Below are 57,671 nucleotides of genomic sequence, written 5' to 3'. Positions count from 1 at the left end.
CGTCGGCGACGACGTCGAGGCGGCTGCGCGCGCGGTGGCGGAATTGCTTGTCCGGGGCGCGAATCCCTAGCCGGCCGTCCGTTCCGGGAGGAGTCGCTCGACGGTGCGGCGGGCGGTGTCCGCGGCTGCGTGGTCGCCGAGCCGCAGTGCGATATTCGCGGCGGTGAGCACCGCGTCGATCTGGAAAGCGGTGCTCTCGGCGTCGATTTCCGCGATGTGCCGCAGTTCCCCGGCGAGCAGGTCGCGCCAGGCTTGCTGCTGGCGCGCGAGAAGATCCCGCACCGGGCCCGGTTTGCTGTCGAAGACCGGGAGATTCGCCGCCCAGAAACAACCGCCCGGGAAAAGCGGTTTCCTGGCGTAATCAAGCCACCGCTCGATCAACGCGGTCAGTCGCGCGATGCCCGGCGGCTGGTCCGCGGCGGGGCGGAGCACGGCCTCGGCGAAGAGTTCGCGCGCGCCCTCGATGACTGCGAGCTGAAGGTTTTCCTTCGTGCCGAACAGGGTTTGGATGCCCGCCTTGCTGATCCCGAGGTCGGTGGCGAGCCTGCCGAAACTCAGGCCGTCGAGCCCGTCCGCCGACGCGACGTCGACCGCGTGCCGGACGACCGTCTGCCGGGATCGTGCCCCGCGCAGCAACCGCCCGTCCTGTTCGCCTTCGCTCACCGGAAGCATCCTGCCACAGGCTCTTGTCAATAAATACGTACGACCGTATGTTTGGTTCATGGCCGACTCATGGATGGTTGAACTGGCCCGCGGGCTGGCCGTGGCGAAGAGCCGCCGGGACGTGCCCGCCGCGCTTCGGCTGATGCACCCCGGGATGCTGCTGGAGACGCCGGCCTTCGGCACGAAAGCGCGCGGGCTCGCGGAGAACGAGCGGGCGCTGACCCGGTTCTTCGCGTCGTTCCCGGACTACGAGGTCGCGCTGCACGGCCACGCGGAGAACGACGAGACCCTGGTCTGCTGGGGAACGGCGCGGATGACGATGACCGGGGAGCGGTTCGGGGTCCGTCCCGGCGGCATCAGGGCCGAGCTGCCGGTGGTCATCCAGTTCTCGTTCCAGGACCGGCTCATCGCGGGCGAACGGTTCTTCTTCGACCTGGCGGAGTTGTGCGCGCAGTCGGGCGTCTCGACGGACGCGGTCCGGCGCACCCTGTTCGGAGTCGCGGCATGAACCTCGACGCGCGGGTGCGGGACGTCGGCGAGGTCGCCACCCGGTACTTGTTCGACGTGGTCGTGGACCTGAGCCCGCGGGTGGAATTCGGGGACGGGCGGGTGTTTTTCGCTTCCGCCGGCGGAACCTTCCACGGGCCGCGGCTGCACGGCGAAGTGCTTCCGGGCGGCGGCGACTGGGCGGTGTTCCGGCCGGACGGGACGATGACGCTGGACGTCCGGCTCGCGCTGCGCACCCACGACGGCGCGTTGCTGCACCTGACCTACCGCGGCCGCCGTACCGCCTCGGGCGCGTACTTCCGGACGAATCCGCTGTTCGAAACCGGGGCGGAGCAGTACGCGTGGCTCAACGACGTCGTCGGCGTGGGGTCGGGCTATCTGGTGGACGGCGGGGTCGCTTACCGGATCGCCGAGGTCTTGTAGCGGCGCGGGCCGGTGAGCTTCGTCAACGCCGTGCTCCCGCGCGTCGTCTCGGCGGCGCGCGCGGCCCGGTGCCATCCTGGGAGGCATGACCCACTACGCACTCACCCAGTCCGTGGCGATCGCGACCGATCTCGAGGCCAAGGGATTCCTCGGCACGGTCGGCAAGATCGCGGCCGCCACGATCATTTTCTTCGTCGCGATCGGCCTGATCGTCGGGCTGATCCTCGGGTACTTCATCGGCCGTTCGGTCGGACGGCGCCAGGGCAGCGGCGGCTGATCGGGTTAACCCGGCTGTCCGGAACGGGACAGAACCGCGCGCGGGCCTTCACCGGCGCCCGCGCGAGTTCTTATCCTGGGCGGAAATTCACCCAGGCGAGGGGACGAGTCCATGCGGACCGTGCTCGTAGTGCTGCTCGTGTTCGCCTCGTTGACCGTCCCGCGCGCGGCCGCTGCCGTGTGCGCGCTTTCCTGTGACACGCTCGATCCGTCGCGGGCCGCGCAAGAGACGTTTCCCTTGCCGGACAAGGACATCAACGGCCGGGTGCTGCGACTGCACGTCTCCGATTCCGACGGGATGGCCTGGGCCAGCATCGACAACGGCCGCACCGGCGACGCGGTCTGGCTCGACCGGTCCTGGGACGGCGGCGCCACCTGGGACGGCCTGCTGGGCAAAGCGAGCATTCCGGACACCTGGACCGGCACCCGCACGCTCATGTACAACCTCGCCGATCCCGTCGGCCACCGCCGCGGCCTGCTCCGTGCCTGCGGCGACGCGCAAGCGGTCGCGTGCACAGCCTGGATCTACCCGACCGTCTGCGACACCGCCTGCGACGGTTCGGCGCCTGGTGCCGGCGACAACCAGCCGGTGGCACCCGCGACAATCTTCGGCCGCTCCGTCCGGCTGCACTTCGACGACCGCGGCATGGCCTGGGCCGGCCTCGATTCCGGCGGCCCCGGCGACGAGATCTGGCTGGACCGTTCTTGGGACGCGGGCGCGACCTGGCCAGACGGCTCGTCGCTCGGCCGCACGAGCGTCCCCTCCGGTGCGACCGCGACACAGACCGCGACCTTCGCCGCTCGAGATCCACGCGGACGGATGAACGGCGGCGCCGTTCGGGCGTGCGGCCGGGAATCCGCGCACCAGGAGGGCGCCTGCACCGCGTGGGCACGTCCAGCTCAGTCTCGGGTCGCCGCTGGTGCCGACGCTTTGCTGTGGTCCCAAGACGTTTACCGCGCCTGGTGGCCGTCGAGCTGGTGGAACTCGGCGGTCGCGGTGACCGCACTGGCGGATTCCGGGGTCTCCGGCCTGGATCCGGTCCTGGCGCGGGTCTTCGACGTGAACCGCTCCGCCTTCCCCGCCGGAGCACGCAGTTCCGACCCGATCGACGGCGACTTCATCAGCCGGGCCGTCGACGACACCGCGTGGTGGGGCCTGGCGTGGCTCGCGGCGTACGACCGTACGCACGATGCGCGCTATCTCGCCGAAGCCACGAAAATCGCCGACTATGTACACGGTTTCTGGGATCCCGGCACCTGTGGCGGGGGAGTGTGGTGGGATCGGGAACGGACGTACAAGAACGCCGTCACCAGCGGTCTCTATCTCCGCCTCGCCGCTGCCCTGCACCGCCGCCTGGACGGTGACACCGAATGGCTGGCCCGTGCTCGTGAAGCTGGGGATTGGTACCTGCGGAGCGGTCTGATCAACTCGGCTGGCCTGGTCAACGACGGTCTCACCTCGGGGTGCGCGAACAACGGACAGACCGTCTGGACCTACAACCAGGGCCTGGCCATCGGCGGCTTCACCGAGCTCTGGCGGGCGACCGGTGATCAGTCCTATATGGACGCCGCCCGTCGGCTGGCGGACGCGGCGATGACTGGCCTCACCTCGGGTGGAGTGCTGGTGGAATCGTGTGACACCGGTTCGTGTGATGACAATCAGAAGCAGTTCAAGGGCGTTTTCATGCGGTACTTCGGTGATCTCGCCTCGGCTGCCGGATCCTCGGTGTATCAGGATTTCGTGCGACAGCAAGCGGATTCGGTGTGGTCGCGGGATCGGGACTCGCTGAACCGGATCGGTGAGCGGTGGGCCGGCGGTGCGTCGAACGCGGTGGATTGGCGGACTCAGGCTTCGGGGCTGGAGGCGTTGATCGCTGCCGCTGCGCGGTAGGTTCCGTTGCGCCACACGCGCTGGATGTCGAGGGTGTCGTCGATGGTGACCGTCGGGTCGCCGGTGACCATCGTGAGGTCCGCGCGGAGACCGGGTTTGATCCGGCCGCGGTCGGTCAGTCCGAAGCGCTTCGCCGGGATGGATGTCGCTGCTCGCAGAGCTTCCGTCGGGGTGAATCCCGCCTTGGTGAGGAGCTGCAACTCGCCGTGCAGGCTGGCGCCGTGCGCCATTCCCGGCGCACCGAGATGCGCCGCGTCCGTGCCCACGAGGAGGTCGACCCCGGCTTCCCTCAGCGCGGCTAGTGTTTCCAGCGCATAGTCGAAGTGCTTGCGGGGACTGGTGCTCATCGTGCCGGAAAGATTCTCTCGCCACTCCGGCGTCAGCTTGGGGTAAACCCGCTGATCCTCGGCGAGTCGGCGACCGACCGGCTCACCGGTGATCGACGCGAGCACTGTCAAGGTGGGAATCACGAAGATGTTGCTGGCAGCGATCTTCTCGACCAATCGTGCAGTGTGCGGCCTGTCGGCGAAGAGATGAGTGAGCCCGTCGACTCCCGCGTCGACAACCTGTTCCACCGTCTCGACGGTCATCGCGTGCGCCAACACCATTTTCCCGCGCCGGTGGCTTTCGCGGACCGTCGCCTCGACCAGTTCGGGAGCGAGGCGGGGCAGGGTTTCGCTCCCGAACAGCCGGCCGTCCTCGACCAGGACTTTGAGATAGTCGGCCCCCTCGGCGATCCTGGCCTCGACAAACGCCGCCACCTCATCCGCCCGGGCCGCCGTCGGCCACGGCGGGTCGCCTTCGCCTTTCCGCAGCTGATGCGGATGCCCGCCTTCGGGAGTGAGCCCGATGGAGGGAGAACGCACGTCGGCGAGATTATTCGAGGCTGCGGTGCGGCGGCGCAACGGAATCATCTGCTCCGGCATGGAGAGCATGTCGAGTTCGGTGGTGACGCCGAACGTCAGCGCCTGCCGGAGCGACTGCGCGTCGGTGTGCGTGTGCGCGTCGATAAGGCCGGGGAGGAGGGTGGCCCCGGTGCCGTCGATGAGCTCGACCCCGTCGGGACGGTTGCCTCCGATGCTGGCGATCCTTCCGTCGGCGACCTCGACGTCCACGATCCCGAGCGAGTTCTCGCCGTCGAAGACGCGTGCGCCAGTGATGACGAAGTGATCCACGGAGACTCCCGGCAGGTCGTGCGGCGGTGACTCCGGAACCGTAAGCGGCGGTGGTTTTGGTGCCAAGGAGGCACTTTTCGGGTAGCTGGTGAGATCGAGGTAACCGGGTGTGCGAAGGTCCGGGGGCGGCTGGAAGCGAGCTGCCTCTGCTCGGCGGTGCCCGCGCAGGGTGACGCGAGCGCCTGCTGCGGTCGCGTCACCCTTGGTGCCGAGAGGCGATGCCGAAGCTGCCGGGGGCATGGAAGACCCGGACGTCCCGCCGGAACGCCCGGGCCGGTCAAGGGCCAGTCAGCGGCCGGTCAGGAAGGCGTGTTCCACTTCTGGTCAGCGGATCCCGTGCAGTCGCGCAGCGCGAGGCGAGTGCCTTCGGCTGTCGCGCCGTCCTTGGTGCCCAGGCAGCGGCCCGAAGCGGGGTTCAGGATGGTGCCGTCGCCGCGGATTTGCCAGTTCTGCGCGGCGGAACCGTCGCAATCCCACAGTTCGGCGAGGTCGCCGGAGGTGCGCAGGCACTTGTCCAGCGAACGGAGCGTTCCGTCGCGGATCGTCCATTGCTGGGCGCTCGTGTAGTCGCATCCCCACAATTGCACTGCGGTTCCGTTGTCCCGCCCGGAAAACGCGACGTCCACGCAACGGTTTTCCGCGCCGGTGATGGTGCCGACGGCATAGGGGCGGTCGCCGCGGATGAGGAAATCGTTGTTGGCTACATTCCAATGCGTGGCGAGGTAGGTGCCGCCCGGCGGACGGGTGTTGAAGTAGTCGTCGCCGTTGCAGTCTATTTGGTTTTCCGGCGCGCCGGGGCACGATTTCACGAGATGTCCCGGCGGATTCGGCAATCCGCCGTCGTCGTAGCACATGATGTCTTCGTCGTCCCAGCAATGACCGTTCCGCGACGCGTGCGGGGCGCTCGAGTTCACCGCGCCGAGGGTGTGCAGCAGTTCGTGCCCGCTCGCCTGCCAGGACCAGCATCCGGTGCCGACTGTCGCGTAATGCGGGCCGTTGTTGTACTGGTTGTCCGCGCCGGGACGGTCGTCTCCGCCGCTGCCGAAAGCCAGTCCGCAGCCGTCTTTATCGTACCAGACCAGGTACTTCCGGTCGGTGCGGCGGTAGCCTTGCTCCCCGATGGCCCCCGCGATCGCCTGCGGGTCGGTCATCCTCGCCGGGTCGATCGCGACGTCGTCGATCGTGGCGCGGCAGTTCGCGTCGGTCGCGAACCGCACGTGGCGGATTTCGCCGCCCAGCCGCAGTCCCGCCTCGACGAAATCGTCGTCGATCCGGTCGGCGAAAGTGCGGAACTGCTCGGCCAATTGGTCGTGCCGGTCCGGCTGGTCGGTCGCGTGCACGTAGACTGCCTGGACGCGTTTTCCGCTCTGGCCGTCCCCGTCGCACGGGGTGGAATGGGGGACCGTCTGGGAAGCGGTGGCCGGCGCGGAAATAGCCAAGGATCCGGCCAGCACTGCGGCCGCGATCGCCGCGGCGCGAGTTCTTTTTCTCACGGGATTCCGCCCTTCCTCGGAAAATCCACTGTGGAATGCCGGATGATCGCGGAGGAAGTGAGCTTCGAAGACGATTCCGCTGCCCGGCGTGATTGCCAGCGTAAAGACGGTCGGTGATTCGTCAACCGGGCCGAGGCCGCTTGACCGGTTTTCTGTCTCGCCGGGGCGCCGGACGCGGTGCACGCGGGCATTCCCGGGGTCCGCGCGGGCATTTCCGGAGTGCGGTATGCGGGAATCGACGGCACGGAGGGTTCAGTGCTCTCCCACCGCGGCGGTGACCCGGTGCCCCGCGCGATCCACGGCGGCCCGGTGCGCGGCGGCGTTGCCGTGCGCTGAGGTCACGCGTCCGTGAGGGGAACCCTGAGGGAATCAGAGTCCCTCAGGGTTCCCCTCACGGACCTCAAGACCCGGCCACATGGTGATAAAGCGGGCATCTCGGCACCGTTGGTGTCCTTTGTGGACGGTCGCGGATGCGGGCTGCGCGGCTCAAGTCCCGGGCATTGCGCTCGCTCAACCCCGAGAAGCCCCGCTGACCAGTCGCCCGTCCAGCCGCCCTCGTCACCCGTCACAACCGCTCAACCTCGGCAAACACCTCTTGCCCGCCTGCCATGCGTGATGTATACATCTTGTCCATGAGCAGTGTACGACAGGCTGGGCGGGCCGGGTCCGCGCAGGACGTCACCTACCGGTTCCTCAAGCAGCGCATCGCCGAGCTTCCGCGCGACGGCGGGACTTTCCTCACCGAATCGGAGGTCGCCGAGGCGGCCGGGACGTCCCGTACTCCGGTGCGGGAGGCTCTGCTGCGGCTCGAGGCCGAGGGGTTCCTCGAGATCGTGCCGAAGAAGGGCGCGTTCGTGCCGCCGATCTCCGACGCGGAGGTGCGGGCGGTGATGGAGGCGCGCGAGCTCGTCGAGGACTCGTGCGTCCGCAAGCTCGCCGAGCGCGTCGACGGGGCCTTCCTCGCCGAGCTGGACGACATTCTCGCGAAGCAGCGCGAAGTGGTCGACGAGCCGGTGCGGTTCATCGAGTTCGACCGCGCGTTCCACCGGGCGATCGTGCGGCGGGCGGGGAATCCGGTGCTGGCCGAGTTCTACGAATCGTTGCGGGACCGGCAGGTCCGGATGGGGTTGCGCGCGGTCGCGGGCAGTGAGACCCGCGCCGAAACAGTGCTGGCTGAGCACGCGGCGATCGTCGAAGCATTGCGTGGCGGCGAGCCGTCGGCGGCGGGAGAAGCGCTGGCGAAGCATTTGTCCAGCACGATGACGGCGTTGCGGGTCGAGGAGCGGCTGTGAAGGTCGCGCTGGTGCAGCTGGCCAGCCCGCCGGACGAAACAGCCGCGGACCGCCGGGTGCGGGCCGGGCAGCTGGTGGAGTCGGCGCGCGGGGCCGAGCTGGTCGTGCTGCCGGAGTTGTGGGCTGCCGGGTATTTCTCGTTCGACGCGTATCCGGACGAGGCGGAAACCCTCGACGGGCCGACGGTGGCGGCGGGGCGCGAGTGGGCGCGCGGCCTGGGTGCGTACGTGCATCTCGGCAGTCTGGTGGAGCGGGACGCGGCGGGACGGCTGTTCAATACCGCGGTGTTGCTCGCGCCGGACGGCACGATCGCGCATACCTATCGCAAGGTGCACGTCTTCGGGTATGCCTCGCGCGAGGCGGAATTGCTCACTCCGGGGGACAGCCTCAGCGTCGCGGAAACGGAACTCGGGCCGATCGGCGCGACGACCTGTTACGACCTGCGGTTTCCCGAGTTGTGGCGCGGCCTCGTGGACCGCGGCGCGAAGACGGTCGTGGTTCCGGCCGCGTGGCCGGCGGCGCGGCGCGAGCACTGGCGGATGTTCACCTCGTGCCGTGCGGTGGAAGAGCAGGTCGTGGTGATCGCGGTGAACGCGGCCGGCACGCAGCGCGGCGGCGTCGAACTGGCCGGTACCAGCCGGATCGTCGATCCGTGGGGCACGGTACTGGCGGAGGCGGGCGGCGGAGAGGAAGTGCTGCGCTGCGAAATCGATCAATCCATTGTGGACACGGTGCGGGCGGAGTTCCCGGTGCTGGCCGATCGGCGGTGGCCGGTGTCCACAGCAGACTTCACGGGAGCGGGAGTATGACCACGATTGTGCTGCACGTCGCGGGAACCGGGGAGGAACTGGCGTTCGCTCCGGCGCGGCTGGTGGTGGCCGGGTACACCGGGAGCGACGAGGCCGCGGTCGAGGAGCACATCGCCGAACTGGCGGCGATCGGCGTGCCGCGGCCGGAATCGGTGCCCGCGTTCTATCACCTGGACCCGGAATTGCTGACGACCGAGCCGGTGGTCGGCGTGCGCGCGCCGGGGACGTCCGGCGAGGTCGAGCCGGTGCTGATCCGGCATCAGGGGAGGTACTTCCTCGGGGTCGGGTCCGATCACACCGACCGCGACCTGGAGCGGGACGGGGTCGCACTGTCCAAGGCGGCCTGTCCGAAACCGCTCGGGGAAGTGGTCGCCGAACTCGGTTCCGAAGTGTCCGTTCCGGACTGGGACCACGTGGTCGCGGACTCCAGTGTGGACGGTTGCCCGTATCAGAAGGGGGAACTGGCCGCGCTGCGGCACCCGGCGGATCTGCTCGACCGGCTCGGTCCGGTCGACGGCGATTTCGCGCTGTACTGCGGCACGTTGCCGCTGCTCGGCGGCGAGTTCGCCTATGGCGCGTACTGGCGCGTCCACCTGGAACTGCCCGGCGGTCCGACCCTGACCCACGCGTACGAAACGAAACAGAGGAGCGAGTGATGCGCAGCGGAGCCGACTATCTGGCCGCACTGAAAGGCCCCCGGCGGATCTACCTCGACGGCGCGCCGGTCGAGGACGTGGCCCACCACCCGGCGTTCGCGCCGATCGCGAAGACCATCGCGGAACTGTTCGACCTCGCGGCCGACCCGGAGTCCGGCATCTCGGTCACCGACGAGACGACCGGGGCAGGCGTGAACCGGCTCTTCACGCCGCCGCGCAGCCGCGAAGACCTGAAGGCGTACCGCGAAGCGGCGACCACCTGGGCGCGGCACACCCACGGCTGGGTCGGCCGCAGCCCGGACCACGTCGGCGCGTTCGTCGCGGCGTTTTCCGCGCACCCGGAGGCGTTTTCGCAAGGCGAGCGGGACTTTTCCGCCAACATCGCCGCGTACCACAAGCGGGTGCTGGAGGAGAATCTGTACGTCTCCTACGCGATCATTCCGCCGCAGGTTTCGCGAGCGACCACCGCGCACGCCTGGGAAGGCGACCTGATCCAGGCAGGCGTCGCGGAAGAGCGCGAGGACGGCATCGTGATCCGTGGCGCGCAGATGCTCGCGACCGGCGGTGCGGTGGCCGACGAGATCTTCGTGTCCTGCATCAAGCCACTCGGCCCGGAGGACGCTGACTTCGCGCTCGGCTTCGCGGTTCCCGTTGACGCAGAAGGGCTTAAGCTCTACTGCCGTCGTCCGTATGCGCCGGCGGCCACGAGTGAATACGACTACCCGCTCACCTCGCGCTATGACGAAACCGATGCGCTGGTGGTTTTCGACGACGTCTTCATTCCGTGGGACCGGGTGTTCGTCTACCGCGATGTCGCCGGATTGCGCCGGCAGTTCTTCGACACCGGTGCGCACGTGTTCGGCAACTGGCAGGCGCAGATCCGGTTCATGGTGAAGACGCAGTTCATCGCCGGGCTGGCGCGCAAGGTCGCGGCGGTCAACGGAGTCGACAAGTTCCCCGGTGTGGTCGAAAAACTCGGCGAGCTGGCGAGCCTCGCGTCCATTGTGGAGTCGGCGGTCCTGGCCGCGGAATACACCGCGGAACCGGACGGCAACGGCATGTGGCGGCCCGGCTCCCGTGCGGTGTACGGCGCGATGGGGCTGCAGGCCGAGCTGTACCCGCGGCTGCTGGCGATCCTGCGCGACCTGGTCGGCGGCGGGGTGCTGCAGGTGCCCTCCAGCGTCGCGGACCTGACGAACCCGGAGACCCGCGCCGATATCGACAAATACATTCACAGCCCGTCCGCGCCCGCGGAGGAGCGGGTGAAGCTGTTCAAGCTCGCCTGGGACGTCGTCGGCAGCGAATTCGCCGGACGCCACCACCAGTACGAGATGTTCTACGCCGGCGCGCCGTTCGTGGTGAAGGGTTACGCCTACCGCAACTACGGTTTCGACGGCGCGCTCAGCGACATCGACGCCTTCCTCTCCAGCTACGACCTCGACGGAGCGATCACCCGATGAAAAAACCGGAACACGAATTCTTCTCGGTGACAGACGTCGCTTTCACGGTGTGCCCCGGCGACGACCCGAAGATCACCGAGCGGATCCTCGCCAAGGACCCGGAAACCGGCGTCGCCACGCGGATCCTGCGCTACGAACCGGGTGCCGATTCGACGCCGATGGGTGTGCAGAAACACGATTTCTGGGAGGAGGTCTACATTCTCGAGGGCTCGTTCACCGACCTCACGCTCGGCCGGACGTTCACCGCGGGGATGTACGCCTGCCGTCCGCCGGGCATGCCGCACGGCCCGTGGCGGACCGACGAGGGGGTCGTCACGTTCGAGGTCCGCTACCCCGCCTGAACCCGCTCGTGCGTGGCTGTGCCGGCGCTGACCGGCACAGCCGCTCACGAGCCCCCTGCGCAAGGAGAACGCCCATGCTCACCACTTCGTCGACTTCCTCGGCCGAGGTCGACCCGATGACGATGCGCCGCACGATGGGGCGTTTCGCCACCGGCGTCGCGGTGGTCACCACCCGGGCGGCGGGGGTGCCGCACGGGATGACCGTCAACTCGCTGACGTCGGTTTCGCTCGACCCGCCGCTGCTGCTGGTGTGCCTGACGACCGGCGCGCGCAGCACCGACGCGGTCGTCGAGGCGGGCCGGTTCGCGGTCAACATCCTGTCCGCGCGGCAGGAACAGCTCGCGCTCCGCTTCGCCCGCCGCGGCGAGGACCACTTCGCCGGGCTGGAGGTGACTGAGGGCCGCCACCGCGTGCCGGTGATCCCGGACGCCTTCGCGCACCTCGAATGCGACGTCGAACGGCATCTGATCGCCGGCGACCACGTGGTCGTGTTCGGGCACGTGCGCAGCGTGTGCGAGCGCGACGGCGAACCGCTGGCGTTCCACGGCGGACGGTTCGCGGATCTCGCCGACCGGGCCAACGAGCCCGTGCACTGGTTCTTCTGAGGCAGTTCCCAGGGGGAACACGCCTCGGTGGCTGCGCCAACAGCCACCGAGGCTTCCGGCATCAGCACTTCATCCGCGTCACGGACCCTCCGACCACAGGAGCCGAAATGGCCGATACCTCTCGCGAACGTAACAGAAAACGCCCGCACACGCGGCTGGGGGTGGTGGCGGCGTCGAGTCTCGCCGGCACCGCCGTCGAATGGTACGACTTCTTTCTGTACGGCACCGCGTCCACTTTGGTCTTCAATAAACTGTATTTCCCTTCGCACGACCCCTTGGTCGGCACGGTTCTCGCTTTCGCCACTTATGCGGTCGGCTTCCTCGCCCGGCCGCTGGGCGCGGTGGTGCTCGGCCACCTCGGCGACCGAAAGGGACGGCGATCGACGCTCATCGCCAGTCTGCTGCTGATGGGTGCTTCGACGTTTTTGATCGCTCTGTTGCCCACTTACGAGGCGGTCGGTGTGCTTGCGCCGCTGCTGCTCGTCGTTTGCCGCCTGGTGCAAGGGTTTGCGCTCGGCGGCGAATGGGGCGGAGCGGTGCTGCTGGTGTCCGAGCATGGCGACAGCGCGCGTCGGGCTTTCTGGTCTTCTTGGCCGAATGTCGGGCCGCCGCTGGGAAATCTGCTCGCTGCCGGTGTGCTGGCGGTGCTCGGCGGGGTGATGCCATCGGCTGAGTTCCTGTCGTGGGGCTGGCGGATCGCGTTCGGGTTGTCCGCGGTGCTGGTCTTGATCGGGTTGTGGCTGCGGCTTTATGTCGCGGAGACGCCGTTGTTCAAGGACGCTCCGAAGCCCAAGGGGCTGCCTGCCGGTGTCGTGATCCGCAAGCATTGGCGCAGTGTGCTTCTCGCTGCGGCGACGCGTTTCGGGGAGAATGCCGGGTTCTATCTGTTCTCGTTGTTCGTCATCACTTACGTCACGACTGTGCTCAAAATGGACAGTTCGGTCGGGTTGACGGCGGTGCTGGTCGGACAGGCGTGCGCGGTGGTGACGATCCCGCTGTTCGCCCTGCTGGCCGACCGGATCGGGCGGCGGCCGATCTACGTGGTGGCTTCGGTGGCGACGATCGTCTGGGCGTTCGTGTTCTTCGCGCTGGTCGACACACGGAGTCCTGGGCTGATCACAGTCGCGGTGGCTGGCGGGTTGCTGATCTTCGCCGCGTACAGCTCCGTGATCGGGGCGTTCTTCGCGGAGTTGTTCCCGACTGAGGTGCGGTACTCCGGGGTTTCGCTGGCCTACAACCTGGCGTCGGTGCTGGCGGGCTCGCTCGCGCCGATCATCGCGATCGGGTTGTACGCCAAGTTCGGTACCGGCTATGCGATCGGGGTCTATTTGGCGGTGATGGGCTTGATCTCGCTCGTGGCTTCGTTGCTGGCCAAGGAGACGAAGTCGGTGGATCTCGGTTCGGTGGCAGAGAAGGAGCAAGTCCGTGCACCCGTTGAATGAGTACTTGGACGCTTACGCTCGTGGCGAAGGGGACCTTCTCCACGGCGAGGCCGTCGCAGACCTGCCCGCCCACCTGTCCTGAAGTTCGTGAGGGGAACCCTGAGGGAATCAGATTCCCTCAGGGTTCCCCTCACGGACGTTCCGCGAGCCGGTAGCCGGAGCCGTGGGGGACCAGGCGGCCGCCGGTGGGCGGGGCGAAATGCGTGCCCAGCACGAGAGCGCCCGAATCGGCTAGCTCGGCCAAGAGGCGACGGCGGGTCTTCTCGGATTCCGCCGGGTCGATGTCCACCGAAGCACCGATCTCCGGATGCGCGAACTGCACCGGATGGTGCACCGCGTCCCCAGTGATCAGCGCGGTTTCGCCGGAGCTGGTCAGCTCGATCGAGACGTGCCCGGGGGTGTGGCCGGGCGTCGGCAGCAACCGCACGCCGGACACGATTTCCATCCCGTCGGCGGGGACGTCGACCAGGTCCAGCAGCCCCGCACGCTGTACCGGCAGCACGGAATCCTCGAACATCTGCCGCCGCGGCCCGTCCATCTCGTAGGCCGCCCAGAACTCCCGTTCGGCGCGGGAGGTGACGTGCCGGGCGGAGGCGAACGTCGGCACCCACTCGCCGTCCTCCTCTCGGGTGTTCCAGCCGACGTGGTCGGTGTGCAGGTGGGTGAGCAGCACCAGATCGACCTCGTCCGGCGCGAACCCGGCGGCGGTCAGCGCGTCCAGGTACCCGGTGTCGAGGTCGTTCCACGCCGGGTTGGCGCGGGTTTTCCCGTTGCCGACGCCGGTGTCCACGAGGATCTTCATCCCGTCCTTCTCGAACGCGAAACTGTGGCTGTGCAAGCGAATCGCGCCGCCGTCGGCGAAATCCGGATGCAACCAGTCTTCGCCGGAGACGACCTCGGCCGTCGCGCCGGGAAGCAGCCACGGCCCGGTCGCGGCGGGGAATTCGATCTCGTCGACCCGATGGACCGTGACCTCGCCGATGGTCCAAGACATGAGCCCTCCTTAACGCAACAGGTTTGCTTTAAGCGACGGTAGCCGCTACCGTCGCTTAAAGCAAACACTTAGCTTTTAGGAGTCCTCGTGCCCGACCTGACCCCCGCCGAGGCCGCGCATCTCGCTGCCCGGGCCGGATTGCCGCTGAAGGCAGCCAGACATGCCACCGTGGCCGCCGTCGCCAACCACATCCACTCCGTGGTGTCCGTCCTGCGCGACCTGGATTTCGGCGACACCGCACCGGCTTCCACCTATCGCGCGGAGGAGGACGTCCGTGTCGCTGGCTGACCTCACCCTCGCCGAAGCCTCCGCCGCGATCCGTGACCGGCGGGTGTCGCCAACAGAGCTGGTCGAGGACGTACTGACCCGCATCGACGAGGTAGAACCCAGGCTGCACGCGTATGTCTCAGTGGACGCAGAGCGGGCCCGTGCCGAAGCCGCGGCACTCGGCCAGATCCGCAGCCCGCTGCACGGCATCCCCATGGGCCTGAAGGACCTGATCGACGTCGCCGGAACCGCGACCACCGCCAGTTCCCAGGTCCGCGCCGGACACCGCGCCGAGAAAGACAGCACCGTCGCCGCCCGGCTCAAGGCCGCCGGAGCGGTCCTCCTCGGCAAAACCCACACGCACGAATTCGCTTACGGCCTCACGACTCCGCAGACGCACAACGCCCGCAACCCGTCCCGCGTGGCCGGGGGATCCAGCGGCGGCTCAGCAGTAGCCGTCGCCGCCGGTGCCGCGATGTTCGCGCTGGGCACCGACACCGGCGGCTCGATCCGTGTCCCCGCCGCGCTGAACGGAGTCGTGGGCCTCAAACCGACGTACGGCCTCATCCCGCGAAACGGCGTGACGTCGCTGTCCTGGTCGCTGGACCACGTCGGCCCGATCACCCGCACCGTCGAGGACGCCGCGCTCGTGCTGTCCGTCCTCATCGGACAGTCATTCCCGACCGGCGAGGACCTGACCGGACTACGCGTCGGAATCCCCGGCAACTACTACTTCGACCGCATCGACCCGGTGGTGGAAGCCGCGGTCCGCGAGGCCATCGACCACCTTTCCGAACTCGGGGCCGAACTGGTCGACGTCGAAATCCCGATGACCCGCTACCTCCAGGCAACGCACTGGGGCTTGATGGTCCCCGAAGCCACGGCGTATCACGAACGAAGCCTGCGAGCCGTGCCCGACCAGTACGCCGCTGACGTCCGTGTCCTGCTCGAAGCCGGCGAGCTGATGAGCGCGGGGGACTACCTGCGCGCCCAACGCGCCCGCACCCTCATGCGCGAAGAATGGACGCAGCTGTTCGAAAAGATCGACGTCCTCGCCGCACCGACCGTCCCGATGACCGCCGTCCCAGCCGGACAGGAGACGATCAACTGGTCCGACGGCACCGTCGAAGCGGTCTCGGACGCGTATGTACGGCTGTCGGCCCCCGCGAACATCACCGGCGCGCCAGCGTTGACCCTCCCGATCGGCGACGACCCGGACGGGATGCCAATCGGCCTGCAACTGCTCGCCCGACCGCACGGCGAACCGGTGCTGCTGCGGACCGGCCACGCCCTGGAACGGACGCGGCTTAAAGTGGCAAGGTGAGCCAGAAGCGGATGGTGCGTCCGGGCGGGCGCAGTGCGCGAGTCCAGGAATCGGTGCACGCCGCCGTCCGCGACCTGATCGCCGAAGCTGGCCGGGACGCGCTGACCGTGCCCCAGGTCGCCGCGCGCGCGGGCGTCACGCCGTCGACGGTCTACCGACGGTGGGGAGACCTGCAGGAACTCCTGTCGGACGTCGCGGTCGAGCGGCTGCGCCCGGAAGCGCCGCCCGAGGACCACGGTTCGCTGGCGGAGGACTTGGCGGCGTGGACCGAACTGTTCCTGGACGAGATGTCGTCGCCCGCCGGCCGGGCCTACATCCGCGACGCGCTGCTCGGCGACCCGGACGGGAGCAACGCCGGACAGTGCTCGGCTTACGCCGCTGACCAGGTCGAAGTAGTCCTGGCGAGGGCGGTGGCCCGCGGCGAGGCGGCTCCTTCGGCGGAAGCGGTGATGGACCGGGTGGTGGCGCCGATCATGTACCGGATCCTGTTCCGTCCGGACGGTCTCGACGCCGCCTACGCCCGCCGGTTGGCCGCTGAGGTGCTGGCTTAGAACCAGTGCACGCAGTGCGGCGCACGATCGGACCGGAACAGCAGATCCGCCCGTCCGGCCGCCTCTCCGTGGTGCGCCCGGACATGCCCGGCCCGGACCAGCACGCTCGGCAGGGTCCCGCCGAGGTAGACCGACCCCAGATCGCTCACATCCAGGGACAGGTCAGGCGCGAGATCCGTCCGCGTGCACTCGGCCTTCCCGTCCCGCACCGTCAGCAGATACCGGCCGTCCTGGTCGAGGAACGGGTCGGTCACGTCGAGGACCAGCGAACCGTCCGTGAACCAGCCACGCGCGGTCAGCGCGCGCGGGACGTCCAGGATCCGCACCCACAGCCAGTCCGTCCCCCTCGGCTCGGCCGCGCGCAGGTCCGCCAGCTGCCAGCGCAGCGGGTTCCCCGGCGGGAGGTGCTTGAACTCGATCTTCTTGACCAGGTCGTGTCCGAGCAGGAACTGCGTGAGCGCGGTGAACCCCGCGTCGTCGACCGCGATGACCTCGTCGACCGTCAGAGTGCCGTCCGTGACCAGGTAGCTCGCGTACCCGTTCGCGACACCGCCGGTGTCCCGGTGCACGGCGAGGTAGCGCGGCTCCGGTCCGGTCGGCGGGTGGCCCGCGCCCAGCGCCCACCAGCGGTGCGGCCGCGACAGCGCACCAGGCTGCGTCCGGCGGTACCGGTCGTAGATCTCCTCCAGAAGCTCTCCGCAGTCGACGCGCCGCAGCAGTTCGATGGAGCCGGTTTCGACGCCAGCCCCGCGCGGAGCGGCGAATTCGGTCCGGTGCCGCTCGACGGTCATCTGCTCCGTGTACGTCGCCGGTCCGTAGCCGAACCGCCTGTAGATCACCGCTTCGCTGCAGAGCAGGACGGACAGAAACTCGCCGCGGGCACGGACGTCGGCGAGCTGTTCCTGCATCATCGCGCGGAGCACGCCTTGCCGCCGGTGCGTCGGCAGCACGCCGACCGCGGTCACGCCGGCAGCGGGGACGAGGACGTCACCAGGCAGGGTGAGGTCGAAGGAGTGCGCGGCGGCGGTGCCGACCGGCTTCCCGTCCGGGGCGAAGGCGACCAGGCTCCGTTCCTTCTCGTAAGCGCCGAGGACACCGCTGCCCGCCGACTCCGGCCAATACCGGCCGAACGCGGCTTGGACGGTGCTGAAGTACAGGTCGTAGTCGTTGTCGTGCCGAATTTCCATCGCAGAAGTCCCCCGGGAGCTGACGGTGTCTCAACCGTATCCCAGCCGCGCTCCCGGGGGCAGGCAAGCGATTTACGCCTGAAGCGCGCCCGGCCGGACGCGCGCCTGGAACTTCCGCAGCAACGCCGCCGCGACGCTCACCGCGATCACCGCCGGTTCCTTGCCGGTCAGGTCCGGAAGCCCGATCGGTGTCGTGATCCGGGCCAGCGCGGCCTCGTCGTGGCCGAGGGCGGTCAGGCGCTTCCGGAACCGCGACCACTTCCCGGCGGACCCGATCAGCCCGATCGACCCGCACGTCCCGCTGCGCAGAGCCGCGTCGCACAGCGCGATGTCCTCGGCGTGGTCGTGCGTCATGATCAGCACGTGCGTGCCCGCGGGCAGCTCCGACAGCACCGTCTCCGGCAGCAGCGGGACCTGGTGGACGTGCACGCTCGCCACCGCGTCGTCGAGCACAGCCAGCCGTTCGTCGGTCAGCTGCGCCGGTCGGCTGTCGATCAGATGCAGCGAAACCTCGTGCCGGGCGAGCACCCGCGCCAGCTCCAGGCCGACGTGCCCGACCCCGAAGACCGCCACCGCCGGACGCACCGGAAGCGGCTCGAACAACAGCGTCATCGTCCCTCCGCAGCATTGCACTCCGTGCTGGTAAGGAGCCTTGTCGGACAACGAAAGCGTCTGCAGCTCGGGCGCGGTCGCGTTGTCCCGCAACAGTTCCCGGGCTCGCTCGATCGCGACCGCCTCGACGTTGCCGCCCCCGATCGTGCCGTGGGTTTCCGAAGACCCCACCACCATTTTCGCGCCGCCCTCGCGCGGGGTGTGCCCGCGCGAGGACGTCACCGTGACGAGCACGCCCGGCAGCCCCGCGTCCCGCAGGTGCTGCACCGCGCTGAGCCAGTTCACGGCTGGACCACCAGATCCGGTACCTGCGCCGCATCGATCACTGAAGCGGCGGTGACGGCGCGGTCGATCGCCCAGAACACCGCCTCCGGCGTCGCCGGGGAAGCCAGGTCGACGCTGTGCCCGGGCTCGCCGAACGCGGCGACCGCCTGCCGCAGCGCTTCCCGCACCGCGAAGGCCAGCATCAACGGCGGTTCGCCGACCGCCTTCGACCCGTAGACCGCGCCTTCTTCCGCGGCGTCGGTCAGCAGCGTGACGTTGAAGACCTCCGGCATCTCCGACAGGCTCGGCAGCTTGTACGTGCTCGCCGCCTGGGTCGCGAGCCGTCCGCGCGAGGGCCGGTCGGATTCGTCCCAGCGCAGGTCTTCCAGCGTCAGCCAGCCCATGCCCTGCACGAAGCCGCCCTCGATCTGGCCGATGTCGATCAGCGGGGACAGGCTGTCGCCGACGTCGTGCACGATGTCGACCCGCCGCGTCCGGTACGCGCCGGTGAAGTCGTCCACCTCGACCTCGGCCAGCGCCGCGCCGTAGGCGAAATACTTGAACGGGGTGCCGCTCATCGTGGCGGAATCCCAGCTCAGGCCCTCGGTCCGGTAGTACCCGGCGGCCGACAGGTGCACCCGGTCGAAGTAGGCCGCGTGCACGAGTTCGTCCCAGCCGAGTTCCTCGCCGGACGGGGTGCGCGCGGCGCCGCGGACGATCCGGACGTCGCTTTCCGGAACGCCGAGCTTGCCCGCCGCGACGGGGAGAAGCCGGTCTCGGATCTGCTCGCAGGCGTTCTTGACCGCGCCGCCGTTGAGGTCCGCGCCCGAACTCGCCGCGGTGGCCGAGGTGTTCGGCACCTTGTCCGTCCGGGTCGGGGCCAGCCGCACCTTCTCCGGCGGCACGCCCAGCGCGGTCGCGGCCACCTGCAGCATCTTCGTGTGCAGGCCCTGGCCCATTTCGGTGCCGCCGTGGTTGATCAGGACCGAGCCGTCCTTGTACACGTGCACCAGCGCGCCGGCCTGGTTGAACGCGGTGAGGTTGAAGGAGATCCCGAACTTCACCGGCGTGATCGCGAGGCCGCGCTTGGAATGCGGATGCTGCGCGTTGTACGCCGCGATCTCGGCCTGCCGACGCTCGGCGTCGCCCGAGTCGAGGAGCTGCTGCCAGATCCGGTGGATGCGTTCCGGGTGCCGCACCGGCATCCCGTACGGCGTGTCCTGGCCTTCGGAGTAGAAGTTGCGCCGCCGCAGCTCGATCGGGTCGATGCCGAGCATGGGTGCGCAGCGGCCGAGGATATCTTCGATTACCAGCATGCCCTGCGGTCCGCCGAACCCGCGGAACGCGGTCTGCGACGTCTTGTTCGTCTTCGCGATCCGCCCCATCGCGCGGACGTGCGGGATCCAGTACGCGTTGTCGACGTGGCACAGCGCGCGGGCGAGCACCGGTTCGGACAGGTCGAGGCTCCAGCCGCCGTCCGCGGTCAGCACGACGTCCAGCGCCTGAAGCTTGCCGTCGGAGTCGAAGCCGACGCTCCATTCGGCGTGGAACCCGTGCCGTTTCCCGGTCATCGTCATGTCCTGGGTGCGGGTCAGCCGCAGCCGCACCGGACGTCCGGTGAGCGTCGCGCCGAGCGCGGCGACCGCGGCGTAGCCGTGCGGCTGCCATTCCTTGCCGCCGAAGCCGCCGCCCATCCGCAGGCTCTGCACGGTGACCTCGTGGCTGTGCTTGCCCAGCACGTGCGCCACGATGTCCTGCGTTTCCGACGGGTGCTGCGTGCTGCTCTGCACGAAAATCTGGTCGGACTCGTCCACGTGCGCCAGCGCGCACTGGGTTTCCAAGTAGAAGTGCTCCTGGCCGGCGAAGTCGAACTCGCCGCGGAAAACGTGCGCTGAACCGGCCATCGCGGGGTCGACGTCCCCGCGCGCCACCACTCGCGGCTCGCCCTGGAAACTGCCCGCGGCGATCGCCTCGCCGACCGTCACCAGCGACGGCAGCGCTTCGGTGTCCACCTCGACGGCCGCCGCGCCCAGCCGCGCCGCTTCCAGCGTTTCGCCGAGCACCCAGGCCACCGCGTGGCCGAAGAACATCACCTCGGACGGGAACAGCGGTTCGTCGTGGTGCACGCCGGAATCGTTGACCCCAGGGACATCCGCCGCGGTGAGGATCCGGACCACGCCGGGCACGGCCTCGGCTGCCTCGGTGCGGATCGCGAGCACCTTCGCGTGGGCCTCGTTTACCTGTACGGGGTATGCGTGCAGGACGTCTTTGGTGCGGGCGACGAGGTCGTCGGTGTACAGCGCGGTGCCCCGGACGTGCGCCGCGGCGGCTTCGTGCGGCCGGGCGATCCCGATGGACGGGCTTTCCGGACGTTCGGACAAGGCGCTCATGCTCGTGCCCCCTCCAGAGAGTCGGCGTGCAGTTTCAGCAGGCTGCGGCCCAACGTCGCGGCGCGGTAGGCCGCGCTCGCGCGGTGGTCGTCCATCGGCGTGCCCTCGCCGCGCAGGATTTCCGCGGCGGCGCGGACGGTTTCCTCGCTCCAGGACTGCCCGACGAGCGCAGCTTCGGTGTCTTTGGCCCGGATCGGCGTCGCGGCGACCCCGCCGAGCCCGATCTGCGCGGTGCGCACGAGACCGTCTTCGATGTCGAGCGCGAACGCGACGGCGACGCTGGAAATGTCGTCGAACCGCCGTTTGGCGACCTTGTGGAACGCCGTGGTTCCGGCCAGCGGCAAGGGAATCCGGACAGACCTGATCAGCTCGTCGGCCCGCCGGACACTCTGCCGGTAACCGGTGAAGTACTCGCCGAGCGGCACCTCGCGGTCTCCGTCCACAGAGGACAGCACGACGCTCGCGCCGAGAGCGAGCAGGACCGGGGCGGAGTCGCCGATCGGTGAGCCAGTGCCGAGGTTTCCGCCGAGTGTCGCGGCATTCCGGATCAATCGCGACGCGAACTGCGGGATCAGCTGGCTCAGCAGCGGCACCCTTCCGTCGAGGCGGCGGTCCATTTCGGTGAGGCTCAGCCCGGCCCCGATTTCGATCGTCTCCGCGCCGATGTCCAGCAGTTGCAGCTCAGGCACGCGATCGATGGCGACGACACAGTCCGCCCGGACGCCGCGGATGTTCACCTCGACGCCCCAGTCCGTCGATCCGGCCACGAAGGTCGCGTTAGGACGGTCGTGGCGCAGCTGCAGCGCTTCGGTCCAGCTGGCCGGTCGGAGGTAGTCCCGTCCGTCGTCATGCAGTTGTGTCGCAACGGGTTCCGGCGCACCGCAGGCCCGTCGCTGTGCCAGCGGATCCGATGCAGGGGGAGCGCCGAGCGCGTGCGCGGCGTCGCGGATCGGCCGGTATCCGGTGCAGCGGCAGAGGTTTCCGCTCAGCGCGTGGATGTCGAAGCCGTTCGGCGCGTGGTCGTCGCCGGTCGCGTCGCGGTCGCCGCGGTAGTACTCGGCGGCCATGCTGCAGACGAAGCCGGGAGTGCAGTAACCGCACTGGGATCCGCCGCGCACGGCCATTTCGTGCTGCACCGGGTGCAAGTCCTCGGCGGAGCCGAGACCCTCGGCCGTCCACACCTCCTGCCCGTCCAGCGAGCCGACCGGGGCGAGGCACGCGTTGATCGCGACCAGGTCCGTCGGGGATTCGACGCCGGGGCGCGCGACCAGGATCGCGCACGCGCCGCATTCGCCTTCGGCGCAGCCCTCCTTGCAGCTGGTCAGGCCCTGTCCGCGGAGCCAGTCCAGTGCCGTGGTGTGCACGGGAACGGCGCCGATCGCGGTGCGTTTCCCGTTGACGGTCACCTCGGGGTCGACCATCGGAGTTCCTCTCGTCTTTTCTCGGCTGGGTCCACGGCCGCCGACGCGCCGCAGCGGCGCGGGTCAGGGGACCGTGGGGAGGTTCGCGGCACTGGGACTCGGGCCCGTGCGCGAGCGCGTGCCGAGCGGGGAGACCGCTCAGCGGCGCGTTGGCCAGCCGTGCGCGACGCGCCCCTTGTTCCAAGCGGACTGGCGCGTGCGCTGACGGAGGTCGGCGAGCTGACCGGAGGTCAGAAGCATCGCGCACCTCCTCGAGAGCGAACGGAACGGGCGGTGCGGGCGCACCACCGTCGACGAAGCGTAACGCCGGGCACAGCGCGAGACAAGGGTGGGCGTCGCCCGAAAGGAGACCCAGGACACACTTCCAAATACCCCCAGGGGGTATAAGGTTCGTCCCGTCGCCAGCGAACGAAGGAGAAACCGATGAACGTCAACGGCACCGCACTTTCGACCGGCGAGGTCCAGTTCGGCGTGGTGCACGCCCCGGCAACGGCGGGGGAGGGCGGCGAGCTTTCGTTCACCGTCGCCGCCGCCGACGGGCAGCCGGTAACCAAGTACGAAGAGGCGCACGGCAAGCAGTTGCACCTGATCGTGGTTCGCAACGACGGCGCGTATTTCCGGCACCGCCATCCGGTGCTGGACCCGGAAACCGGCGTCTGGACGATCCCGTGGACTTGGGAAGCGGCAGGCACTTACCGCGTCTTCACCGACCTGACTCCGGCGGGTGGCGAGAGCGTCACGCTGTCGCGGACGGTCGAGGTCGCGGGTGACTACCAGCCGCAGGCCGCGGAACCGGTCGCTACCAGCGTCGTCGACGGCTACGAAGTAGCTCTCGAAGGCACGCTCACGGCCGGTGCCGGAACGCTGCTGACCGCCCGCGTGACCCGCGACGGACGGCCGGTCACCGACCTGGAGCCGTATCTGGGTTCGTTCGGCCACTTGGTCGCGCTGCGCCAGGGCGACCTCGCCTACCTGCACATCCACGCGCTCGACGACGGGAAGCCCGGACCGGAGATCCGCTTCCACGCCGAGGCTCCGACGGCCGGCCGGTACCTGCTGTACCTGGACTTCCAGGCCGAGGGCGTCGTGCGCACCGCCGCCTTCGTTCTCGACGCCGCCTGAGCAGCCGCCCGCATGCCGTGCTGCCGTTCCCCTTGAAGAGAAAGCGAAAAACGATGACCACCGCACAAGAAACCCGGCCGAACACGCTCCGCTGGCGGGCGCTCGGACTGATCGCCCTGGCCCAGTTCATGGTGATCATGGACACCTCGATCATCGGCGTCGCGCTGCCGCGCATGCGGGACGCGCTCGGATTCACGCCCAGCACGTTGTCCTGGGTCTTCAACGCCTACGTGATCGCCTTCGGCGGCCTGCTGCTGCTCGGCGGGCGACTCTCGGATTTGTTCGGCGCCAGAAAGCTTTTCGCCGCCGGATGGGCGATCCTCCTGGCCGGTTCGGTGCTCGCCGGAGCCGCCGGGAACGTGCCGGTCGAACTCGCCGGCCGGATCGTGCAGGGCGCGGGAGCCGCGCTCATCGCCCCGTCCGCGCTGACGCTGCTGATGATGCTCTTCGGCAGCAACCCGAAGGAACTCACGAAAGCCCTTGCGCTGTACGGCGCGGCGGCACCGGCCGGCGGTACCGCTGGAGTGTTCCTCGGCGGGGTGATCACGGAGTACCTGTCGTGGCCGTGGGTGTTCTACCTCAACGTGCCGATCGCCGTGCTCGCACTGTTCGCCACCCGCGCCGTCCTGCCCGGGGGAGCGACCGGAACCCGTGGCACGGTTGACATCATCGGCGCGCTGACTGTCACGCTTGGCCTCGGAACGCTGGTGTACGGCATCGTCCGCGCTCCGGAAGCGGGCTGGGCGGCCGCGGAAACCTGGATCGCGCTCGGCGCCGGTCTCGTGCTGCTGGCCGGTTTCGTGGTCCGGCAGGCGAAAGCCCGCACCCCGCTGATGCGGCTGTCGATCTTCCGTGCCCCGCGCCTCGGCGCGGCGAACCTGGCGCAGGTTTTCCTTGGCGCGGCGTGGATTCCGATGTGGTTCTTCCTGAACCTCTACCTGCAGCAGGTGCTCGGCTTCCGCGCCTTCCCGGCGGGTGCGGCGCTGCTGCCGATGACGGCGCTGATCATGCTGGGCATGATCGCCTTGGCCCCGCGAGTGATCGGCCGCTTCGGACCGAAGCTGCCGATCGTCGCCGGACTGCTGGTGCTGGCGGCCGGGCTGGGCTGGCTCGCGCTGGTGCGGGTGGACGGCAGCTTCTGGGTGGACGTCCTGCCCGCGTCGCTCGTCGCGGCGCTGGGAATGTCGCTGGCGTTCATCCCGTCGCTCAGCACGGCGATTTCCGCGGCCCGGCCGGAAGAAGGCGGGCTCGCGTCGGGGATCGTGAACACCGGCTACCAGGTGGGCTCGGCACTGGGGCTGGCCGTGATGACCGCGCTGGCGGCTGCCTCTGGTGCGGGCGCGCTCGGCGACCCGGCAGCGTTGACGAACGGCTACTCGGTCGCCTTCATCGGTTCGGCCGTGATCGCCCTCGCCGGTGCTGCCCTGGCGGCTCTGACCTTCCGCCGCCAGTAAGTACGTGAGGGGAACCCTGAGGGAATCTGATTCCCTCAGGGTTCCCCTCACGTCACGCTTTCGACTCGGCGGGCTTCCAGATGCGGCCGTGGAGGCCGACGAACAACAGGACGAACGCGACAGTCAGCAGGATGTGCCCCAGCCCGGCGATCCCGGCGATCGCCGCGCCGGATTCCTTGCCCAGCACGGTGAGCGTGCCGTGCGCGACCATCCCGCCGACCGTGACGAGCATCCCGGCGTGGTAAATCCAGAAGAACGGCGCGAACGACCTCGTCGCCGACAGCGTGAACACCTTGTCCAGGACCAGCACGATCAGGAACACGAGCGTCCCGAGCGCGAGCAGATGGGTGTGCACAATGGACAGCTGGGTGTCGCCGGTGAAGTTCTCCGCCTTGGTCAGCTCGCGGTAGTACAGCCCGCCGAGCAGGCCGAGGATCGTGTAGATCGCGGCGGCCCAGTAGATCTTCTTCGTCATCGGTTCTCCTCGGCTCCGGCCCGGGCCGGCTGGTGGATCCGTCCGTCGACGACCTCGTGCACCGAGTCGACCCCTTCGAGGTGGGAGCGGTCGTGGGTGACCAGTACGGTTGCCGTCGCCTGTTGGTGCGTGATCGTAGTGAGCAGATCGACGACCGCCGCGCCGCGGTCCTGGTCCAGCGCGCTCGTCGGCTCGTCGACCAGCAGCACCGCGGGCTCGTTCATCAAGGCGCGCGCGATGTTCACCCGCTGCTGCTGCCCGCCGGAAAGCCGACCCGGCCGGTGCGTCGCACGATCGGCGAGCCCGACGGCGTCGAGCAGCTCCTTCGCGCGTTTCGCCGCCTCGCCGCGCGGTGTTCCGCTCAGGTGCGCCATGACTTCCAGCTGTTCCATCGCGGTGAGCGACGCGAGCAGATTCGGTTGCTGGAACACGATCCCGATCTTGGTGCGGCGCAGCTCCGCGAGCGCGGCCCGGTCCAGTTCGGTGGTGTCGACACCGCCGACGACCACGCGTCCGCGATCGGGCCGGATGAGCGTCGCGGCGACGGCCAGCAGGCTCGATTTGCCGGACCCGGACGGCCCGACCACCGCCGCGACGCTCCCGGCCGGCACGTGGAGGCCGACCTGGTCGAGGGCGGTGAGGCGGGAATCGCCGTCGGGGTAGATGAGGGTGATGCCGGACAGGTGCAGGCTCATCAGTGCGCTCCGGAGGTGAGGGCGGTCAGCGGGTCGACGGACGTGATGCGGCGGACCGCCAGCGCGGCGCCGAGCACGCCGAGGACCACCAGCACCGCGGCCGGGCCGAGCAACGTGCCCGCGCTGAGCACGAACGGCACCGTTCCCGACGCGACCGCTCCGAGCGCGGCGGCGAGTCCGGTCCCGAGCGCCGTTCCGCCGACCAGCAGCACGACCACTTGGCCGAGCGCGTCGCGGAGCAGGTACTTCGTGGTCGCGCCGAGCGCTTTCAGCACCGCGATGTCGCGGCTGCGCTGGATCGTCCACACGGTGAAGAACGCGCCGATCACCAGCGCGGAGATCACGAACAGGAAGCCGCGCATCAGCTGGAGCGAGCCGTTTTCGGCCGAGTACGAACCGATCGCGGACAGCGCGTCGTCCTTCGTGACGGTGCGGGTGCCGAGGCGTGCGTCCGCTGCGGCGAGGTCGGTGGATTTGTCGGTGGTCACCGCGAGCACTGTCGCGTTTGGACCGGAGAAGTGCGTCCACACGACCGGGAGATGGCTGTACGACGCGTCTCCGTTGATGGCGGTCACGGTGACTTTCTGGCCTTGCAGGGTGAGCTGGTCGCCTTCGCGGGCCTTCAACGCGTCCGCCGCACCCGTGGACAACACGGCTGTACCGGGGCTCGAGTTCCGGACCCCGAACGCCGCCAACGTCGCGGTGCGCTCGCCGACCGCCGCGCTGGCTGTGCTGATCGCGATCGGTTCCGCGCTGGTCACTCCCGGAACACGGGCGTACTGGTCGGCCTGCTCTCGGGTCACTGTGGACTGTCCAAACGAGAGCGACCCGGTGCCGGGTTCGGCGAAGACGAGGTGGTCGGCCTTCAACCCGGTGATCGCGGACGTGCTCTGCGCGGCCAGCCCCGCGGTGAGCCCGGACAGCAGCCCGACCAGCAACGTCATCAGCACGACGACGGTCCCCATCAACGCGAACCGCCCTTTGGCGAAGCGCAGATCCCGCCACGCGACGAACATGTGCGTACCTTCCTTCTCGGTGTGCCTTCCAGCCTCGTCCGGCCGGCGCGCGGGGACATCGCGCCGCGGATGGCCTCCCGGGAATCGATGGACGCACCCGCCGCTCAACCTTTCGATTGATGCGGATTCCCGGCGGAGCACGGACAATTGACCGCAGGAGGCTTTTTGGTGAACCCGCACACCCTCGACCGGCCGTTGCGCGTGCTGCGCGTCTGCCTGCACCTCCTGCTGGCCGGGCTGCTGGTGCTCGCCGTCGCGCGCGCGTTCGCCGACGGCCTGCCGCACGCGCCCGCGGTGCTCGCGGGCGCGCTGGTGATGGGCGGCGTCTACACCGCGGGCCCGCTGCTGCCGCGCGTCGGCCGGTTGCCGGTCGCGACTGCCGGATGGCTGGCTGTCCTGGGCGTCGCGTGGCTCGTCCTGCTGTGGCTCACTCCGGACGGGGTGTGGCTGGCTTTCCCGCTGTACTTCCTGCAAATGCACCTGCTGCCGACCCGCTGGGGCCCGGCCGTCGTCGCGCTCACCACCGTCCTGGCGATCGCCGGTTTCACGCGCCACCAAGGCGGATTCAGCGTCGGCGTGATCATCGGCCCGGCCCTCGGCGCCGCGGTCGCGATCGCCACCGTGCTCGGCTACCAGGCGCTCTACCGCGAAAGCGAACAGCGGCGGCACCTCATCGAGGAGTTGCGCGAGACCCGCAACGACCTCGCCGCGATGGAACACTCGGCTGGCGTCCTGGCCGAACGCGAACGCTTGGCTCGGGAAATCCACGACACGCTCGCGCAAGGCCTCTCGAGCATCCACCTGCTGCTGCGCGCCGCCGAACGCGCGCTGCCAGACCGTCCCGACGCCGCCGTCCCGCATGTGACGCAGGCCCGGCAAGCCGCCCAAGACAACCTCACCGAAGCCCGCCGCCTCGTCTATGCCTTGGCCCCGGTGGAGCTGGAAGGCACCTCCTTGCCCGCCGCCCTGGAACGGCTCTGCGCGACCACGGCGCAGCGTTCCGGCCTGACCGTCCACTTTCACCTCAGCGGCACCCCGTTCGACGTGCCGACCGCGTACGAGGTCGCCTTGCTGCGCATCGCCCAGTCCGCTCTGGCCAACACCGTCCGGCACGCCGCGGCCGGCCGGTCGGAGCTGACCTTGAGCTACATGGACACGAGCGTCACCCTGGACGCCGTGGACGACGGCATCGGCTTCGACCCGCAAGAAGTGCGCAGCGGCAGCGGCTTCGGCCTGCCCGCGATGCGCGCCCGCGCCCGGTCCCTCGGCGGCTCGTGGACAGTGGAATCGTCGCCAGGCAACGGCACCGCTTTGGCCGTCAGCTTCCCCGTGGACCCGCGATGATCCGCCTTCTCCTGGCCGACGACCACCCAGTGGTCCGCGCCGGTTTGCGCGCCGTCCTGGAGACCGAGCCGGACTTGGAAGTGGTCGCCGAAGCCTCCTCCGCCGAGGAAGCCGTGCGCTTGGCGGCCGAGGTGGACGTCGTGCTGATGGACCTGCAATTCGGCTCCGGAATGCACGGCTCCGAAGCGACTGCGGCGATCACTGCTTCGGCGGACGCGCCGAAAGTCCTGGTCCTGACGACGTACGACACCGACGGCGACATCCTGGCCGCCATCGAAGCCGGTGCGACCGGGTATCTGCTGAAGGACGCCCCACCGGAGGACCTCGCCGCCGCGGTGCGGAACGCGGCCACTGGACAGACCGTCCTGGCCCCGGCGGTCGCGCATCGCTTGATGAACCGCATGCGCACCCCGGCGGCCGCCTTGTCGCCGCGGGAGATCGAGGTGCTCGGTCTGGTCGCGGATGGATTGTCGAATCTGGAGATCAGCAAACGGCTGTTTTTGAGCCAGGCGACGGTGAAATCGCATCTGGTGCACATTTACACGAAGCTCGGGGTGGATTCCCGGACCGCGGCGGTGGCGGCGGGGAAGGAACAGGGGCTGATCCGCCGCTGACGGTTCGCGGCCGGGGTTCGGCGGCGTCTGCGGAGTTGCCGTCTCAGGTCCGTGAGGGGAACCCTGAGGGAATCAGGGTCCGTGAGGGTTCCCCTCACGGACGTGAGCAAGCGGTGATGAGGGTATAAGCCCTGGCTCCCGGACCCGCTGGCCACTTCGTGCTCGGCGGAATTCCCGCACCGCATCCAGGTGACGGGAGTAGTCCGGGCCGCCGGACCGCGCCACAATACCCAAGGCCCACCGGGGAGGAGGCGTGCCGATGACCCTGTTCGCGATGGCCGTAGTCCTCCTCGCCGGACTGGCCGGACCGCTCCTGGCCACCCCGAAACGCGCTCGCATCCCGATCGTTGTCGGGGAAATCCTGCTCGGCGTGGCAGTCGGCCGGACGGGGCTCGGCTGGGTGAAGGCCGACGACCCGATCCTCTCGTACGTAGCCTCCGCCGGGTTCGCGCTGGTGATGCTGGTCGCGGGCAGTCACGTGCCGTTGCGGGACGCGGCGTTGCGGGTCGCGGCGGGGCGGGGGACGTTGCTGTCCGCGTTGGTCGGCGTGTTGTCCGTGCCGGCCGGGTTCGGGGTGGCGGCGCTCGTCGGCACCGGGCACGGGCTGCTGTATGCCGTGCTCCTCGCGTCCAGTTCCGCGGCGCTCGTGATGCCGGTGCTGGACGAAACGAAGCTCGCGACACCGCCCGCGCTGGCGTTGATCGTGCAGGTCGCGATCGCGGACACGGCGTGCATCGTGGCGCTTCCGCTGGCAGCCGCGCCGCAGAAGGCCGGGCGGGCGGCGCTGGGGGCGCTCGCGGTCATCGCGGCCGGGGCCGTCTGGTTCGTGGTGCTGCGCTGGCTGCATGCCCGCGGCCTCGTCGACAAAGCGCACGATCTCAGCAAGTCCCGGCACTTCGGCCTCGAACTCCGGATCGCGTTGATTGTCCTTTTCGGACTCGCGGGGCTGGCTCAGCTGGTCGGGGTGTCGGTGATGCTGGCGGGGTTCGTCGCGGGGCTCGCGCTGGCCGCGGTGGGGGAGCCGCGCCGGCTCGCGCGGCAGCTGTTCGCGGTGACCGACGGGTTTCTCGGGCCGGTGTTCTTCGTGTGGCTGGGCGCTTCGCTCGATTTGCGCGCGCTCGGCCAGCATCCGGTGATGCTCGTGCTGGCGGCGCTGATCGCGGCCGGTTCGGTCGTGGTCCACGGTGCGACGCGGCTGCTGGGACAACCGTTGCCGCTGGCGGTGCTCGCGGGCGCGCAGCTGGGAGTGCCGGTCGCGGCGGTCACGATCGGCACCCGCGAACAATTGCTCGCTCCGGGCGAGGGCGGGGCGATTCTCGCCGCGGCGCTCATCAGCGTCGCGGTGACCGCTTGGGCCGCGTCCCGTGCGGTCAAAGATCGAACCGACGAATCGAGGGAGGCGTCATGAAGGAACACTGGAAAGACGAACCGGACGATCACGATTATCCGGCAGCATTCGACTATCTCACCCTGATCACGTCCGAGGAGGTCGCGACGAAGCTGGTCGATCAGCTGAAGGAAGCGGAACTGACCCACCGCAAGGCGAAGGACATCCTGCGGGCGAGCAGGCTGAAGCTCCTGCCCGAGGACAACGCGCACGTCGCCAAGGACCTCGACAAGGTCAAGGACGGCAAGGCGCTCTCGCCGATCCTGCTCGTCCGCGGGCACGGCCACCCCGGTTTCGCGACCGCTGAGGACCTGGTCATCGCGGACGGTTACCACCGCGTGTGCGCTTCGTATCACCTCGACGAAAATGCCGACATTCCGTGCAAATTGATTTAAACCCCGGCCTGGATTCCGAAATGATTGCGAAGGCCCGCCGCTCGTAACGCCTGCTCCCGGCTGTCGATCTTTCGATGCGAGATCGACGAGACAGGCGGAGCGAGTGGACGACCACAACATCGAGAGCCACCCGGACCTGATGGATCCGGAGTGGCAGCGGCATGCCGAGAAAGAAGCCTGGACCGGCCTGCGCCGCAACCGGCGACGGGCGCGGCGGCGCAGGCTGGTGACCATCGTGGCCGCGGTGGTGATCGTCGTGGCGGCGGCCGGGTTCTACCTGTGGAAGCAGGGGACGCGCCCGGAGGAGATCGCCGGGAGCGGCCCGGCCGTGCTCACGCCGACCACCACCGCACCCGCGCCGACCGACCTTCCCGACTCCGGGCACGTCGACCTGAAGCGGCCGTTCGACAACACCCCGGCGCAGAACTGGCCCGAGGGCATCGCCGGGCTGACCGTCCCGGCCCCGGCGAAAGTCGGCTCGTTCTCGGAGAAGCAGGTCGGCGACGCGCAGGAACAGGTCAAGCACGCGGTCGAGGTCGCGCAGTTCGACAAGGACGTCCTGGAGGGGCACCACCCGGACGGCTACATCGGGCTGTTCGCGCCGGACTCCCGGGCGGACCTCCACACCAACCCGCAGGAATACCTGACCTACATCGAGGACGGCTACCACCTCCTGCCCGTGCAGCCGAGGATGACGGGGAAGATGACGGTGCGGCCGGGCAAAGCCGGGGAGCTGTACCTGCACGTCTCGTACGTGGTGGCTTACGCCTTCGACCCCGGCAGCCACGTGATCGAGGGCCCGGCCGACCTGGAGCCGTTCGTGCGGACCGACGACGACTACGTCATGCGCAGCGGCACGGGCTGGGGGCCCGGGAGCCGCGGCCTGTGGCTGGGCGAGGGCGGCGAGTACACCACCGCCGCCTCGTGCGACGCCGCCAAGAAGCGCCTGCTCGCCCCCGCGTTCGCCGATCCGTACTTCACCGGTCCCTCGTTGACTCCGGAGCCTGGGCGGTTCGATCCGAGCAAACCCGTTCCGACGAAGGGAAACTGCGAAGAGTGACGGGTCCCGGAACCGATCGGGGATTCTCCTGACAGCCGCCGGAGCCCGGACCGGTACCATCACTCCCGATGATCACGAATGTGTCTCGGCGGTCCGGGTCCGGCGCCGTCGCCCCGTGGCGGGTCGACGAGGTCGGGCGCAAAGTGCGGCTGCGCGAGGTCCGCCCCGGCGACCAGCGCACCCTCGCCGGATTCGACCGGGATTCCGTGCGCGTCCGGGATCCCCAGGTCGGCGGCTACCGGCACTGGGCGACGCACCGCGGGCACGCCTCCCCGGACGGGTTCCACTTCGCGATCGAGACGCTGCACAACCGGACGCTGGTCGGCTCCGTCTGGGTCGAAACGGACCCGTACTCCGGCCGGTTCAGCTACGGCGTCGGGATCGGCCCGCAGCACCGCCGCTGCGGTTATGCCGCCGACGCCGTCGCGCTGCTGCTGGCGTTCATGTTCGGACGGTGCCGGTACCGGGCGTGCGAGGTGAGCGTCAACGGCAGCAACTTCGCGTCGTTGTCGCTGCACGGCGAGCTGGGCTTTCGCGAGGCGGCCCGGCTCCGCGACGCCGAATTGCTGCGCGGGGAGATCAAATACCCGGTCCTGATGAGCATTACCGCGGAGCAGTTCGCCGCGCGGAACCTGGCGCTGGCGGCTCGCGGTTCAGGCCGGTCGTCCTCGCGTGGACGCCATTGGCGGGTCCAACGCCCGGGACGGCACCGCCGCATCGCCTACTCCGCGGGCAGCTAGCTCCCATTTCTCCAAGCCCCCGGCGCACCGATCTGCGACGATGACCGGGTGATCAAGCGCATCATCACCTACGCCGAAGGTTCCGACGACGACGCGACCCGCGACTTCTACGTAAACGTTCTCGGCCTCGACGTCGCCATGGACGATCCCGTTCTCGGCCTCCGCAGCGGCGACGACCCGGCCGCGCAGGTGCTCGTCCTTCCGTCCGGTAGCACCGATCCGTTGCCGCGCTTGGGAATCGACCTCGGCGAACCGGAGGCGGTCGAGCGAGCCCACGCCGAGGCGGTCCGGCGCGGGCTGCGCGTCGTCTATCCGCTCACCGACGAATCCTGGGGCGTGCGGCGGTTTTTCGTCGAGGATCCGGGCGGCACGGTCGTCAACGTGCTCGCCCACCTGACGGGCAGCTCGCGCACGGAGTAGAAGATCGCGTTCTCCTTGAACTCCAACCGATCCAGCGGCACAGCCAGCTCCATCGTCGGCACCCGTCGCCGCAACGTCGCGTACGCGATCTCCAGCTCCAGCCGCGCGAGTGGTGCGCCGAGGCAGAGGTGCCGTCCGTAGCCGAAAGCGACGTGGTGGCGCGCGGACCGGCGGAGGTCGACCCGGTCGGGGTCCGGGAAGGCCAGCGGATCCCGGTTCGCGGTGCTCTTCACCGCGACGATGCCCTCGCCCGCGCGGATCAGCTGCCCGCCGATCTCCAGATCCGCCAACGCCACGCGCCGCGCCTCGGTGTGCGTGATCGACAGATACCGCAACAGTTCTTCCACCGGATCGGCTGACGCGTCGTGGAACTGCTCGCGGTGCGTCACCAGCACCGCCGTGCCCAACGCGATCATGGCGGCGGTGGTGTCGTGGCCTGCCACCAGCAGAAGCTGACCCAGCACGGCTATCTCGTGCGGGGTCATCGCCTCCCGTTGTTCGACGGCCAGTTTGCTCAGCAGGTCATCGCCCGGTTCCGCGGCTTTCGCGGCGACGATGTCCTCCAGATACGAGTTCAGCTCCTCGCTGGCGGCCACCGCGCGCGCCGGGTCGGGGTCGTCCATGACGAGCGTGCGGGCCACGCCCTGGAAGAAATCGCGATCCGCGTACGGGACGCCGAGCAGTTCGCAGATCACCAGCGAGGGGAGCGGCATCGCGAACGCCTCGACCAGATCGGCCGGGTTCGGTCCCGCGAGCATCCGGTCGAGAAGATCGTCGACCAGCTGCTGGATCCGCGGCCGCAGCGCCGCCATTTTCCGCACGGTGAACTCCGGGGCCAGGACGCGTCGCTGCGCCGTGTGCTCCGGAGGATCCATCTGCATCAACGTTTTCATCTGCGCGTCGCGCGCCTTGCTGACCGCGTTGGTGTGCGGGAAACCGGGCTGCGTGACGTCGACGCTGACACGCGGATCCGCCAGCACCGCACGGACCTCGGCGTACCGGGTGATCAGCCACGGCTCGCTGCCGTCCCACAGCCGCACCCGCGACACCGGCGCCCGGCTCGTCAATCCGGGCGCTGGGGCGAAGGGGCACCCCGCAGCCCGCGCCATGGGGAAGGTTTCGCTGTTGGTCATGTGAGCTCCTCACGTTCGGGTTCGGAGCTGAAGCATGGCTTCGCGGGCAGTCCCGGTAATCAGACAAAACAGACGTGACCTGCGTCACAATGGGGAAAAGTACGTGAGGGGAACCCTGAGGGAATCAGATTCCCTCAGGGTTCCCCTCACGTACTTCGGCATCGCGCGCCGACGACGCCGCGAACCCCCGTGCGCTACTGAGAAAACGTCAACCGGTGCGGTCAGTCCTCGGCGGACTCGGGCCGCTCGACCACGCTCCACAGAAACGAATGTCTGCGCCCAGCCGGCTCCTCGCGCGCGACGAACTCGTCCAGCAGCGCGTCCAATCGCGACTGCAGTTCAGCCGCTGCCTCGTCGCTGAGCCGGACCACGCCGCGCCGGGTCTGCTGGATCGACGCGGGGGCGCTTTCGATCATTTCGGCGCGGTGCGCGTCCAAAGTGGCGAGTTCGACGCGCGCGGTCAGTGCGGGATCGCCCGCCTGGTCGAGGTCGAGGTGCCAGGTCCGCCGCGTCGTCCGGTAGGGGCGTTCCCAGGCGCCGAGGTCGCTCCGGCGAGCCGGTTCGGCGACGAGGAACCCGGCTTCCGCGAGTGCGTGCACCCGGCGCAGCACGGTGGCCGGCGACTCTTCGAGCCGCTTCGCCAGCTGCTGGTTCGTCCGCGCGGTGTCCAGGCACAGCCGGAGAATCCGCCAGCTCAGCGGGTGGGCGAGCGCGCGGAGGTCGTCGGCGGTCGCCTGGCGCGGGAGCGGGTCGTCCATTGACAGCAGCTTAGCCGATTTGCTTCGATGGTATCGATATCAGAAAGTGAAATCACTGGAGGTCGGGTGCGCCGCATCGAGTCGTACGTCGAGCAGTACCGGGAGCGGCACGAGGCGGAGCTCGCCGAGTGGATCGGCGTTCCCAGCGTGAGCGCGACCGGCGAGGGCATGGCCGACGCGGCCGGCTTCGCGTGTGCGCTGCTGCCGCGCAGCGGACTCAAAGCGCGGCAGGTCGAGACTGGCGGCTGGCCGTTGGTGGTGGGGCGCGCGGAAGGCCCGGCGGGCGCTCCGCACGTGGTGATCTACGGCCATTACGACGTGCAGCCGGCCGGACCGCTGGCGGCCTGGGACAGCCCGCCGTTCGAGGCCGCCATCCGCGACGGCCGGATGTACGGGCGCGGCACGGGCGACAACAAGGGGCAGCATCTCGCGCAGCTGCTCGCGTTGCGGGCGCTCTCCGAAACCGGCGAACTGCCGTGCGGCGTGACCGTGTTGCTCGACGGCGAGGAAGAGATCGGCAGCCCGAATCTGGAGTCGGCGCTGGCGGGTCTGCGCGACGAGTGGAACGCGGACCTCGTGTTGTGGAGCGACGGTCCGGTGCACGACAGCGGCGAGCCGACAGTCAGCCTCGGCGTGCGCGGTGCGGTCCGGTTCGAGATCCGAGTGCATGGCGCGCCCGCGGCGCTGCACTCGGGAAACTGGGGCGGTGTCGGACCGAATCCGGCGTGGGAACTGGTGTGGCTGCTGTCGACGATGCGCTCGCCGGAGGGCGAGATCCTGGTCAAGGGAATCGCCGACGGCATGGTCCCGCTGAGCCCGTCGGAACGGGACGCGCTGGACGCGCTCCCGGTCGACGTGCCCGCCGCGCTCGCGGAAGTCGGGCTGGACCGGATGGACGTGCCGGAAGGCGTCGGTTTCAACGACCGCCTCGCGCTGCCGACGTTCAGCATCAACTCACTGTCCTGTTTGGACGAAGGCGACCACCGCACGGTCATCCCGGCCACCGCGGTCGCTCGCTGCGACATCCGGACGGTCGGCGGCCAGCGTGCCTCGACGGTCATCGCGGCGTTGCGCGCACACCTCGCCGAACACCTGCCGCACGCCGAATTGCATGTCCCGGGCGGGCTGATGGAAGCGTCGCGGACGCTGCCGGAATCGCCTTACACCCAGGTGATCACCGACGCGGTCAGCGCGGCCGCCGGACGTCCGGCGCTGCTGGTGCCCGCGATGGGCGGCAGCCTGCCGATCGCCGCGCTGTCCGACGGGCTCGGCCTGCCGTGCTACGGAATCCCGCTGGCGAACGTCGACGAGCACAACCACGGTCCCAACGAGAATTTCGAACTCGCTCGTTTCCACGCCGGGATCACCGCCGCCGCGAACGTATTGCTCGAATTGGGCAAGCTGCGCTGACTTCCCGCACATGGTTGTTCCGGGCCGCCGTGCTCGGAGCCGCGATTCACCGATGACGCCGAACCGCTGACGCACCGCCTCGGAGGCGACCATGTCGATTCCCGCCCCGGATTCCCCGGCCACCAGGGAAAATCCACTCGAAGAAGTCCCCGCGCCGCGCTCGTCCCGCATCGTGCTGGCGGCCACGATCGGCAACACCCTGGAATGGTTCAGCCTCGGGGCCTACACATTGTTCGCCGACGTCCTGGCGAAACAGTTCTTCCCCGCGACCGATCCGGCGGTCTCGCTGATGCTGGCTTTCGCCAGCGTCGCGGTCGCGTATGTGATCCGCCCGTTCGGCGGGATGATCCTCGGGTCCTACGCCGACCGGGCGGGCCGAAAAGCCGCGCTGGTCGTGTCGATCCGGATCATGGCGGTGGCCTCGCTGCTGATCGCGATCATGCCGAACTACGCGACGATCGGCATCGCGGCCCCGCTCGGGCTGGTGTTCGCCAACCTGCTGCAGGGCTTCTCGGCGGGCGGCGAATTCGGCAGCGCGACGGCGTATCTGGTGGAGAGCAACCGGAAACGCCGCGGGTTCATGGGCAGCTGGGGCGCGGCGAGCCAGGGGCTGAGCACGCTGCTGGGCATCGTGTTCGCCGCGGTGCTGAGCGCGGTGCTCACCGACCAGCAACTCGGGTCGTGGGGCTGGCGGATCCCGTTCGCCTTCGGCCTGCTGATCGCCCCGGTCGGCTCTTACCTCCGGCGGCACGTGGCGGAATCGCCCATGTTCGAGGAGGCGGCCGCCGAGGCCCCGCTGCGGGAGGTCCTGCGCTCGCAGAAGACCCGGATCCTGGTCGCGATGGGCGCGATGGCGGTGTCCACCGCGATCAGCTACCTGATCATCTACATGCCGACCTTCGCCATCCGGAACCTCGGCCTGCCCAAATCGCTGGCCTTCACCACGACGATCGTCACCCAGATCGTGCTGACCGTCCTCGCGCCGGTCGCCGGGCGGCTCTCCGACCGGACCGGCCGGATCCCGCTGATGGCCGCGGCCTGTTCGGTGATGCTGCTGTCGATCTTCCCGCTGTTCCTCGCGTTGAACAGTCAGCCGACGTTCGCGGTGATGACCGCGGTGATGGCCGCGATCGGGCTGGTGAAGGTCTGGTACGTCGGCCCGCTGGGCACGATGATGGCCGACGTCTTCCCGGCCAGAACCCGCGCGACCGGGCTGTCGGTCAGTTACAACATCACGGCTTCGCTTTTCGGCGGTTTCACGCCGTTGGTGGTGATTTGGCTGATTCACCTCACCGGGAGCAATGTGGCGCCGAGCTATTACGTAATGGCGCTGGCGGTGCTGAGCCTTAGCGCGCTGATTTTCGCCCGGCGGCGGCTGCAGGTGCGCTGACCGTCCTTTGTGGACTTTAAGGGTGAGTCGAATGGGCGCGCAACCTCTCGGCGGGTTGCGCGTCATTCTCTCCATAGCCGGGCCGCGGAGGTCCGGATTGGGAGGGGATTTGTCATGACTGACTTGATAATCCGAAGATCGGTGCTGGGTGCGGGGGCGCTGGCGCTGATCGCCGCGGCGGTGACGGCCTGCACGTCAGGCTCCGCGGACCTGCCGGTGGCTTCGGGCTCTTCGTTGACTCCGACCGCCAGTGAAACCGCGACCACGTCACCGGTCATCTCGATCGCACCGTCCGCAACACCCGCGACTGCCGCCGCGAGCCATGCCGCTGTGCTACCGCCAGCGAAACATCCGGACATTACTCCTAAGCCGTCACCAACCATCTATCTGTGCGAGGGCAATGCTGTTGCCAAACCTTCGTGGCTGAACCTGGCTTGCGCGGACCAGAAAATGGGGCTCGACCGGTTGCGCTGGTCGGGGTGGGGCTCGGCGACCGCTCACGCCACCGGCAGATTCTGGCAGTACGACTGCATCCCTGATTGCGCGTCCGGGAAACTCGTTTCGGTCCCGACCCGGGTGACCGTCAGCGAATTGGCCAACGGTCATTACGGCCGGTTGCGCGTGACAGTGCGGCCGGTGCCCGAGGATCCTCGCGACTACGTTCTGACGAAGGCCGGTCCTGGCGCCGCCTAGGAAAAGCGGGTGCCGTGCACGCACGGCACCCGCTTGCGGAATGCCTACGGATGCGTCCGGAAAGCATCCACGATCAAGTAGCTGCCGTTCTTCATCGTGCCGGTGATCGTGTGCACTCCCGGCTGCAGGCCGGAAACAGTCGCCACCGTGGACTGGTACTGCCGGGTCGGGGTCACGAAACTGACCGTCCGGTAAGGCGCGCCGTCGAGGGTGAGGTCGACGTCGCCCTCGTCGGTGTTGGTTTCGGAGATGATGTCGATTCCCGTTCCGTAGAACGTCAAACTCCACGAATCGCCGACGTTCTGGGTGGCCCAGATGTCGTCGAGGTACGAGTTCGCGCCTCCGGCCGAGCTGCCGCGCCAGATCCATCCCGACGACGGAGCGCCGGTGTTGGTGTAGACGACGCCGGAAGTGTTGTTGAGGACTTCGGACTCTTGCGTTTTGGCGAGGCGCACGGTGACGTCGGCCTGCCCGCGCCGCACGGTCAGCGTGATCGGCGCACCCGGCGCGAGTTTGTTGTAACTGAGCCAAAAAGTGTTGCGATCGTCAGTCACCGAGGTGCCGTTGACGGCCGTGATGTCGTCACCGGTCTTCAACCCGTTCTGCGCGGCGTAACTGCCCTGCGGCACTGTGGGGAGGTAGAGGCCGTACGGCTTGGTCAGGCCGAGGGACGACTGCACGGCGAGAGACGGGATGTTGGTCGCGGTGGCTCCCATCAGCATTTCGGGCTGGACGATCATCCCGTTGGCGGGCCCGCCGGATCCGGGGCCGTAGGCGAAGACTGCTTTGGGCGGAAGCGGTCCGCCGGCGGAGCCGAAGCCGGTCATCGGGAAGTTGGCGTACCCGAGGCTAGCCGCGGGGGAATCAGCGCCGACGGTGAAGTCGTAGCTGCCGAGCGGGTCGGCTGCGGAGAACTTCGGGTCGGCGACGAGCGAATGCGGATCCATGCCCGCGCGGACCCAAGCCGACTGGGTGTTGATCGTGGCGCCGTCCGCGGAAAGCGCCTCGTTGCCGCTGCCGTCGGGATTGACGTAAACCGGGTAGTGGTCGTTCCAGAAGAGGTTGCGGTCGACGCCGTACTTGGCGGTGACCGGGTTGTTGAGCACGTTGTTGTACGCCTGCGGGCCGAGGGTGATGTTGTGCTCGACGACGTCGCCGCAGTCGGAGTGGCTGACCTGTTCGTAGATCGAGCCGTCCACGAGCAGGTTGTTCCGCACGGTGCGCTCGTAGCCGTCGCGCAGTTTGATGCCGCCCTTGAGGATCAGATTGTCCAGCAGCCGGAAGTGGGACGATCCGTCGTCGAGGTCGATGGCCCAGTCGCCCGCGTGCCAGAACCGGTTGTGCTGGATGGTGATCGGCCGGACGACGTCGAGCTTCATCAGGTGCCGGGCCTGCGCGTCGCTCAGCGCGGTGCCGGTGGAGCCTTCGAAACTCGTGCCCGGCGCGAGGGTGTTGTTGCCGGAGCTGGCCCAGAACCGGCCTCGGCCCCAGACGTTGACGGACCCGTTGTCGCCGGTTTCCTCGACGCAGTTGAAGAGGTCGTTGTTCTTGATGTCGTGCCCGCCCCAGGTGCCGTCCTCGATGTTGAGGCACGCGCGCGGACTGTCGGAGATGGTGTTGCCGTCGACCGTCACGTCCGCGCTCATGGAGATGTTGACGCCGGAGGACTGCTTCTCGAACCGGCCCATGTTCTGCATGAGGTTGTTTCGCACGAGGATGTCGCGGGGATAGTCGTCGGTCTTCGGCCCGGGCGCGGTGTCGGTGACGGCGACATTGTCGTAGTAGTTGGCGGAGTAGTCGCGGACCGCGCTCGGCGAGCCGACGATCTGGACGTCCGTGGCGCCGTCGGACTCGAACTTGTTGTCGCTGATCGTGTTGTGCCGGTTGTAGCTGTCGAGGAAGACGCCGTTGCCGCCGAGCTGGTCGAAGAACGAACCGGTCACTGAGATGTCAGCGGCGTTCTTCAGCGATACTGCGCCTTTGCGGACCACCGCCCAGTCGCCCTTGGCGTCGGCTTCGAACGGGCTGGTGAAGAGCGTGCGGTGAGTCGCGGTGAGGTGCAGCCCGCGCAGGGCGATGTCGTGGACCGGGTTGGCCGCCGACGTTCCGGTCATCGTGATCAGCTGGTTCTGTTCCGCGGTTTCGACCGTCGCGGCGGAAAGGTCGGTTCCCTCCGGCGGGTAGTAGCGCAGCTGGCCGCTCGCCCGGTCGTAGTACCACTCGCCGGGCGCGTCCAGTTCCTCCTTGACGTTCTCGGCCATCGCGGGCCCGATCCGGCCGGGCCCGTTGCCCTTCGTCAGCCCGCAGTCCTGCGGCCGGTTGTTGTCGCCGACGTAGTGCAGGGCGAGCCCGTCGCCGGTGCGCCCGCTGACGGTGAACGAGACAGAACCCCAGTCGCCGCAATGCATCGCGCGCACGAGTGCGGTCGACGGGTCCGACCATTTCGCCGATTCCCGCTCGAGGTCGGCCAGCGAGGTCGAGCCCTGGAGCCGGGCCGCGTCCGGGTCGTAGTTCGGGTAGCGGGCCAGGATCTGGCGCTGCCCGTTGACGAACAGACCGTCGAAGTCCAGTCCTGCCGGGACGGTCGCGGTCACGATCTTGCTGCCGGGCGCCGTGGGCTGCCACGCCGGACGCAGCGGTCGGCCGCCGCTGATCGTCACGGCCGCACCGGTCGCCGGTTGCCAGGTCACGGTGTGGCCGTTGCGCCCGGAGTCTTGCGGGCCGAACGCCAGGGGAGCGGCGAGGTAGTAGGTGCCGCCAGCCAGTTGCACGACGATGTCCCGGTGGTTGCCGACGCCGGTGTCGAGCAGGTGCCGAACTCGTTGCTGCGCCTGAGAAAGCGAGCACGGTCGCGGCCGGGTGCAGGGATTTCCGGGCGGAGCGGCAACGCCTGGAGCGGCGTAAACCGCCATCGGCGGCGGCCCGCTCGCGGCGGCTGGCGGGCCGAGGGCGAGCGTTCCGCCTAACCCGGCGACGGCGGACAGGACGATGCTCAGAAGCCGGCGGTTCGCCATTCAGGTCCTCCTTGACCAGGCATCGCAGGTCCTGAGCACCAGGACATCCGATGTCTAGGAGACTATGCAGGAGGGTGTAGCGGCCGTCAAGGAGGGCTCCGGGTGGTACTTGGCGGTGAGGAAGTGACTGTTGGTAAAGCAATCTAGGGTGGATCTGCCCGTTCTCGGCGAGGTTCGGGAGCGGTTTCCCTGAGCCGTCGGGGGCGAACTTTACATCTGATCTTTTGCCGGAGCGAGTGGCTCACTGCCGTGTTCGGCCTAGTAAGGGTTGCCTCGCCCCATCGTCTCGGTTACCGTCCAAGTCCTCAGATGACATGAGGAGTTGGGATGACTGATCTGACGCTGGCCGAGCTGGCTGCGGCGGTGCGGGCGCGCGAGGTTTCCCCGGTGGAGCTCGCCGAGGAGTACCTGGCCCGGATCGACCGCGGCAACGACCGGATCGGCGCTTACCTCGCCGTGGACCACGAGGGGGCGCTCGCGACCGCGCGCGAGGCGGAAGCGCTGGTCCGGTCCGGCGTGCGGGACCTGCCGATGTTGTGCGGGGTGCCCGTTTCGGTGAAGGACACGTGCCTGGTGAAAGGCCTGCGGTACACCGCCGGATCGAAGGTCTTCGCGGACCGGGTGGCCGAGGTGGACGCGGCGGTCGTGACGCAGTTGCGCCGGGCGGGCATGGTGGTGCTGGGCAAGACCAACGCGGCCGAGTTCGGCTGCTCCTCCTACACCGAGACAGCGTTCGGCGCGGCCCGCAATCCGCACGACCTCACCCGTACCGCGGGCGGGTCCAGCGGCGGGGCCGCCGCTTCGGTCGCGGCGGGACTGGCCCCGGCTGCGCACGGCAGCGACGGCGGCGGCTCGGTGCGGATCCCCGCCGCGTGCTGCGGGCTGGTGGGGATCAAGCCGACCAGAGGCAGGGTGAGTCCCGCTCCCGGCCCGGATTCGGCCGGGCTGGCCACCGCGGGTCCGATCGCCCGGACGGTTGCGGACGCCGCACTGCTGCTGGACGCGATGAGCACCGCGCGCCCCGGCGACACGCATCAATTGCCGCCGGTGCCGGCCGGGCACTTCGCGAACAGCGCCGAACGGGACCCCGGCCGCTTGCGAATCGGCGTAATCCGGGGATCGGCGAGCGACGACCCGTGGTGCCGTCGGGCGTGCGAAGACACCGTCGCGCTGCTCGCGGATCTGGGACACGACGTGGCGTACGCCGCGCCGACCGATCCGGACGACTATCGCGAGGAGTTCGCCGTCGTGTGGGCGCTGCTCGCTTGCTCGGTGCCGGTTCCCGCCGAGCGGGAGCAGGACCTGCTGCCGCTGACTCGCTGGCTGCGGGAGAAAGCCCGGGGCTACGACGTGGTGGCGTTCATGTCCGCGCTGGTGTCGATGCAGGCCACCGCTCGCCGGATCGCCTCTCGCTACGACCGGTTCGACGTGGTCCTCAGTTCCGCCACGGCCGCGTTGCCGCCGCTGGTGGGCGGCCTCGTCGACGACGATCCCGCGCAGACCTTCGAGAACATGCTGGAGTTTCACCCGCTCACCCCGCTGGCCAACATCACCGGCCAGCCGTCGCTGACCGTCCCGGCGCTCCGGACACCCGGCGGGCTGCCCGCCGGCGTGCTGCTCACCGGACGCTACGGCGCTGAGACGACCCTCATTTCCGTTGCGGCACAACTGGAGCGGGCGAAGCGATGAAGAAGGCTCAACTGGGTTTCCTGACCGGGACCCATGTCGTCAACGACCTGTACCAGGGCGCGGTGCCCGCGCTGCTGCCGTTCATGATGAGCGAGCGCCACTACAGCTACGCGGCGGTGTCCGGAATCGCTTTGGCCGCAACGGGTTTGTCCAGCGTGGTGCAACCGGTGTTCGGGATGATCGTGGACCGGTCCGGACGCTCCTGGCTGGCGCCACTGGGTTTCCTCGTGGCTGCCGCCGGAATCGCCGGCGCCGGTTTCGCGAACGGGTACCTGGCCACCTGGGTCTGCGTCGCCATTGCCGGAATCGGAGTGGCCGCCTACCATCCGCCCGCCACCAACCAGGCCCGTGCGGCGGGCGGCAGGTCGCAGCGGGCCATGAGCCTGTTCTCGGTGGGCGGGACGCTGGGCAGCTCGCTCGCTCCCGCGCTCGTCACCGCGGTCGTCGGCTCGCTCGGCCTGTCGGGGACCTACTTGCTGGCGGTCCCGGCTGTGGTGATGGCATTGCTGTGGCTGCTCAATCGTCGCAATGCGCTTGGCGCTGCCGGAAGCGCGGCTAGAGGGTCCGCAGTAGACATTTCGGATGACTGGCGGGCCTTCGGCAGACTGGTCGCGGCGACCGTCGGATGGTCGATCCCTTACGTGACAGTGAGTTCGCTGCTTTCGTTGTACGCGATCCGCGAACTGCACGCCTCGACCGCAGTCGCGGCGGTCACGCTGACCTCGTTCACCCTGGCCGGTGCCGCGGGCACTGTCCTCGGCGGTTGGCTCGGCGACCGGTTCGGCCGCCTGACGCCGATCAGGGCCGGATACCTGCTGGGCGTTCCGGCGCTGGCCGGAGTGGTGTTCAGTCCGAACTATCCCGTGCTGGAACTCAGCACCGTGCTGCTGGGGCTGGCCATGTTCCTGCCGTTCGCCAACCAGGTGACCCTCGCGCAGGACTACCTGCCCACGCGGCCCGGCACCGCCAGCGGGCTGACTCTCGGCCTGGCCATGTCGGTCGGCGGGCTGACCTCGCCGCTGTTCGGCTGGCTGGCCGACGCCGAGGGCCTGCGGTTCACCCTCGGTTCGGTGCTCGCGGTGTTCTGCGTCGCCGTGGTGTTCGCCATCCGGCTGCGCGACCGGGTCCTGCCTGTTCAGCCGTCTTTAGACTCATCTGAGGAGCTGGTGACCTGATACATTGCCGGGCACCAGGCGGAGAGGGGAACACGACATGACGGTCCGGTCGGTGCAGCGAACCTCCTTGGTCGACGCGGCGACGGCGGAACTGCGCAGGCTGATCGGCGAGGGCGAGTGGCCGGTCGGGGCCAAGCTGCCCAACGAGGTCGAGCTGAGCAAGCTGCTCGGCGTCGGCCGGTCCACCGCGAGGGAGGCCGTCCGGGCTCTGATCTCCGCCGGTCAGCTGTACTCCCAGCAGGGCTCGGGCACCTACGTCGCGTCCGCGACCCCACTGTCCGATTTGGACCGCAAGCTGCGCACGGCCGCGGCGATCGACGTGTACGAGGTCCGCGTCGCACTGGAGGTCGAGGCGGGCAGCCTGGCGGCGACCCGACGCACCGCCGCCGACCTGAAGGCGCTCCGCAAGGCGCTCACGGCCCGCGACCGAGCCGATTCACTCCCGGAACTGCTCGACGCGGACCTCGCCTTCCACCGGGCAGTCGTGCTGGCCGCGCACAACCCGGTGCTGATCGACGTGTTCGACTCTTTCCTGGACGCCATGCGCGCGGTCTCCGCCGACGTCACCACCCTGGACACCGCCGAGACCAGCGCGGACGACCTGCACCAGGCCCACCACGGCCTGCTAGCCGCCATCGAGGCCGGTGACGCGGAGGCCGCCGCGCTGGCCACTCGCCGCAACGTCGAGCGCACCTTGGACCAGTTGCGCTAGCAGTGACCCTGCGATTAAACGGCCGTTTTCGGACGGCCTCGCGGGAGCCAGGACTGCGAATAGATCAAAGCGGCGAAGAGAATGAGGCCGCCGATCTCGACCAGGAATTTCGTGTCGTCGGGCACGAGTCGCAGATTGAGCGCGACGTAAAGAAAAGCAAGAACGCCGACGAGAAAACGCCGGATGTCGCTGCGCTGATTGTCGAGGGTAACCGCGACCACGCCGATGACCAGGGGCGCGAGCATGACGAATACCCGTTGAGTGTCGGTGGCGACCATCCGCCCGGCCAAGCAGCAGAGTGCCAGGTAGACGCTGGATACGAGCAGCGGGTTGAGCGGGCCTCGCTGGCGGTACAGCCGGTAGAGCCCGTAGCCGAAGATGATCCAGAAGAAGTGGAACGTATCGAAGAGCGCGGCGTGCTCGCTGCGTTTGTTCGACGACAGCGCGAAGACGATGTTCGAGGCGAGGCTTTGGTTGCCCTGGCCGCTGCCGAAGCTGTAACTGCCCCCGATGAAATTCTGTGCCCACAGGCGGAAGCCGGCATACGCCAACGCCGCGACTGCCGTTGCGAGCACGCCGAACAGCACTTGGCGATCACGCAGTGACCGCGACCGTGTCCAGGCCAACAGCGGGTACAGCGGGGCGAGCAGAAGAGTGGTCTCCTTGTTGATGGTGCCGACGATGATGACGAGGGTGAACAGCAGCAGTTTGCGCTTGAACAACAGCCACAACGCGAGGAGATAGAGCAGATTGTTCAGCGGGTCGACAAGGAAAGGGTTGCTGAACGCGTAGGGGGCGTACCAGAACGTGCAAGAGAGGGCGATCGCCGCGAGCACTGAGGTGAACAGGTGCAGGTTGAGGTGCCGCCAGCAGAATTCGAAGAACACCACGGTGCACGCGAGCGTGACCACGGCGGTGAACCCGAGCCACAACACATCGAGCGAAAGCCCGGTCACCTTGTTCGCCAGATGCACCAGCCACGGGCTGAGCATCCTGAGCGCGAACGGGTTGTCGACCTGCGCCCCGGTGTGTTCGGACATGGCGTAGTAGTTGAGCGCGTCGCCCCAGGCTTTCTCGTGCGCGCGCACGTCGAGCGGCGCGTAGGAGATGAAGTTGATCAGCGACGCGGTTGCCAGCGTCAGATACACCGCCGCCCGCCGGACAGCAGCGCTGCGCGGGGCGGCGGTCTTCCGCGAGACAGGAGCGGACGGCTCGATCCCTGTGGTCACCTGCGAAAGCGTAACCAAGGGCGGCGGCCGCCGATGAGGGACCGGTCGGCAAGCCCGCGTGGCTCGTTCGGTGTTGTGTTCATGCCTTGACCTGGCGCTGAAGAGACATCAAGCGGCTTGGTGATCATTGTGCGCGTCGTCTCACTCGTCAGTGCGACGGTGCGAGGTGCCCGCGTTGTCCGCGCGGGACCGGCCCCGGTCCCGACGGTAACCGCCGTCGCGGCACCCGACGTTCGTCGTAGGCCGGACAGTCTATTTGTCAAAGACGAAGTAACGGCCTGGTCATGAGATCGATTCGTAGATCGAACAGCTCACGGGACAGTGAGCTCGTTGTCGCGTGGCATGGGGAGGTGCCGCGGCAAGCAGGCTGCTCGGTCCCTGCTGACCAGCCCTTCGCTGAACTTTGACCTACCCTCGCCGTCCTTGCGGCGAGGCGATCCGTGCTGGCTACTGTCGTTTTGACGACGAGGGGAACCCGATGCCTCAGAGACCGTTCGTCCGGAGATCCGCAGCCGTCTGCTGCGCCTTCACTGTCGCGTTCGCCGGCGCGGTGAGCGCAGTCGGCACGAACGTCGCCGCCGCGGCCGACACGATCACCTGCCGGGCCAGCGCGGGCGTTTTCTACACCCTCCCGGACACCCATCTCGACCTCGACCGGCACAACGAGCCTGAGACCGGCGCCGTCTCCTGGACGGGCCGGACGACGATCGGGAACGCTTGGGACGGCAAGACTCTCGCCGGCCCTGACGGCCGGATGTACATCGTCGGTTCCGACGGCACGGTACGCCGTCACCGCCGTCTGGCGACGGGTTGGGAGAACGGCGGAGTCAGCCAGACGATCGCGACCGGCTGGTACGGCGTCACCCTGCCGTCCCAGCGGAACCGGACCACGGTCGACGCCACGGGCGACTTCTACTGGACGCACGACAACATCCTCGCGTGGCTGCGCTACGACGAGACCGCGAAGACCTGGACCGAGCGGCGGATCGACACCGGCTGGACGCAGGCCAAATACGATCTGATCGTCGGTGCGGGCGCGGGCGTGTTCTACGCCCGCACCCCCGGCGGCGAGCTCTACCGCTTCCAGTACGACCCGTCGAGCCAGCGGTGGCTCGAGTACGCCCGCCTGGTGGGCAACAGCGGTTGGCAGAACTTCAGCCAGATCGCCTCCGCGGGCGGTGACGTGCTCTACGCGCTGGACAAGAACAACGGGCAGATCAAGTGGTACCGCTATCTCGGCGGTGGCAATTGGGCCGGGTCGAAAGTCGTCGGCACGATCGGCACGGACTACCAGCTGAGCGTCACGACCGACGACTGCAAGCTGGTCGACCCAGGCCTGCCCGCGCGCCCGGTGGTCCCGGTCGTCGCCGACGCGGCGAGCGCGGTCGTCGAAGGCGCCGGCGGCAAGCTCCAGCACTTCTACGTCGACGGCTTCGGCCGGCTGATCCATGGGAGACAGCGGTCCGCGGACCTCACCGTCGTCGACTTCGCCGTGGTACCCGGCTATCAGCAGTACACCGGTACCCCGAGCGCGCTGCGCGCCAGCGACGACAGCCTGCTGGTGACGGCTCTCGGCCAGGACAGCGAGACCCGTCGCAGCACTCAGGCCCCTGCCACCACGACCTGGCCCGCTGCGATCGGGTTCGGAGGCTGGACCCCTGGCGCCGCCGTCCTCGTCCAGCGCGCCGATGTCGGCACGGCATTCGCGGTCGACGGTGCCGGCGTCCTGTGGGCCCGCCCGCAAGATCCGGCCAGCAAACAGTTCCTGCCGTGGCGGGCGCTGCCTTCCTCCGGCCTGACCGCGGACCTGACCGCAGTCGTCCAAACCGACGGGATCGACATCGTCGCCCGGACCACGAGCGGCGCCTACACCAAGGCGACCTACCTCGACGGCACGCTGAGCACGTGGAGCACAGTGCCGGGGACGGGGTGGACCGGCAAGCTCGCCGCCACGGCGAACCCTGACCAGAACCTCGAAGCCTTCGCCGTCCAGCCGGACGGTGCGGTCGTCACCCAGCGCGAGCAGGCGGCGGGCTTCACCGGCACCTGGAAGCCGATTCCCGGAGTCACCGCGCAGGGATCCCCGGCCGCCGCGGTCGACAGCGGCGGCGTGGTCCACGTGGCCGTCCGCGCCACCGACGGCTTCGTCTACGTCAGCCAGCAGAACGCGCCCGGCAGCACCGGCTACCAGACATGGCGGAAGCTGGTCGACTCCCGGACCGGGGCGGCCTACCCGACGGCGACGGACCCGACGTTCACCGGGCTTTCGGCCGGGGGCGTGGCGGTGACCTACCGGGACAGCGACGGCGTCACCTACGCCTTCAGCTCGGGCGCGACGGCCGCTTCCGCGACCACACGCAGCGCGTCCCCGTCGACGGCGTTCACCGGCGGCCCATTGCCGAAGCCGTCTCTCTGACGCATTTTGCCCGACAGGCGGGCGGGCCTCGACGTCGTCGGAGGCCTTGCCCGCCTGTCTCCTAGCCGTGCTGTGGTTCGACCGAAGAGGGCGGGATTCCCCATGTTTTCTCCACGACGCAAGACCGGGCACGCGCACCGGGCCGGGTTGCTGGTCCTCGTCGTCGCGCTGATGGCGGGAGTCGTCGGGCCGTCGATTCCCGCCGGGCCGGACGTCGGCGCTCAGCTGCTGCAGGAGGCCGCGGCCCTCGCGCCGAAGCAGTTGACGGGGACGGCGGGGGAGCAAGCTGGGGAGCAGGCGGGCGAAGCGCGGGGGCAAGCCAATACCGCCGCGCCGAAGTCGCTGCAGGCGAGGTATCCCGCGGTGGCCGCCGGCGAGGTGAAGGTCGGCGCGAACGCCGTGCAGGTCGAACGCCCGCCCGCGCACGTGACCGGGTTCGACGAGAAAACCAGCCGTGAGCTGCCGGACCGGCGTACCGCGACCGACCGGACCTACGCCAACACCGACGGCACTCTCACCACGGAGTTCGGCCAGGAACCAATCAATTTCCGCGCACCCGACGGCAGCTACCAGCCGGTCGACACGACAATCGTCCCCGCTGGCGCCGACTGGTCCAACGCGGCCGACACCGAGCGGCTCACGTTCGCCGCGAAGGCCGCCGAAAGCGATCTCGTCCGGATCGCTGTGGACGGTGAGCACGAATTCGGCTACGGCCTCGGCGGTGCCGTGCCGTCGGCAGGCGCGGTGTCGGGCAGCCGCATCGTCTACCCGGGCGTGCGGCCCGGTGCCGACCTCCGGCTCGACGTGGTGCCCGGCGGCGTCAAGGAAACGCTCGTCCTGAACACGCCGCAGGCCGCGGCGACGTGGGACTTCCCGTTGCGGCTGAAGGGACTCCGGCCGTCCCTTGTGGACGGCCGGATCTCGCTCGCCGACGCCGCCGGACGCGAGCGCGCCCGGATCCCGGCGGGATTCATGACCGACTCCCGGCGCGATCCCGCGACCGGCGACCCCGCCCGGTCCGAAGGCGTGACCTACGAACTGGTGGAGAACGCCGGTGCGTTCACGCTCCGGGTGAAGCTGGACGCGAGCTGGCTGAACGATCCCGCGCGGGTCTACCCGGTGGAGGTCGATCCCAGCGTCGAGACCGCGGCGTCCGACGGCGGGGCCGTGTTCCAGAACGGATCCCGGCTCGACGGCGGGACGGAACTGAAAATCGGGACGACCGGGCCGATCAAGGCCGCGAGCTATCTGTCCTTCGGCGGCGTGGAGAACCGGCTTCGCAACCACAAGATCCTCGGTGCTCAGCTCACGCTGAAGAGCACGTGGTCCTGGTCGTGCCAGCCGCGGCCGGTGACGGTGCACGGCGTCACGGCGCCGTGGAACACCGCGTCCGGCTTCCCCGGCCCCGGCTTCGGTCCCGCTCTCGCGCAGGAATCCTTCGCCCACGGCTACATCGGCCTCCAGCAGCACGCTTCGAGCTGCCCGTCGGCGACCGAACTGATCCCGCTCGGGACCGGCGGCCGCGATCTCGTGCAGCGCTGGGTCACCGGCGCGCAGCCCAACTACGGCCTCGCGGTCCGCGCCTCGGAAACCGACCCGTACGGCTGGAAGAAGTTCACCGGCAACCGCACGGCGAACCCGCCGCGGCTGTTCGTCACGCACACCGCTTACGACGCCGAATACCGCGTCGACCGCGGCGTTCCCCAGCCTCCGGTGACCCGCACCCAGGCCGGCAAGGTCAAGATCACCGTCACCAACCGCGGCGCCGACACCTGGACCGCGGCGGGCTTCGCACTCGGCTACCGGGTCTTCACCGCGGCCGGGGCGCCGGTCGGGGCGGTCGAAGCCGCCTCCCTGCCCAACGACGTGCCTCGTGGCGCTTCGGTGACGCTCGACGCCACTGTCAAGGCGACCGAGCCGGGCAATTACCTGTTCGACTTCAGCATGCTCCGTCGCGGCGGAGCATGGTTCACCGACGAGCAGATCCCGCCGACCCGCCTGTCGATGACCGTGTTCGACGTCCCCCCGATCGTCAAGGCGCAGTACCCGCCGAACGGCTTCTCGGCGGCCACGCTCACCCCGCAGCTGTGGGCCGACGCGGTCGACGTCGACGCCCCGGTGTCCTCGACCCTCAAGTACCGCTTCGAAGTGTGCGAGAACTACGTCGCCAAACCGGACGGAACGCTGACCGGTGTGTCCTGTGTGGATTCCGGCTACGTCGCCAAGCGGACGTGGACCGTCCCGGCGGGGGCGCTGCGCTGGAGCAAGGACTACCAGTGGCGCGTTTTCGCCTACGACGGGCACGCCGAGAGCGAAAAGCTCACTCCGAGCCACCTGCTCACGGCGGTTCCGCAGCCGGAGATCACCTCGCACCTGGCGAACGCGCCCTACAGCGGCGCGCAGCGGGACTTCGACCCGCAGACGGGCAACTACTTCTCGAGCGCGGTCGACGCGGCCTTGCAGGTGACGGGACCGGAACTGACCGTCGCCCGCACGTACAACAGCCTCGACCCCCGTACCGACCTGACGTTCGGCGCGGGCTGGTCGACGCGCTACGACATGAAGGTCGTGCCCGACGACGACGGCTCGGGCAACGTCGTGGTGACCTATCCCGACGGCCAGCAGGTTCGATTCGGCCGCAACAGCGACGGCACTTTCGCGCCGCCGCCGGGCAGGCAGGCGAACTTCCGGATCGAGGTCGAGGCGGCCGGCGGCGGCTGGGTGCTGACGGACAAGGCCGCCACGCTCTACCGCTTCCGTCCCGACGGCCGGCTCATCGAGATCTACGACCAGGCCGGCCACCACGTCGAACTCGACTACGGCACGCCGGAGCACCTGCGCCGGGCGATCAGCCGCACCAGCGACCGGGTCCTCTACTTCACATGGACCGGCAACCACGTCACCTCGGTGAGCACCGACCCGATCGACGGCAAGCAGCTGACGTGGACCTACACCTATGACGGCGACCGGCTGACGAAGGTCTGCGACCCCGACGGCGGCTGCACCGGCTATGACCACACGGCGGGTTCGCACTACCGCAGCTCCGTCGTCGATGCCCGCCCCTCGTCGTACTGGCGCTTCGCGGAGACCGCCGGCACCGCCGCCGCGAGCGAGAACGGGCTCAAGCTCGGCAAGGACTCCGGGACGTACCAGGACGTAGTCCTGGGGCAGCCGGGGCCGCTGGCCGGAACCGGGACCGCGGCGACGTTCAACGGCACCTCGTCGGCGGTGACCCTGCCAGACGGCCTGGTCCGCAAGAATCGTGACCTGGCCGTCGAAATGTGGTTCCGCACCACGGCGGGCGGCCCGTTGTTCGGCTATCAGCGGGCGCCGATCAACGGCACTCCGACCGGCGCGGTGCCCGCGCTGTACGTCGGCACGGACGGCAAGCTGCGCGGGCAGTTCTGGAACGGCAGCGCGGCCCCGATCACCTCGGCGGCGGCGGTCAACGACAACGCGTGGCACCACGTGGTGCTTTCCGGGGCCCTGGCCACCCAGACGCTCTACCTCGACGGCCGGGCCGTCGGCACGGCCCAGGGCGAGATCGCGCACGACGACGTGGTCTACAACCAGATCGGCGCCGCCTACACCGTCCCGCCGTCGGCCTGGCCGGCCTGGGGGACCGACGCGCGCCGTTTTTTCTCGGGGCAGATCGCCGAAGCCGCGTATTACGAGTATGCCGTCGGTCCGACGACCGCGGCGGCCCACTTCCAGGCGCGTTCGGCGGCCAGCTCGCTGGCCAAGATCACCCTGCCCAGCGGCCGGGTGGCCGCGCAGCTGAGCTATGACACCGCCGCCGACCGCCTCACCGAGGTCGTGGACCGCAACGGCGGGCACTGGGGCGTCGGCCGCCCGGTCGTGACCGGCACCGAGAACAACCTGGTCCGCACGACGCAGGTCACCGATCCCGGGAACCGCCTGCACTTCTACGACTACGACCCGGCGCGGGGCCGCGTACTGCGCTACATCGCTCCGCTGGGCCAAGGCATCCGTCCGGAGGACCGGCGCGACGGCGACGGCAACCCGTTGCCGCCGGACAAGCCGTCTTGCGATCCGTCGGCGCCCCAGGACCCGAGCGACCCGTCGTACTGCGGCGGTCCGGTCGGCGGCGACGGCACGTGGGTCGGAGGACCGGTCAACGGCCAAGGCGTCCGGACCTACGACTACGACGACAAGGGCTTCCAGACCACGATCGGCGACGAGCTCGGCAACACCGTCGTCCTGACCAACGACGAGCGCGGCAACGTCCTCGCCCGCAAAACCTGCCGCGTCGCGCCTGGCGACTGCCAGACGTCGTACTCCAGCTACTACGTGAACACAGCTGACGTCACGGACCCGCGCAACGACAAGCTCCTGTCCGTCCGCGACGCGCGCTCGGCGAACGCGGACGATCCGGCGTACGCGACGACCTACACCTACACGGATGTGGGCGTCCGGGGCTTGCTGGCCACGGAGACTGCCCCGGACGGCGCGGTCACTCGCCACAAGTACTCGGACGGCACGGAAGCGGCGGTCGGCGGCGGCAATGTGCCCGCCGGTCTGCGTCTGCAGACAACCGACCCGCGCAACGGCGTCACCAGCTATTCCTATTACCGCAACGGCGACTTGGCGAAGGTCACCGACCCGGCCGGTCTTTCCACGACCTATGCCTACGACGTCTTCGGTCGCAAGAAGACCGAAACGCGCAGCAGCGCTTCCGATCCGGCCGGGGCGACGACGACCTACGTCTACGACTCCCGGTCGCGTCAGACCGCCGCGACCGGGCCGGGTGTGGCCAACGCGATCACCGGCGTCACGCACACCGCGCAGACGCTGATCGGCTACGACGCCGACGGCAACGTCGTCCGTACCGAGGACAAAGACCTGACCGGCGGCGACGCAGCGCGGATTACGACGACCGGTTACGACGACTTCGGCAGGGCGAACCGGGTCGTCGACCCGGAAGGCGGGGTCACCTCCTCCGGCTACGACCCGTTCGGCAACCGCGTGTGGACGGTCGACGCCGGCGGGAACAAGTACGAATTCGGTTACACCGCGCGCAACGCACTGGCCGAAGTCCGGCTGCGAGCCTGGAGCGGCCAAGCGACCGATCCGGCGAGCGGGGGTGGCGACACTGACGGCGCTGGCGACACGACTTCCGCGCCGACCTTGGTTCTCGCGTCGTACGCCTACGACCTCGCCGGCCGGAGGGTGCGCGAGACCGACTCGATGGGGCGCACCACTCGATACCAGTACTTCGGGGACGGCAAGGTCTGGAAAGTCGTCGCCCACGACCTGCGCGATCCGTTCAACCCGGCGGCTCCCAAGCGCGATGTGACGCTGCAGGAGTACACCTACGACGCCGCCGGGCAGAAGACCCGGCTGACCGAGCCCGGCGGGCGCGTCACGACGTTCGAGTACGACGCGTCCGGCCGCGGAACGGCACAGACGGTCGATCCCGCGGGGCTGGCCAACCGGACCGAATGGACGTACGGACCGGGCGGCGACGTCGTCAAGACCGTCCACACCGGACAAAGCTCGAACAGCACCCGGCTGGACCTGGGCAACCGGGAGACCGTCGAGTACGCCTATGACCCGGCCGGGCGCCAGACTGGCCGGTCGGTGGTCAAGAGCGCGACCGAGAAGCTGACCACGACCTACCGCTACGACGAGCGCGGCCAGGTCACCGCGATCACCTCGCCCCGCGGCACTGTCCGCGACGCGGACCCGGCCGCGTTCACGACGAATCTGACCTACGACAAGCTCGGCCGGCTCGTCCGGACCGCGCAGCCGCTCGTAGCGGCCGAGACCGGGGGTGCCGCGCCCGCACAAATGCGCCCGGAAACCGTTGCCGGGTATGACACTTTCGGCAACCAGACCGACACGAAGGATCCGAACGGAAACGTCCGGACGGTTGGCTACGACCGGGCCGGCCGGATTGTCAAGGCGGCGTCGCCCGACTACCGGAAACCGGGGGACACCGCAGCGGCGAAGGTCGCGACGACCCGGCAGTACGACGCGCTCGGCAACTTGCTGAGCGTCACGGACCCGGCCGGCGCGATCACCCGGTACCGGTACGACCAGCTCCGCCGGCCGGTGGAACGCATCGATCCGGCTCCGGCCGCCGGCGATCAGCCGGGCGGAGTGTGGCAGTACGGCTACACGACCGAAGGCGACGTGCTGTCGATCACCGGACCGACCGGGTCGCGGACGGAGGCCACCTACGACGACTTCGGACGGCAGGTCACTGCTACCCGGCTCGAGCGCTACCCGGCGCCGGCCGCCTATACCACCAAGCTTCGCTACGACGACGCGGGAAACCTCGTCTCGTCGACGGCTCCGACCGGTGAAACCACGAAGAACGAGTACGACGTGCTCGGTCAGCGGACCGCCGCCACGGACCCGGCAGGCGTCGTCTCGCGGTTCGGCTACGACTTCGCCGGACGCCAGGTAAGGCTGTCCGACGGCCACGGCCGGACCGGCTACGCGAGCTACGATCCCGCTGGCCGGGCGACGGGGTTCTACAGCCTGGATCCGGCCGAGCATGTGCTGCGCAAGAGCGAATCCGGCTACGACGCGGACGGCAACAAGATCTCGGCGACCGATGCTCTGGGCCGGGTGACCCGCTTCGGCTACGACGCCCGCGGTTCGCTGGTCCGGCAACAAGAGCCGGTCTCCGACACGGCGTCGATCACGACCTCGTTCGGCTACGACCCGGCGGGCAACCGGACGAGGTCGACCGACGGCCGCGGCAACAGCACGATCGAGACGTACAACTCGCTGGGCCTGCCGGAGTCGGTCGTCGAGCCGGCGACCGCGGCGCATCCGGCCGCGGAAGACCGCACCTGGACGACGTCCTACGACACCGCGGGCCGGCCGGTGACCGTCCGGGCGCCGGGCGGGGTAGTCCGGCAGCGGACGTTCGACGCGCTCGGACGCCTGACGCTCGAGACCGGGACCGGCGCCGCTCAGCCGACCTCGGACCGGGTCCAGCGGTTCGACCCGGCCGGTCGGTTGCTGGCGGTGAGCGCGCCGGGCGGAGAGAAGACGTTCGCTTACGACGACCGGGGCGACTTGCTCACCAGCGCCGGCCCGTCGTCGGGCACCGCGACCTATTCCTACGACGGTTCCGGGCGGCTGACGCAACGAGCCGACGGCGCGGGCACGGCGATCTTCGGATACGCGAAGGGCCGCCTGTCGACCCAGCAGGACGGGCTGACCGGCGTACGGCAGACGCTCGGTTACGACGATGCCGGCAACCTCGGGTCCGTCGACTACGGCGGGGGCCGCGTCCGCTCCTACGGCTACGACGACCTCGGTCGCCAGACCAGCGACGAGCTCAAGGGCGGCGACGGCGCGACCCTGGCCGCGCTCGCATACAGCTACGACCTGGACGACCGGCTCACCGGCAAGAAGACGACCGGACTGGCGGGAGCCGGGGATAACGCGTACGGCTACGACCAGGCCGGCCGGCTCACCTCCTGGACAAGCGGGAGCACCGCGACCGAGTATTCGTGGGACGCTTCGGGCAACCGCGTCCGCGCAGGCGACCGGACCTCGACGTTCGACGAACGGAACCGCCAGCTGACCGACGGCTCGGACGCACTGACGTGGAGCGCACGAGGAACCCTGGACACCCGCACCGGCCCTGCCGCGACGACGGAATCCGGGTTCGACGCGTTCGACCGCATGGTGAAGCAAGGCGCGGCAACGTATTCCTACGACGGTCTCGACCGGACGTCGTCGAGAAACGATCAGCCGCTGACCTACGACGGCACCAGCCTCGACCTGACCTCGGACGGCACGTCCAGCTTCTCCCGGGGACCGCAAGGCGAACTGCAAGCTCAAGGCAGCGGCGGAAGCAACCAGCTTGCTCTCACCGACCAGCACGCCGACGTCATCGGCAGCCTGTCGCCGGCGGGCGGGCTCGCCGGCTCTTCGAGCTTCGACCCGTTCGGGGCGCGGACGGCGCAGACCGGAGCGACGTCGTCGCTGGGTTTCCAGTCCGACTACACGGATCCGGCGACCGGCTCGGTCGACATGGGGGCGCGCTGGTATTCGCCGGGCTCGGGCACGTTCAGCGCCCGCGACGGCGTGCCGTTGCCCAGCAACCCTTCGGCCGCGGCGAACCGCTTCGCCTACGGCAACGCGAGCCCGGTCAACGGCATCGACCGGGACGGTCATTCCACCGGGACCCTCGCTCCGCCCGGCACCGGAGGAAAGGTCGGGGAAAAGACCTTCGAGAGCATCTTCGGCCGGCTGGGCGGCCGGCTTTTCGGACCGCTGGGAAATCTCTACAACTTCTTCTGGAACGTAGACCCCGCCGGCTACGGGTGCGAGATCAGCGACTCGGCCGGGCGGCCTTGCCCGGGTCTGAGCCCGATCAAATGGCGGGCGTATTGCCACGGGCACCCGTCTGCCTGCCTGCCCGCTGTCGACACGAGCAGCTGGGGCAAGAGCGACCGCAGCTGGAACCCGTCCTGGCGTCCCGGCAGGACGCAGACCGTCAGCCCGCCCGGGCCCGGCGGCCGCGGCGGACCCCAGCACCTGCCGCGCAGGGGCGGGTGGCCGCAAGGAGGCGGGGGCGGGTGCTGGTGCCCGCCTCCGCCGCCTCCTCCGCCGCCCGGCATCCAGGCGCGGATCGACCAGAACGAGAAGGCGCGCAACGTAGCCGACCCGATTCCGGACAAGGCCAAGAACCTGTACTACGGCGGCGGTGTGGTCTCGTCCGATCCGAACCTGCCGGCGAACGCGGTGGCCGGCCTGCTCGGAGGCCTGCAGGATCTGGCCAGCATCTACCAGGGCTTCCTTCAGCAGATCCTGGACCCGAAGAACCCGGTCGTGCGCGACGCGGATCTGCCGATCCTGTCGCCACTGCTGCCGGCTCAGGTTTCGGCCTGGGACAACTGCGGCGGCGGCGTGCTCCGCGACGATTTCAACGGCGGGGCCGCGAGAACCGGAGTGTTCTGCGAAGCCGGCGAGGTACCCGGCAATGGTCGTGACGGAGCCAGCGAGAGGCCGACGACTCGGGATGCGAATGGCTTCCGCTTGCCAAACGCCAACTTCCCGCCCCGTCAAGATGTATTGGATGAAATGAGGCGGCAGCCTATTGACGTAGCCGAGTTCGACTGTTCCGAGATCGCGGAAAATTTGTTGGCTGCGGCATGTCAGACAGGGAAGATCGTCTCGTTCAAGGGAAAAGGGGAGGGCTTGATTGTTCCGGAAGGTTTGGGTACGGAGGAGTACTCCTATCATCAGGTGTACACTGATGGCAGGTATGCATACGATCCGCGCCTGAGCATGAACGC

General features: G+C 69.1%; 47 protein-coding genes (2 of these 47 running past the window's edge). 32 read left to right on the top strand and 15 right to left on the bottom strand.

The features are described 5' to 3' along the window. Positions 1–70: the final stretch of a TetR/AcrR family transcriptional regulator gene (locus ACFORO_RS01950; RefSeq protein ID WP_377868889.1), read on the top strand. It extends 497 nt beyond the left edge of the window; the window shows 70 of its 567 coding nt (coding positions 498–567); its start codon lies off the left edge, out of view; its stop codon occupies positions 68–70. On the opposite strand, the gene ACFORO_RS01945 is transcribed toward ACFORO_RS01950, so the two are convergent. Continuing rightward, a complete protein-coding gene (locus tag ACFORO_RS01945; protein ID WP_377868890.1) occupies positions 67–663 on the bottom strand; it encodes a TetR/AcrR family transcriptional regulator in 597 nt (198 codons plus the stop codon). The two genes, ACFORO_RS01950 and ACFORO_RS01945, sit on opposite strands and share 4 nt — an antisense overlap. Before the next feature lie 58 nt (positions 664–721). Between ACFORO_RS01945 and ACFORO_RS01940 the strand changes: the two genes are divergently transcribed. The 4 genes from ACFORO_RS01940 to ACFORO_RS01925 all read left to right on the top strand — a co-directional run bounded on the left by ACFORO_RS01940 (position 722) and on the right by ACFORO_RS01925 (position 3,760). Continuing rightward, on the top strand, positions 722–1,171 hold the full coding sequence (locus ACFORO_RS01940) for an ester cyclase (protein WP_377868891.1): 450 nt from the start codon (positions 722–724) through the stop codon (positions 1,169–1,171). Beyond that, the gene (locus ACFORO_RS01935; RefSeq protein ID WP_354738561.1) at positions 1,168–1,593 is read left to right on the top strand and encodes a DUF3237 domain-containing protein; all 426 of its coding nucleotides are present in this window, start codon (positions 1,168–1,170) and stop codon (positions 1,591–1,593) included. The genes ACFORO_RS01940 and ACFORO_RS01935 overlap by 4 nt, the downstream gene beginning before the upstream one ends. An 85-nt stretch (positions 1,594–1,678) precedes the next feature. Continuing rightward, positions 1,679–1,870, top strand: coding sequence for a hypothetical protein (locus ACFORO_RS01930; RefSeq protein WP_354738563.1), 192 nt, complete (start codon positions 1,679–1,681; stop codon positions 1,868–1,870). Positions 1,871–1,981: 111 nt separating this feature from the next. Beyond that, positions 1,982–3,760, top strand: a complete 1,779-nt coding sequence (locus ACFORO_RS01925) for a glycoside hydrolase family 76 protein (RefSeq protein ID WP_377868892.1) — start codon at positions 1,982–1,984, stop codon at positions 3,758–3,760. Here ACFORO_RS01925 and ACFORO_RS01920 read toward each other — a convergent pair. Together ACFORO_RS01920 and ACFORO_RS01915 are read right to left on the bottom strand one after the other, a co-directional pair. Continuing rightward, positions 3,715–4,935: an amidohydrolase family protein gene (locus ACFORO_RS01920; protein ID WP_377868893.1), complete on the bottom strand. Its 1,221-nt coding sequence runs from the start codon at positions 4,933–4,935 to the stop codon at positions 3,715–3,717. The two genes, ACFORO_RS01925 and ACFORO_RS01920, sit on opposite strands and share 46 nt — an antisense overlap. A 299-nt stretch (positions 4,936–5,234) precedes the next feature. Continuing rightward, positions 5,235–6,428 (bottom strand): ricin-type beta-trefoil lectin domain protein, encoded by a 1,194-nt coding sequence (locus ACFORO_RS01915; protein WP_377868894.1) that lies wholly within the window; start codon positions 6,426–6,428, stop codon positions 5,235–5,237. A 632-nt stretch (positions 6,429–7,060) separates the two neighbouring features. Between ACFORO_RS01915 and ACFORO_RS01910 the strand changes: the two genes are divergently transcribed. The 7 genes from ACFORO_RS01910 (at position 7,061) to ACFORO_RS01880 (ending at position 13,033) form a co-directional block, all read left to right on the top strand. Next, on the top strand, positions 7,061–7,720 hold the full coding sequence (locus tag ACFORO_RS01910) for a GntR family transcriptional regulator (protein ID WP_377868895.1): 660 nt from the start codon (positions 7,061–7,063) through the stop codon (positions 7,718–7,720). After that, positions 7,717–8,529, top strand: a complete 813-nt coding sequence (locus ACFORO_RS01905) for a carbon-nitrogen family hydrolase (RefSeq protein ID WP_377868896.1) — start codon at positions 7,717–7,719, stop codon at positions 8,527–8,529. The genes ACFORO_RS01910 and ACFORO_RS01905 overlap by 4 nt, the downstream gene beginning before the upstream one ends. Continuing rightward, on the top strand, positions 8,526–9,185 hold the full coding sequence (locus tag ACFORO_RS01900; protein WP_377868897.1) for a DUF2848 family protein: 660 nt from the start codon (positions 8,526–8,528) through the stop codon (positions 9,183–9,185). Before ACFORO_RS01905 ends, ACFORO_RS01900 begins: the two co-directional genes overlap by 4 nt. Next, positions 9,185–10,645 (top strand): 4-hydroxyphenylacetate 3-hydroxylase family protein, encoded by a 1,461-nt coding sequence (locus tag ACFORO_RS01895; protein WP_354738577.1) that lies wholly within the window; start codon positions 9,185–9,187, stop codon positions 10,643–10,645. The genes ACFORO_RS01900 and ACFORO_RS01895 overlap by 1 nt, the downstream gene beginning before the upstream one ends. Next, complete coding sequence (locus tag ACFORO_RS01890; protein WP_377868898.1) at positions 10,642–10,986, top strand: cupin domain-containing protein; 345 nt, start codon at positions 10,642–10,644, stop codon at positions 10,984–10,986. The genes ACFORO_RS01895 and ACFORO_RS01890 overlap by 4 nt, the downstream gene beginning before the upstream one ends. Positions 10,987–11,060: 74 nt before the next feature. After that, positions 11,061–11,591: a flavin reductase family protein gene (locus ACFORO_RS01885; protein ID WP_377868899.1), complete on the top strand. Its 531-nt coding sequence runs from the start codon at positions 11,061–11,063 to the stop codon at positions 11,589–11,591. Positions 11,592–11,698: 107 nt separating this feature from the next. Beyond that, positions 11,699–13,033: an MFS transporter gene (locus tag ACFORO_RS01880; RefSeq protein ID WP_377868900.1), complete on the top strand. Its 1,335-nt coding sequence runs from the start codon at positions 11,699–11,701 to the stop codon at positions 13,031–13,033. 130 nt (positions 13,034–13,163) lie between these two features. Here ACFORO_RS01880 and ACFORO_RS01875 read toward each other — a convergent pair whose 3' ends face one another. Continuing rightward, positions 13,164–14,027, bottom strand: coding sequence for an MBL fold metallo-hydrolase (locus tag ACFORO_RS01875; protein WP_377868901.1), 864 nt, complete (start codon positions 14,025–14,027; stop codon positions 13,164–13,166). Between the two features lie 87 nt (positions 14,028–14,114). Between ACFORO_RS01875 and ACFORO_RS01870 the strand changes: the two genes are divergently transcribed. The 3 genes from ACFORO_RS01870 to ACFORO_RS01860 are packed head-to-tail and all read left to right on the top strand — an operon-like array spanning position 14,115 to position 16,169. After that, positions 14,115–14,315: a hypothetical protein gene (locus tag ACFORO_RS01870; protein ID WP_377868902.1), complete on the top strand. Its 201-nt coding sequence runs from the start codon at positions 14,115–14,117 to the stop codon at positions 14,313–14,315. Beyond that, complete coding sequence (locus tag ACFORO_RS01865; RefSeq protein WP_377868903.1) at positions 14,302–15,618, top strand: amidase; 1,317 nt, start codon at positions 14,302–14,304, stop codon at positions 15,616–15,618. The genes ACFORO_RS01870 and ACFORO_RS01865 overlap by 14 nt, the downstream gene beginning before the upstream one ends. Continuing rightward, complete coding sequence (locus tag ACFORO_RS01860; RefSeq protein ID WP_377868904.1) at positions 15,615–16,169, top strand: TetR/AcrR family transcriptional regulator; 555 nt, start codon at positions 15,615–15,617, stop codon at positions 16,167–16,169. Before ACFORO_RS01865 ends, ACFORO_RS01860 begins: the two co-directional genes overlap by 4 nt. On the opposite strand, the gene ACFORO_RS01855 is transcribed toward ACFORO_RS01860, so the two are convergent. From ACFORO_RS01855 to ACFORO_RS01840, 4 genes are all read right to left on the bottom strand, one after another. Further along, positions 16,166–17,356: a GNAT family N-acetyltransferase gene (locus ACFORO_RS01855; RefSeq protein WP_377868905.1), complete on the bottom strand. Its 1,191-nt coding sequence runs from the start codon at positions 17,354–17,356 to the stop codon at positions 16,166–16,168. The two genes, ACFORO_RS01860 and ACFORO_RS01855, sit on opposite strands and share 4 nt — an antisense overlap. 72 nt (positions 17,357–17,428) lie before the next feature. Next, entirely contained in the window at positions 17,429–18,253 is an 825-nt protein-coding gene (gene xdhC / locus ACFORO_RS01850) for a xanthine dehydrogenase accessory protein XdhC (RefSeq protein WP_377868906.1), read from the bottom strand. Continuing rightward, positions 18,250–20,622: a xanthine dehydrogenase molybdopterin binding subunit gene (gene xdhB, locus ACFORO_RS01845; protein WP_377868907.1), complete on the bottom strand. Its 2,373-nt coding sequence runs from the start codon at positions 20,620–20,622 to the stop codon at positions 18,250–18,252. Before xdhB ends, xdhC begins: the two co-directional genes overlap by 4 nt. After that, positions 20,619–22,043: a xanthine dehydrogenase small subunit gene (locus tag ACFORO_RS01840; protein ID WP_377868908.1), complete on the bottom strand. Its 1,425-nt coding sequence runs from the start codon at positions 22,041–22,043 to the stop codon at positions 20,619–20,621. The genes xdhB and ACFORO_RS01840 overlap by 4 nt, the downstream gene beginning before the upstream one ends. A gap of 423 nt (positions 22,044–22,466) precedes the next feature. Between ACFORO_RS01840 and ACFORO_RS01835 the strand changes: the two genes are divergently transcribed. Together ACFORO_RS01835 and ACFORO_RS01830 are read left to right on the top strand one after the other, a co-directional pair. Next, positions 22,467–23,165 (top strand): hypothetical protein, encoded by a 699-nt coding sequence (locus ACFORO_RS01835; protein WP_377868909.1) that lies wholly within the window; start codon positions 22,467–22,469, stop codon positions 23,163–23,165. A 53-nt stretch (positions 23,166–23,218) separates the two neighbouring features. After that, on the top strand, positions 23,219–24,619 hold the full coding sequence (locus ACFORO_RS01830; RefSeq protein ID WP_377868910.1) for an MFS transporter: 1,401 nt from the start codon (positions 23,219–23,221) through the stop codon (positions 24,617–24,619). Positions 24,620–24,671: 52 nt separating this feature from the next. Here ACFORO_RS01830 and ACFORO_RS01825 read toward each other — a convergent pair whose 3' ends face one another. Genes ACFORO_RS01825 through ACFORO_RS01815 form a run of 3 tightly spaced genes read right to left on the bottom strand, consistent with a single transcriptional unit; the run spans position 24,672 to position 26,805 of the window. Next, entirely contained in the window at positions 24,672–25,094 is a 423-nt protein-coding gene (locus ACFORO_RS01825) for a DUF2871 domain-containing protein (protein ID WP_377868911.1), read from the bottom strand. Then, positions 25,091–25,789 carry an ABC transporter ATP-binding protein gene (locus ACFORO_RS01820; RefSeq protein WP_377868912.1) on the bottom strand — a complete coding sequence of 233 codons (699 nt, stop codon included), beginning with the start codon at positions 25,787–25,789 and terminating at the stop codon, positions 25,091–25,093. Before ACFORO_RS01820 ends, ACFORO_RS01825 begins: the two co-directional genes overlap by 4 nt. Then, positions 25,789–26,805 carry an ABC transporter permease gene (locus ACFORO_RS01815; RefSeq protein ID WP_377868913.1) on the bottom strand — a complete coding sequence of 339 codons (1,017 nt, stop codon included), beginning with the start codon at positions 26,803–26,805 and terminating at the stop codon, positions 25,789–25,791. Before ACFORO_RS01815 ends, ACFORO_RS01820 begins: the two co-directional genes overlap by 1 nt. A gap of 168 nt (positions 26,806–26,973) precedes the next feature. On the opposite strand from ACFORO_RS01815, the gene ACFORO_RS01810 reads away from it, so the two are divergent. The 7 genes from ACFORO_RS01810 to ACFORO_RS01780 all read left to right on the top strand — a co-directional run bounded on the left by ACFORO_RS01810 (position 26,974) and on the right by ACFORO_RS01780 (position 32,765). Next, positions 26,974–28,149 (top strand): sensor histidine kinase, encoded by a 1,176-nt coding sequence (locus tag ACFORO_RS01810; protein WP_377868914.1) that lies wholly within the window; start codon positions 26,974–26,976, stop codon positions 28,147–28,149. After that, complete coding sequence (locus ACFORO_RS01805; protein WP_377868915.1) at positions 28,146–28,763, top strand: response regulator; 618 nt, start codon at positions 28,146–28,148, stop codon at positions 28,761–28,763. The genes ACFORO_RS01810 and ACFORO_RS01805 overlap by 4 nt, the downstream gene beginning before the upstream one ends. Before the next feature lie 259 nt (positions 28,764–29,022). Beyond that, positions 29,023–30,171, top strand: a complete 1,149-nt coding sequence (locus ACFORO_RS01800) for a cation:proton antiporter (RefSeq protein ID WP_377868916.1) — start codon at positions 29,023–29,025, stop codon at positions 30,169–30,171. Beyond that, positions 30,168–30,545 carry a hypothetical protein gene (locus ACFORO_RS01795; protein ID WP_377868917.1) on the top strand — a complete coding sequence of 126 codons (378 nt, stop codon included), beginning with the start codon at positions 30,168–30,170 and terminating at the stop codon, positions 30,543–30,545. The genes ACFORO_RS01800 and ACFORO_RS01795 overlap by 4 nt, the downstream gene beginning before the upstream one ends. Before the next feature lie 103 nt (positions 30,546–30,648). Continuing rightward, entirely contained in the window at positions 30,649–31,605 is a 957-nt protein-coding gene (locus tag ACFORO_RS01790; RefSeq protein ID WP_377868918.1) for a hypothetical protein, read from the top strand. Positions 31,606–31,748: 143 nt separating this feature from the next. Next, on the top strand, positions 31,749–32,345 hold the full coding sequence (locus ACFORO_RS01785; protein ID WP_377868981.1) for a GNAT family N-acetyltransferase: 597 nt from the start codon (positions 31,749–31,751) through the stop codon (positions 32,343–32,345). Positions 32,346–32,393: 48 nt separating this feature from the next. Next, positions 32,394–32,765, top strand: coding sequence for a VOC family protein (locus ACFORO_RS01780; RefSeq protein ID WP_377868919.1), 372 nt, complete (start codon positions 32,394–32,396; stop codon positions 32,763–32,765). Here ACFORO_RS01780 and ACFORO_RS01775 read toward each other — a convergent pair. Next, positions 32,654–33,898 carry a cytochrome P450 gene (locus ACFORO_RS01775; protein ID WP_377868920.1) on the bottom strand — a complete coding sequence of 415 codons (1,245 nt, stop codon included), beginning with the start codon at positions 33,896–33,898 and terminating at the stop codon, positions 32,654–32,656. The two genes, ACFORO_RS01780 and ACFORO_RS01775, sit on opposite strands and share 112 nt — an antisense overlap. 221 nt (positions 33,899–34,119) lie before the next feature. Further along, positions 34,120–34,656 carry a helix-turn-helix domain-containing protein gene (locus ACFORO_RS01770; protein ID WP_377868921.1) on the bottom strand — a complete coding sequence of 179 codons (537 nt, stop codon included), beginning with the start codon at positions 34,654–34,656 and terminating at the stop codon, positions 34,120–34,122. A gap of 66 nt (positions 34,657–34,722) precedes the next feature. Between ACFORO_RS01770 and ACFORO_RS01765 the strand changes: the two genes are divergently transcribed. The 3 genes from ACFORO_RS01765 to ACFORO_RS01755 all read left to right on the top strand — a co-directional run bounded on the left by ACFORO_RS01765 (position 34,723) and on the right by ACFORO_RS01755 (position 38,149). Beyond that, a complete protein-coding gene (locus ACFORO_RS01765) occupies positions 34,723–36,066 on the top strand; it encodes a M20/M25/M40 family metallo-hydrolase (RefSeq protein WP_377868922.1) in 1,344 nt (447 codons plus the stop codon). 91 nt (positions 36,067–36,157) lie between these two features. Beyond that, complete coding sequence (locus ACFORO_RS01760; RefSeq protein ID WP_377868923.1) at positions 36,158–37,456, top strand: MFS transporter; 1,299 nt, start codon at positions 36,158–36,160, stop codon at positions 37,454–37,456. A 114-nt stretch (positions 37,457–37,570) separates the two neighbouring features. After that, a complete protein-coding gene (locus tag ACFORO_RS01755; RefSeq protein WP_377868924.1) occupies positions 37,571–38,149 on the top strand; it encodes a hypothetical protein in 579 nt (192 codons plus the stop codon). Between the two features lie 44 nt (positions 38,150–38,193). Here the strand turns inward: ACFORO_RS01755 and ACFORO_RS01750 are convergent, their stop codons facing one another. Further along, a complete protein-coding gene (locus ACFORO_RS01750) occupies positions 38,194–41,163 on the bottom strand; it encodes a right-handed parallel beta-helix repeat-containing protein (protein WP_377868925.1) in 2,970 nt (989 codons plus the stop codon). 327 nt (positions 41,164–41,490) lie between these two features. Between ACFORO_RS01750 and ACFORO_RS01745 the strand changes: the two genes are divergently transcribed. From ACFORO_RS01745 to ACFORO_RS01735, 3 genes are read left to right on the top strand one after another with little or no spacing between them, the layout of a single operon-like run. Continuing rightward, positions 41,491–42,852: an amidase gene (locus tag ACFORO_RS01745; protein ID WP_377868926.1), complete on the top strand. Its 1,362-nt coding sequence runs from the start codon at positions 41,491–41,493 to the stop codon at positions 42,850–42,852. Continuing rightward, complete coding sequence (locus tag ACFORO_RS01740) at positions 42,849–44,027, top strand: MFS transporter (RefSeq protein WP_377868927.1); 1,179 nt, start codon at positions 42,849–42,851, stop codon at positions 44,025–44,027. Before ACFORO_RS01745 ends, ACFORO_RS01740 begins: the two co-directional genes overlap by 4 nt. A 37-nt stretch (positions 44,028–44,064) precedes the next feature. Next, the gene (locus ACFORO_RS01735; protein WP_377868928.1) at positions 44,065–44,739 is read left to right on the top strand and encodes a FadR/GntR family transcriptional regulator; all 675 of its coding nucleotides are present in this window, start codon (positions 44,065–44,067) and stop codon (positions 44,737–44,739) included. Between the two features lie 14 nt (positions 44,740–44,753). On the opposite strand, the gene ACFORO_RS01730 is transcribed toward ACFORO_RS01735, so the two are convergent. Then, positions 44,754–45,968 (bottom strand): hypothetical protein, encoded by a 1,215-nt coding sequence (locus ACFORO_RS01730; protein WP_377868929.1) that lies wholly within the window; start codon positions 45,966–45,968, stop codon positions 44,754–44,756. Positions 45,969–46,446: 478 nt separating this feature from the next. On the opposite strand from ACFORO_RS01730, the gene ACFORO_RS01725 reads away from it, so the two are divergent. Further along, entirely contained in the window at positions 46,447–48,384 is a 1,938-nt protein-coding gene (locus ACFORO_RS01725; protein ID WP_377868930.1) for a tachylectin-related carbohydrate-binding protein, read from the top strand. Between the two features lie 102 nt (positions 48,385–48,486). Continuing rightward, positions 48,487–57,671: the 5' portion of a DNRLRE domain-containing protein gene (locus ACFORO_RS01720; protein WP_377896481.1), read on the top strand. It continues 91 nt past the right edge of the window; only the first 9,185 of its 9,276 coding nucleotides appear in the window; its start codon is at positions 48,487–48,489; its stop codon lies beyond the right edge, outside the window.

This window comes from Amycolatopsis halotolerans, assembly GCF_042647905.1.
Lineage (GTDB): Bacteria > Actinomycetota > Actinomycetes > Mycobacteriales > Pseudonocardiaceae > Amycolatopsis > Amycolatopsis halotolerans.
This window is presented reverse-complemented; position numbering and strand designations above follow the sequence as displayed.

Coding starts and splice junctions, on each gene's coding strand:
- ACFORO_RS01840 (WP_377868908.1), bottom strand. CDS start 22,043: ATGGTCGACCCCGAGGTGACCGTCAACGGGAAACGCACCGCGATCGGC.
- ACFORO_RS01880 (WP_377868900.1), top strand. CDS start 11,699: ATGGCCGATACCTCTCGCGAACGTAACAGAAAACGCCCGCACACGCGG.
- ACFORO_RS01800 (WP_377868916.1), top strand. CDS start 29,023: ATGACCCTGTTCGCGATGGCCGTAGTCCTCCTCGCCGGACTGGCCGGA.
- ACFORO_RS01930 (WP_354738563.1), top strand. CDS start 1,679: ATGACCCACTACGCACTCACCCAGTCCGTGGCGATCGCGACCGATCTC.
- ACFORO_RS01890 (WP_377868898.1), top strand. CDS start 10,642: ATGAAAAAACCGGAACACGAATTCTTCTCGGTGACAGACGTCGCTTTC.
- ACFORO_RS01855 (WP_377868905.1), bottom strand. CDS start 17,356: ATGGAAATTCGGCACGACAACGACTACGACCTGTACTTCAGCACCGTC.
- ACFORO_RS01725 (WP_377868930.1), top strand. CDS start 46,447: ATGCCTCAGAGACCGTTCGTCCGGAGATCCGCAGCCGTCTGCTGCGCC.
- ACFORO_RS01750 (WP_377868925.1), bottom strand. CDS start 41,163: ATGGCGAACCGCCGGCTTCTGAGCATCGTCCTGTCCGCCGTCGCCGGG.
- ACFORO_RS01805 (WP_377868915.1), top strand. CDS start 28,146: ATGATCCGCCTTCTCCTGGCCGACGACCACCCAGTGGTCCGCGCCGGT.
- ACFORO_RS01740 (WP_377868927.1), top strand. CDS start 42,849: ATGAAGAAGGCTCAACTGGGTTTCCTGACCGGGACCCATGTCGTCAAC.
- ACFORO_RS01835 (WP_377868909.1), top strand. CDS start 22,467: ATGAACGTCAACGGCACCGCACTTTCGACCGGCGAGGTCCAGTTCGGC.
- ACFORO_RS01770 (WP_377868921.1), bottom strand. CDS start 34,656: ATGGACGACCCGCTCCCGCGCCAGGCGACCGCCGACGACCTCCGCGCG.
- ACFORO_RS01815 (WP_377868913.1), bottom strand. CDS start 26,805: ATGTTCGTCGCGTGGCGGGATCTGCGCTTCGCCAAAGGGCGGTTCGCG.
- ACFORO_RS01760 (WP_377868923.1), top strand. CDS start 36,158: ATGTCGATTCCCGCCCCGGATTCCCCGGCCACCAGGGAAAATCCACTC.
- ACFORO_RS01795 (WP_377868917.1), top strand. CDS start 30,168: ATGAAGGAACACTGGAAAGACGAACCGGACGATCACGATTATCCGGCA.
- ACFORO_RS01895 (WP_354738577.1), top strand. CDS start 9,185: ATGCGCAGCGGAGCCGACTATCTGGCCGCACTGAAAGGCCCCCGGCGG.
- ACFORO_RS01830 (WP_377868910.1), top strand. CDS start 23,219: ATGACCACCGCACAAGAAACCCGGCCGAACACGCTCCGCTGGCGGGCG.
- ACFORO_RS01935 (WP_354738561.1), top strand. CDS start 1,168: ATGAACCTCGACGCGCGGGTGCGGGACGTCGGCGAGGTCGCCACCCGG.
- ACFORO_RS01745 (WP_377868926.1), top strand. CDS start 41,491: ATGACTGATCTGACGCTGGCCGAGCTGGCTGCGGCGGTGCGGGCGCGC.
- ACFORO_RS01755 (WP_377868924.1), top strand. CDS start 37,571: ATGACTGACTTGATAATCCGAAGATCGGTGCTGGGTGCGGGGGCGCTG.
- ACFORO_RS01875 (WP_377868901.1), bottom strand. CDS start 14,027: ATGTCTTGGACCATCGGCGAGGTCACGGTCCATCGGGTCGACGAGATC.
- ACFORO_RS01735 (WP_377868928.1), top strand. CDS start 44,065: ATGACGGTCCGGTCGGTGCAGCGAACCTCCTTGGTCGACGCGGCGACG.
- ACFORO_RS01925 (WP_377868892.1), top strand. CDS start 1,982: ATGCGGACCGTGCTCGTAGTGCTGCTCGTGTTCGCCTCGTTGACCGTC.
- ACFORO_RS01820 (WP_377868912.1), bottom strand. CDS start 25,789: ATGAGCCTGCACCTGTCCGGCATCACCCTCATCTACCCCGACGGCGAT.
- ACFORO_RS01910 (WP_377868895.1), top strand. CDS start 7,061: ATGAGCAGTGTACGACAGGCTGGGCGGGCCGGGTCCGCGCAGGACGTC.
- xdhB (WP_377868907.1), bottom strand. CDS start 20,622: ATGAGCGCCTTGTCCGAACGTCCGGAAAGCCCGTCCATCGGGATCGCC.
- ACFORO_RS01825 (WP_377868911.1), bottom strand. CDS start 25,094: ATGACGAAGAAGATCTACTGGGCCGCCGCGATCTACACGATCCTCGGC.
- ACFORO_RS01900 (WP_377868897.1), top strand. CDS start 8,526: ATGACCACGATTGTGCTGCACGTCGCGGGAACCGGGGAGGAACTGGCG.
- ACFORO_RS01940 (WP_377868891.1), top strand. CDS start 722: ATGGCCGACTCATGGATGGTTGAACTGGCCCGCGGGCTGGCCGTGGCG.
- ACFORO_RS01775 (WP_377868920.1), bottom strand. CDS start 33,898: ATGACCAACAGCGAAACCTTCCCCATGGCGCGGGCTGCGGGGTGCCCC.
- ACFORO_RS01885 (WP_377868899.1), top strand. CDS start 11,061: ATGCTCACCACTTCGTCGACTTCCTCGGCCGAGGTCGACCCGATGACG.